General features: G+C 22.9%; 43 protein-coding genes and 3 pseudogenes (1 of these 46 running past the window's edge). 35 read left to right on the top strand and 11 right to left on the bottom strand.

Features of this window, described 5'->3' with window-relative positions; all coding sequences use genetic code 11:
- Together T523_RS09300 and T523_RS07485 are read left to right on the top strand one after the other, a co-directional pair.
- Positions 1-329, top strand: a pseudogene (locus T523_RS09300) (hypothetical protein); the annotation flags it as partial.
- 529 nt (positions 330-858) lie between these two features.
- Entirely contained in the window at positions 859-3,948 is a 3,090-nt protein-coding gene (locus tag T523_RS07485) for a beta strand repeat-containing protein (protein WP_042708344.1), read from the top strand.
- A 46-nt stretch (positions 3,949-3,994) separates the two neighbouring features.
- Here the strand turns inward: T523_RS07485 and T523_RS07490 are convergent, their stop codons facing one another.
- Positions 3,995-4,243 carry a hypothetical protein gene (locus tag T523_RS07490; protein ID WP_042708345.1) on the bottom strand — a complete coding sequence of 83 codons (249 nt, stop codon included), beginning with the start codon at positions 4,241-4,243 and terminating at the stop codon, positions 3,995-3,997.
- Positions 4,244-4,408: 165 nt separating this feature from the next.
- On the opposite strand from T523_RS07490, the gene T523_RS07495 reads away from it, so the two are divergent.
- Both T523_RS07495 and dptG (T523_RS09400) read left to right on the top strand, forming a co-directional pair.
- Complete coding sequence (locus T523_RS07495; protein ID WP_042708346.1) at positions 4,409-4,861, top strand: hypothetical protein; 453 nt, start codon at positions 4,409-4,411, stop codon at positions 4,859-4,861.
- Positions 4,862-4,875: 14 nt separating this feature from the next.
- Positions 4,876-4,941: pseudogene (gene dptG / locus T523_RS09400) on the top strand (DNA phosphorothioation-dependent restriction protein DptG); the annotation flags it as partial.
- Positions 4,942-4,988: 47 nt separating this feature from the next.
- Here dptG (T523_RS09400) and T523_RS07500 read toward each other — a convergent pair.
- From T523_RS07500 to T523_RS07515, 5 genes are all read right to left on the bottom strand, one after another.
- A complete protein-coding gene (locus T523_RS07500) occupies positions 4,989-9,359 on the bottom strand; it encodes a helicase HerA domain-containing protein (protein WP_052334690.1) in 4,371 nt (1,456 codons plus the stop codon).
- Positions 9,360-9,574: 215 nt separating this feature from the next.
- Complete coding sequence (locus T523_RS08785) at positions 9,575-10,921, bottom strand: hypothetical protein (RefSeq protein WP_052334691.1); 1,347 nt, start codon at positions 10,919-10,921, stop codon at positions 9,575-9,577.
- Complete coding sequence (gene dptG, locus T523_RS07505) at positions 10,902-12,305, bottom strand: DNA phosphorothioation-dependent restriction protein DptG (RefSeq protein WP_042708347.1); 1,404 nt, start codon at positions 12,303-12,305, stop codon at positions 10,902-10,904. Before dptG (T523_RS07505) ends, T523_RS08785 begins: the two co-directional genes overlap by 20 nt.
- A 1-nt stretch (position 12,306) precedes the next feature.
- Entirely contained in the window at positions 12,307-14,796 is a 2,490-nt protein-coding gene (dptF, locus tag T523_RS07510; RefSeq protein WP_042708348.1) for a DNA phosphorothioation-dependent restriction protein DptF, read from the bottom strand.
- Between the two features lie 681 nt (positions 14,797-15,477).
- Positions 15,478-15,930, bottom strand: a complete 453-nt coding sequence (locus T523_RS07515; RefSeq protein WP_042708349.1) for a hypothetical protein — start codon at positions 15,928-15,930, stop codon at positions 15,478-15,480.
- A 971-nt stretch (positions 15,931-16,901) separates the two neighbouring features.
- On the opposite strand from T523_RS07515, the gene T523_RS07520 reads away from it, so the two are divergent.
- The 4 genes from T523_RS07520 (at position 16,902) to cas1 (ending at position 20,458) form a co-directional block, all read left to right on the top strand.
- Positions 16,902-17,813: an ADP-ribosyltransferase family protein gene (locus tag T523_RS07520; RefSeq protein WP_156929614.1), complete on the top strand. Its 912-nt coding sequence runs from the start codon at positions 16,902-16,904 to the stop codon at positions 17,811-17,813.
- A gap of 23 nt (positions 17,814-17,836) precedes the next feature.
- A complete protein-coding gene (locus tag T523_RS07525; protein WP_042708351.1) occupies positions 17,837-18,517 on the top strand; it encodes a hypothetical protein in 681 nt (226 codons plus the stop codon).
- A 647-nt stretch (positions 18,518-19,164) separates the two neighbouring features.
- The gene (cas2, locus tag T523_RS07530) at positions 19,165-19,440 is read left to right on the top strand and encodes a CRISPR-associated endonuclease Cas2 (protein WP_042708352.1); all 276 of its coding nucleotides are present in this window, start codon (positions 19,165-19,167) and stop codon (positions 19,438-19,440) included.
- A gap of 13 nt (positions 19,441-19,453) precedes the next feature.
- Entirely contained in the window at positions 19,454-20,458 is a 1,005-nt protein-coding gene (gene cas1 / locus T523_RS07535; protein WP_016358667.1) for a CRISPR-associated endonuclease Cas1, read from the top strand.
- Positions 20,459-20,731: 273 nt separating this feature from the next.
- Here cas1 and T523_RS07540 read toward each other — a convergent pair whose 3' ends face one another.
- Entirely contained in the window at positions 20,732-21,559 is an 828-nt protein-coding gene (locus T523_RS07540) for a sulfite exporter TauE/SafE family protein (RefSeq protein WP_232229052.1), read from the bottom strand.
- A 585-nt stretch (positions 21,560-22,144) separates the two neighbouring features.
- Between T523_RS07540 and T523_RS07545 the strand changes: the two genes are divergently transcribed.
- Complete coding sequence (locus tag T523_RS07545) at positions 22,145-22,783, top strand: CatA-like O-acetyltransferase (RefSeq protein ID WP_042708353.1); 639 nt, start codon at positions 22,145-22,147, stop codon at positions 22,781-22,783.
- Positions 22,784-23,027: 244 nt separating this feature from the next.
- Here T523_RS07545 and T523_RS09180 read toward each other — a convergent pair whose 3' ends face one another.
- Entirely contained in the window at positions 23,028-23,189 is a 162-nt protein-coding gene (locus T523_RS09180; RefSeq protein ID WP_198016041.1) for a hypothetical protein, read from the bottom strand.
- Positions 23,190-23,615: 426 nt separating this feature from the next.
- Here T523_RS09180 and T523_RS07550 point away from each other — a divergent pair, with 426 nt between their 5' ends.
- Positions 23,616-26,801 carry a hypothetical protein gene (locus tag T523_RS07550; RefSeq protein WP_042708354.1) on the top strand — a complete coding sequence of 1,062 codons (3,186 nt, stop codon included), beginning with the start codon at positions 23,616-23,618 and terminating at the stop codon, positions 26,799-26,801.
- A gap of 500 nt (positions 26,802-27,301) precedes the next feature.
- Here the strand turns inward: T523_RS07550 and T523_RS07555 are convergent, their stop codons facing one another.
- The gene (locus T523_RS07555; protein WP_042708355.1) at positions 27,302-27,682 is read right to left on the bottom strand and encodes a hypothetical protein; all 381 of its coding nucleotides are present in this window, start codon (positions 27,680-27,682) and stop codon (positions 27,302-27,304) included.
- Positions 27,683-28,456: 774 nt separating this feature from the next.
- Between T523_RS07555 and T523_RS07560 the strand changes: the two genes are divergently transcribed.
- The 12 genes from T523_RS07560 to T523_RS07615 all read left to right on the top strand — a co-directional run bounded on the left by T523_RS07560 (position 28,457) and on the right by T523_RS07615 (position 39,459).
- Entirely contained in the window at positions 28,457-28,723 is a 267-nt protein-coding gene (locus T523_RS07560; RefSeq protein ID WP_042708356.1) for a 2TM domain-containing protein, read from the top strand.
- Positions 28,724-28,840: 117 nt separating this feature from the next.
- Positions 28,841-29,299, top strand: a complete 459-nt coding sequence (locus T523_RS07565; RefSeq protein WP_042708357.1) for a LytTR family DNA-binding domain-containing protein — start codon at positions 28,841-28,843, stop codon at positions 29,297-29,299.
- 29 nt (positions 29,300-29,328) lie between these two features.
- A complete protein-coding gene (locus T523_RS07570) occupies positions 29,329-29,760 on the top strand; it encodes a DUF3021 domain-containing protein (RefSeq protein WP_042708358.1) in 432 nt (143 codons plus the stop codon).
- A gap of 486 nt (positions 29,761-30,246) precedes the next feature.
- On the top strand, positions 30,247-31,074 hold the full coding sequence (locus T523_RS07575) for a methyltransferase domain-containing protein (protein ID WP_042708359.1): 828 nt from the start codon (positions 30,247-30,249) through the stop codon (positions 31,072-31,074).
- Between the two features lie 111 nt (positions 31,075-31,185).
- Entirely contained in the window at positions 31,186-31,668 is a 483-nt protein-coding gene (gene hycI / locus T523_RS07580; RefSeq protein WP_052334693.1) for a hydrogenase maturation peptidase HycI, read from the top strand.
- A 1,819-nt stretch (positions 31,669-33,487) separates the two neighbouring features.
- A complete protein-coding gene (locus T523_RS07585) occupies positions 33,488-33,952 on the top strand; it encodes a DUF2115 family protein (RefSeq protein ID WP_042708360.1) in 465 nt (154 codons plus the stop codon).
- 380 nt (positions 33,953-34,332) lie between these two features.
- Positions 34,333-35,421 carry a phage minor head protein gene (locus T523_RS08790; RefSeq protein WP_084486468.1) on the top strand — a complete coding sequence of 363 codons (1,089 nt, stop codon included), beginning with the start codon at positions 34,333-34,335 and terminating at the stop codon, positions 35,419-35,421.
- Positions 35,422-35,485: 64 nt separating this feature from the next.
- Positions 35,486-35,938 (top strand): hypothetical protein, encoded by a 453-nt coding sequence (locus tag T523_RS07595; protein WP_042708362.1) that lies wholly within the window; start codon positions 35,486-35,488, stop codon positions 35,936-35,938.
- 363 nt (positions 35,939-36,301) lie between these two features.
- The gene (locus T523_RS07600; protein WP_042708364.1) at positions 36,302-36,523 is read left to right on the top strand and encodes a hypothetical protein; all 222 of its coding nucleotides are present in this window, start codon (positions 36,302-36,304) and stop codon (positions 36,521-36,523) included.
- 410 nt (positions 36,524-36,933) lie between these two features.
- Complete coding sequence (locus T523_RS07605; RefSeq protein ID WP_042708365.1) at positions 36,934-37,287, top strand: hypothetical protein; 354 nt, start codon at positions 36,934-36,936, stop codon at positions 37,285-37,287.
- Between the two features lie 18 nt (positions 37,288-37,305).
- The gene (locus T523_RS07610; protein WP_042708366.1) at positions 37,306-38,103 is read left to right on the top strand and encodes a carbon-nitrogen hydrolase family protein; all 798 of its coding nucleotides are present in this window, start codon (positions 37,306-37,308) and stop codon (positions 38,101-38,103) included.
- Between the two features lie 219 nt (positions 38,104-38,322).
- A complete protein-coding gene (locus T523_RS07615) occupies positions 38,323-39,459 on the top strand; it encodes an ATP-binding protein (RefSeq protein WP_042708368.1) in 1,137 nt (378 codons plus the stop codon).
- A gap of 204 nt (positions 39,460-39,663) precedes the next feature.
- Here T523_RS07615 and T523_RS07620 read toward each other — a convergent pair whose 3' ends face one another.
- Positions 39,664-39,879 (bottom strand): hypothetical protein, encoded by a 216-nt coding sequence (locus T523_RS07620; protein WP_042708369.1) that lies wholly within the window; start codon positions 39,877-39,879, stop codon positions 39,664-39,666.
- Positions 39,880-40,246: 367 nt separating this feature from the next.
- Between T523_RS07620 and T523_RS07625 the strand changes: the two are divergent.
- From T523_RS07625 to T523_RS07685, 13 genes and pseudogenes are all read left to right on the top strand, one after another.
- Positions 40,247-41,339, top strand: a pseudogene (locus T523_RS07625) (glycosyltransferase family 4 protein).
- Between the two features lie 248 nt (positions 41,340-41,587).
- Positions 41,588-43,066 carry a Mur ligase family protein gene (locus tag T523_RS07630; RefSeq protein ID WP_042708371.1) on the top strand — a complete coding sequence of 493 codons (1,479 nt, stop codon included), beginning with the start codon at positions 41,588-41,590 and terminating at the stop codon, positions 43,064-43,066.
- 553 nt (positions 43,067-43,619) lie between these two features.
- Positions 43,620-44,078, top strand: coding sequence for a hypothetical protein (locus T523_RS07635; protein WP_042708372.1), 459 nt, complete (start codon positions 43,620-43,622; stop codon positions 44,076-44,078).
- A 10-nt stretch (positions 44,079-44,088) separates the two neighbouring features.
- Complete coding sequence (locus T523_RS07640; RefSeq protein ID WP_052334695.1) at positions 44,089-45,354, top strand: hypothetical protein; 1,266 nt, start codon at positions 44,089-44,091, stop codon at positions 45,352-45,354.
- 33 nt (positions 45,355-45,387) lie between these two features.
- Entirely contained in the window at positions 45,388-45,789 is a 402-nt protein-coding gene (locus tag T523_RS07645) for a DUF356 domain-containing protein (RefSeq protein ID WP_042708373.1), read from the top strand.
- A gap of 373 nt (positions 45,790-46,162) precedes the next feature.
- Positions 46,163-46,660: a multiprotein bridging factor aMBF1 gene (locus T523_RS07650; protein ID WP_042708460.1), complete on the top strand. Its 498-nt coding sequence runs from the start codon at positions 46,163-46,165 to the stop codon at positions 46,658-46,660.
- 698 nt (positions 46,661-47,358) lie between these two features.
- Positions 47,359-48,603, top strand: a complete 1,245-nt coding sequence (locus T523_RS07655; protein ID WP_042708374.1) for a proteasome-activating nucleotidase — start codon at positions 47,359-47,361, stop codon at positions 48,601-48,603.
- A 489-nt stretch (positions 48,604-49,092) separates the two neighbouring features.
- Positions 49,093-50,505 (top strand): PH domain-containing protein, encoded by a 1,413-nt coding sequence (locus T523_RS07660; RefSeq protein WP_042708375.1) that lies wholly within the window; start codon positions 49,093-49,095, stop codon positions 50,503-50,505.
- Positions 50,506-50,555: 50 nt separating this feature from the next.
- Entirely contained in the window at positions 50,556-51,743 is a 1,188-nt protein-coding gene (locus tag T523_RS07665; protein ID WP_042708376.1) for a geranylgeranyl reductase family protein, read from the top strand.
- A 160-nt stretch (positions 51,744-51,903) separates the two neighbouring features.
- Complete coding sequence (locus tag T523_RS07670) at positions 51,904-52,935, top strand: TIGR01177 family methyltransferase (RefSeq protein WP_042708377.1); 1,032 nt, start codon at positions 51,904-51,906, stop codon at positions 52,933-52,935.
- A gap of 521 nt (positions 52,936-53,456) precedes the next feature.
- Positions 53,457-54,968 (top strand): (R)-citramalate synthase, encoded by a 1,512-nt coding sequence (locus T523_RS07675; RefSeq protein ID WP_042708378.1) that lies wholly within the window; start codon positions 53,457-53,459, stop codon positions 54,966-54,968.
- A 282-nt stretch (positions 54,969-55,250) separates the two neighbouring features.
- Complete coding sequence (gene cgi121, locus T523_RS07680) at positions 55,251-55,760, top strand: KEOPS complex subunit Cgi121 (RefSeq protein ID WP_052334696.1); 510 nt, start codon at positions 55,251-55,253, stop codon at positions 55,758-55,760.
- A gap of 126 nt (positions 55,761-55,886) precedes the next feature.
- Positions 55,887-56,858, top strand: coding sequence for a DegT/DnrJ/EryC1/StrS family aminotransferase (locus T523_RS07685; protein ID WP_042708379.1), 972 nt, complete (start codon positions 55,887-55,889; stop codon positions 56,856-56,858).
- 327 nt (positions 56,859-57,185) lie between these two features.
- Here T523_RS07685 and T523_RS07690 read toward each other — a convergent pair whose 3' ends face one another.
- A protein-coding gene (locus T523_RS07690) for an Nre family DNA repair protein (protein WP_042708380.1) crosses the window boundary here: on the bottom strand, positions 57,186-57,671 show its end. Its footprint extends 717 nt past the window's final position; only the last 486 of its 1,203 coding nucleotides appear in the window; the start codon falls outside the window, past its right edge; it ends in the stop codon at positions 57,186-57,188.

The following is a 57,671-nucleotide window of genomic DNA, read 5'->3' on the forward strand; positions in this document are numbered from 1 at the left end:
TAAACATAAAACACCTTGATGATGTTTTAAGCTACTCCTTAAACATATTTAAAAATAAAAAGCAATTAAATAAAAATAAAAGACTATTTAAACGATTAAAAAAAGAATTAATCAGTAAACTCATGAATTGGAAACATTACAAACCAATAAGAGGTAAAATCGAAGACTATTTCAAAGTACTTAAAAATTCATTAGAAATGAGAAAAATACACAAATTTACACCAAAATCAGTAGAAAAAACCTTATATTTATATGTATTATTAGGAACACTACTTGTACAAAACTCAGATACATCAAAAACAGGCCTACAAAAGCTCTCACAAATGTGAAAAATTCAGGCCCCTAAAAAAATTATAATTTTAAATGTGTTATTAAAAAGGGATTGTTTTTTTAATCCATTTTATTTTTTTAATTGTATTATTATTTCAATTGTGCTTAATATTGTACTCACAATTGAAAATAATATTTCTAATTTTTCAATATTTTCTCATGTTTTTAATTTTTCTTTAAATATATGATTTATGAATTTCTATTTCTTTTGCAAGGAAAGTGACTCTTTTATAATTTTAGATTTTAAATATAATCTAAATTAAATTAAAAAGTATATTAAAATTACTTATTATTATAAATAGACAAATAAAGATATATTGAAAAAAGATAAATAAATATTGATTATTCCTCATTTTATTTTATTTATTTTAAAAAAATAGAACAATGTTCATAAATATCGTAAAATTGTATAAGCTTTTTAAATAAAATTAAAGAAAAAAACTTCAAATTAAAGAAAAAATCTTATAAATAAATCTTGTTTTCAAAAGATATATATTATCTAAATTAATATTAATACATATTGAATGAATGTATATATTCTTCAATAAAAATTTAAAAGGAGGTGAAAACATTAATAGAAAGTGTTTAATACTAGTTTCTTTATTAATATTCCTTCTTTCAATTTCTTCTGTTGTTGCTGAAGATTTTAATAATTTATCAGATACAAATAGTAGTTTTGATCTTGATATAAATTCTAGTAATACATCTACACTAAATGTTAATTATGAGAATTCTGATAATTTAACCTCTCAAAATAATAATGTTTCAATATTAACTGACGAAGAAAACCATTCATTTACAGATTTACAATCTTTATTAAATTCAAGTAAATCAAATACAATAAATTTAACAAATGATTATACATGTAATAGTACAATCGATTCAGAAATAATTAATGCTGGAGGAATCAATTTTTCCCCATCAGAAACAACATCATATACAATAAATGGTAATGGTCACATTCTTGATGGGAATCATTTAACAAGAATTTTCAATTGTAATAATTTCAATGGAAATCTAACATTAAACAATATTGTCTTTAAAGGTGGAAATTCCACACAATATGGTGGAGCTATATATTGGTACACAAATTATACACTTAATTTAATAAACTGTACCTTCATTAACAGTAAATCAAATGGTGGAGGAGCAGTATATGTAAAAAGTACAAATGGTACTATAATCAACTCAACATTTATCAACAACACTGCAGATGGTGGTGGTGCAATCCAATGGATAAGTGAAAATGCAACTTTAACTAATACAAAATTCATTAATAACGCAGCGACAAATTTTGGTGGGGCAATCTATTTAATAGGTTCAAATGCAACTTTAACTAATACAAAATTCACTAACAACACAGCAAGAAGTTATGGAGGAGCAATATATTGGGGAGGTGCAAATGGTACCACAATCAACACAATATTTGCTAACAACACAGCAACAAGTTATGGTGGAGCAATATATTGGTTTGGAGAAAATGGTACCACAATCAACACAACTTTTACCAATAACACAGCAAATTATTATGGTGGAGCAATAAGTTGGTCTGGTGCTAATGGAAAAACAATTAATTCCCAATTCACTAATAATAAAGTTGATTATTATGGAGGAGCAATTAGATGGTCTGGTGCAAACGGTAGTGTAATAAACTCAACATTTGCTAATAATTCTGGTGCATATGGTGGTTCAATCTTTTATATAGATACAAGTAGTACTACAACTAACTCAATATTCATCAATAACACAGCAGAATTTGGTGGTGCTATATTTCTTTATAATGCTGGCTTTAAAGTAAATTATAGTAATTTTACAAAAAATAGGGCAAATGTCGGATCTGCATTTTATGATTATTATACTGAAAATAAAAATTACACAAATTATATAAATAATACTGTAATTTTAGATAATCAAGCTTATTCAAATGATTTGAATTTTGAAAATTTCACAGGTTCAAATCTAACCTTAATATTCACTGGTTTAAATACTAATTTCAATGGTATTTATTTCCAAGATAATTTTGCTAATAACAATCTATCAGTAGTTAACCTTACATATTGGGGTAAAAATGGTATAATAAATACAGGTAATGTTGTGAAAGAATATTTACCTAATTATAATAGTACCCAGGAAGGTATAGATATACATGTAACTGTTAGTGATTTTAAAAACAATACAATTATAGATCAGATATATCGTACCGATGAAAATGGTAGAATTATAATTGATTTAAGTAATTACAATAGTAGATATTACAATATTGCAGCATCACTTAAAAATGATACATATTACACACCAATAACTAACAATACTGTTTATGATAATAAGGCTAATACAACTGCAGGATTAATACAAAATATTAGTTATGGAACAGAAAATATTACACTTATATTCAATGATAATTTAAGTGGAAATATATCTGTATTACTTAATGGAACTGTATATAATGGTACTGTAGAAAATGGTATATCCCACGTTAACATTGGAATAAATAATGTTGATAAATACACAGCACTTATATCATATTCAGGAGATAATAACTATAATGGATTTAAAGAGATACCTTTAAATTTTTCAATTTATAAAGCAAATCCTGAAATCATTACAAATATTAATAATTCTACATATGGTGATATTAACACTGTTGATATAACTATTATAGGAGTAAATGGAGAATTATTAAATGGTACAGTTAAAGTAGATATTAATGGTAGAGATTATAATTTTACCCTTAATAATGGTAAACTTATCTTTGAACTTAATAATTTATCAGCAGGAAATTATCCTGTTAAAATTTATTACAATGGCAATAATAACTATAATAACTATACTAATGAAACAAGTTTTACTGTAAATAAAATAAATACAAATTTAAATGTAACTTTGATTGATACATATTTCAATGGTAAAAATTATACAGTTAGATTTAATATTACTTTAAAAGACTTCAATCAGAATTTATTAAACAAAACTGTTGATGTTACTGTTGATAATAAAACATATACTGTTGATTTAGTAAAGGGTACTAATATATTAAAAATAGATGGTTTAAGTTCTGGTAATTTTACTGTTGAATCAAGATTTAATGGAACTAATAACTATGCTCCATCAAATAATACAAAAAACTTTACAATAGACTTATTAAAACCAGAATTAACAGTTAATGCAATAAGAAATGAAAATAATGTAACTGTATATATTAATCTTAGATATAATGGTACAGGTATAAATGGCACTGTTACTGTAACTATTGACAATAAAAACTATAATGTAAATATTATTGATGGAAAAGGTAATTTAACTATATCTAATCTTAAAAATAGTAAATACAATATAAATACAGTATTTAATGGAGATAAAATTTATTCAAATGTAAATAATAACACTTCATTCAATATAAATGTTACAAATAATAACAATACAAATAATAACAATACAAATAATAACACTAATAATAAAAATATTACTAACAATATAAATAATAGGATTAGTCCATTAAATAGTCAAAACTCAAAAATTAATATTAAAACTAGTACATTACCAAAAACTGGTAATCCAATATTTGTTTTACTCTTAGCTTTATTTATATTAATTATAGCTAAAAAACGTGAAAATTAAATATTTTTATTTTATTTTTTTTTTTAATTTTTCGTTAATATATGATTTATGAATTTTTAAACTTTTCTTTTACTTCCTCATATTCTTGTTGATGGAAATAAGGATTTTTTTCAATAAGTTCTGTGATTAAATTATCATTTTCATCAAATAATTGCGTTCTTCTAATTTTACCACAAACTTGACTCCAATCCCCAAAGTCATTAGTTTCTGCATAATCAATTATAACCACCATACCATTAGGAAATGTATGATTTTCCCCCATATTATCAAACATAATATTACTTATTTTCTTCATAATATTAACCTCTTAAATTTTATATATTATTATTTTATTATTAATATTTTTATTAAATCTAATTTTTACATTATACTTTTTATTCTTCTTTTAAAATAAAAATATTTTTTAATCATTCTTCCATTCATTTTTATTTCATATGTTTTTTAATTTTTCGTTAAATTTATGATTTACGAATTATACACTGTAAGAGTTGATGATTTAGGTGATAAATTAAGATTAACTGGTTTTAATTTTAATAAAACAATTCTTACACAAATTTATGTTGATGAAAACTATTATACTTTTATTGGAGAAGGGTTCATGTATCTTAATTTGGATTTTAGTATAACCAATGAGAATATTTTAAGGTATATTAATAATTATAATACTCGTGCAGATAATTTATTTGTAATTAAAGAGAAAGAGAATCAAGATAATAAGATATACAATGAGTATTATTTTAGTAATTTTATAGACCAAGTAACATACAATACTACACCTATTGCTCAAGATATGAAGGAATATATTGGTGAGAAAGTAGATAAATCATTAACTAAAGGAAAATGTAAAATAAAAATAGATACAGATAAACTGAAAAATGTGTTTGATGTATTGTGTTTTTTAATTTTTCGTTAAATTTATGATTTACGAATTTAAATCTAATTGATAAAAAAAGTGATAGCGGTGATGCACAATATGTTAAACCAATATTATAAAATTATCATATTATTTTTTTAACAAATAATAAAAAAATAGAAATGAATTAAAGAGGTATAGTTACCTCTAAATCATCACCAACAAATTTATAATTATTCAAATATTTTCTAGAATTATTATCAATTCTCATTCTAAATATTAAATTTAAATGTCCAACTACTTTTCTTCCATCAATTGTAAAATAGCATATATCTTCATAATTACTTTTAGGAACAAAATACTGAGAAATTTCCCTTGGAACTACAAAAGTTCCATTATTTTTTACTTGTTCTGTAAATGTAGTTTTAAAACTAATACGATTTTTAGGTTCTACTTTCTTTTCAATTTTATCATTTAAGAACAGCCTAATTTTAGTTTTATCCTCATTTCTCAGATGTTTCTCTTTCAAATAATTTTCAATTTCTTCGTCTTTATGATAAAATATACGTACTAAAGATGAGATTTTAACTTTGAACATCTTACCGTCAATATAAACAAATTTTTCTTCAAGATCACTTTTTGGAATTATTTTCTCTATATCTCCCCTTTTAATAGCCCATCCATGATTTTTATAGGATAAACCCGTTTTTACATTGAATTCAATATAATCTTCAAAATCGGCCTCATCAAATGTTTGTTCAGAATCATTTAAAATTGAATCATCAAATCTCTTTAAACTTTGAACCTCATTACCAGATGAAGATAAAGGCACAACCTTTCCTTTCTGATCATCAAAGTTTTGATTTGAAACTTTATTATTCTTTTCAATGTTTATTAAAACATCACCATCATAATCTGAAATATCTGTTCTAGTTTCTAAACGCCTGGGTTCATCACCAATAATTTCATCAACATTTACAATCACAGGTTCTGAAGATTTCAATTCATCATTTGAATTTAAGAATTCACCTTGAACAACACATTGACCTTTAGTAAGTTTAGTTAATTTCTTTTCCCAATCCTTCTTCCTATTATTATCTTTAGTTAAAATACCTGCAATTTTTGTAATAGAGTTATCCGTTGGATGAAAGTATATTTTCTCATCAACATTTTCTAATGCATCTAACTCCTCAGATTTAAAACTTTGAACTGATTGTGTTGCAAATATTCCGGACCATCCAAATTTCCTACCTTCCTTAAGTATTTTGGAAGAAGGTGAATCCTTTCCAAAGTCTAAATTTTGAGCTTCATCCAAAACAATTGCAAATGGATTTTTTTCATCACCATTAATTGTTTTATAATGCCATAAATCCCAAAGTATTAACTCGGTTATAACATTTTGAATATCAGAAGATAGACCTGTTAATTGAATAATTAAAATTTTTCCATCTTTTTTATCTAAAATGCTAGACCAATCAAAATCATCGGAGATAAATGGATTTATGTCTAATAATTCAGTTAACTTATTTAAAACGGAGCCTGCCACAGATGAGTCTTCATTCATCAATTCATCTTTAAGGTCTTCAAAGTCCATTTTATATCCATGCTTTTTAATACCCCTAATTACAGCATTATAAATTGTGTTTAATTGTTGATCTCCAAAGTTATATACAGAACCAACAAGGTTTTTAAATCTACTTGCCACCTTGATTTCATCTTCCAACATAAATTCTCCTTCATCGATCTCAATTTTATAGCTTTTAAATGGATTTAATGAGAATTTATCCCTAACCACTGTACGAACATCCAAATTATTACCTACTGATTTTTTGAATTCCTCCTCCAATTTAGATTTTTTAAATCCATCAGTATAATCAATGATTATTGAAGGTATGTTCTGCTTGGATAATTCTTTAAGGACCCTTTGAATGAAATAAGTTTTTCCTTGACCAGATTTACCTTGAATTAACATGTGCCTATTAGGTAATTTGGAATTTCCATATTCCCAATATACTTTGTGGTCATAACCATCCTGTGTTCCAATCAATACCCTTATATTTTCAAGAGAGTCTTTTTGCATTGGAGGTTCAGGGGGACCTGGGGGATTTATTGGACCTTTAGGACCTTTATGAGTTTTAGGATGTTTTTCACCACCCCCATTACCATCATCACCAATCGGACCATCTGGTTTTTTCGGAATATCAAATTTACCTAAATCATTATCATTAAATAGCAAATCAGATGCCTCGATATCAGTTGAATTAGATTGTATTTTTTTTCTCATATCTTCAATCGTATCAACCAAACCAAGATATGCGTTTTCCATAGGCAATTCAATTATTTGAAGCCCATCTTCTTTAGCTATTGAAGCATTAAAGCAGTCTCTTTTAAATGAAACTAATGTACCCTTTCCAATTTTATCTTCTAAAATATAAGAGATAATGTAATCATCATTTAACAATTTAGATTTAAATTCTTCTATTCTACTGAAATCCTTTTCATCCCAAATATGATTAATATTTAATTTTTCAGCGTTTGAAATAAATATTTGTATAAAGAAGTTCCTAAAGAATTTGTTTTTAAATTCACTACCTTCATTATCAAATTGTTTTAGTTGATTTTTAAGAAGGTTATAAGTCTCATTTAATTGATTTTTACCTTTATTAATGGTTTGAAAGTCATTTCTTCCAGCTTTAACTTCTATAGGATAATATAAAATTTCAATAGTTCCGTCATCATTTGTCTTTAAACCAATTAAAAGTAAATCATCACTATAACTTCCCTTTTCAATATCTGATGAGAAAATTCCCTCATTTTTGCTTAATTTTACATTTCCCGCGATTCTCAAGATTTCCTCCATTGAAATTGGAATCCAAATAATATCTTTATGGTCATAAATAGCTAAAGAATATTTAATAGCAGATACAAGACTTAATTTCTCCATATCATAGTTTCCACTTTTACTTGAGATTAATCTAAGTAACCATTCACCATTTATACAGTTAAACATTTTAATGATTGAGATAATCTCATCTTTACTAATTTCAATATCTTCCTTATTTCTTAAGAAATCATTAATAATGTCTTCATATTGAACTGATTTATTTGTAACTGTAATTGTATCATATCTACTTGAAGAACTATATTGGTCACTGTAATGAATAATTATTAGATCATTATCTGTTTTATTAAAGTATTCAATTCCAAATGCAGGTTCTATAAAAGTTACCCAATGAGATTTATCGTATAATTGTTCAATATTATCTTCTTCTAATTCAACAGTTGTAATAATAGTTTTATTCTTAGAATAAGTATTTTTACCATAGTTTCTGCTATTTTCAACTAATTCATTCATGTTAATAGAAGTTTTAACTAATTGATTTTCTTTATCTAAAATATTTTTAGTACCGAAACCATTTCTATAATCCTTATGTTTTGTAGTTGAGGTAACTGAAGACAGTAATCCGTTTAATGACAATCCAGTTTCAATATCATCCATATTATCATTAGCTATTATACTGGCAGATTTTCCTTTATAAAATGAAATATGAGCATATTCATAATTTTCAACATCAAGAGGATGTTTAAAGTATTTTATATTATTCTGAACTAAATGTAAAATGTCAATTTCATCTAATGTTTTTGAGGACAATTTTAAGCCAAATTCCTCATCGAATTCCTCTTTGGTTCTACATCTGGAAAAGGTGTCAAAACTACTCTTATGGGAATCACTATAAATATGAACTTCTACAGGAATTACATCTTTAGTTTTTAATTTATCAGGTAATCTGGATCTTACAAAACTAAATACACCTTTAACTACTTCTTTATCATCATTAATATTAATCACATTAATTTTTAAAGCAGCCTTTGGATTGAATTCGAATAAATAATTAAAGTGTTTAATAAATTGATCTAGTTTCTCAGATACAACATTTTTAATAAAAATATTAGTAGTACCAATAGATACTTCTTTACTCTTTTTATAAATTACCCATTCATGAGCTGATTCCTGATAAATTGGCTTATACAAAGTTTTTCCATCATCAGAACATACATATGGAATTAAATTATTTGGAACTAAACGTTTAACCATATTGTTTTCTAACTTCTCATCACCACTCTGTTTTTTAATTTCAAGCTGATATGCGATATTTATTGGAGAGAAACTAGAATACATTATTTTATCTTTAGTATCAATACGACCTAACTTAAGTAAGTCTTTTTTAGTGTCATCATCATTTAAAAAGGAATTACTTTCAATAGATTCAATTTCTTCATTAAAAACATTGATAAAATTTTCATAAAGTTTTTCCAAATCATTATTCAAATAAATCAAACTTGGAAGATTATCTTCAGGTGAATCATCATAAGTTTTAAAATAATTTAAAATATCTTGATATGCATTTGTTAATCTTTCACTATATTGAACATCAACCTTAGATAATTTATTGTCTACATTTAAAGTTCCATAAAATACATTGTTATCGATTATTTCCCTTTCTAAATCTAAATATTTTTTAAACTCATCTTTTAAATAGAAACTATTAACCCCCAATATTGCTTTAGTTCCATTATATACAAAATCACATTTATATTCTCTTTTAATTTCCCAAATACGAGATGAATCAACGTGATGAGTTTTTTCTTTCTTTTCAGTTATTTTAAAAGTAATATCATTATCATTATAATGTAAATCAAAGTTTAAATCACCTTCATTCCATGCAGGAGACTCCTCTGAAATGATTATACTCTCATTATCATAAAGATAAATTATTTCATTTTATCCTCAATAGATTTTTCAGTTCTATTATTTGAAGAACCGAAGATTATTTCATAATCATCATCACTATTTTCAACATTAATATAATTTTTATCTGCTTTAACAGTGTATTTTGATTTAATTGAATCAAAAACTTCAGGATAAGCATTTAAAACAACAATATTAAAAATGAAATTAGACCTATTTTCATTATTATGTTTATATGTAATTTTTTTATATGTTGGCTCATCTAAAGAAACATCAAATTTAACATTTAATTTCTTTCCAGATGTTTTACAATATTTTAATGATTTTTTTCCAATAAAACCTTTTTTAAGCATCTGATCAAATTGGAATGTTAAAGAAACTTCCTTCTCTTTTCTTGTATTGAATACAATTATATGTCTTTTTCTTCTACCTGCAGCATTATTATATTCTGGTTTTTCCCAATATTTTAAAGAATTATCGGTCAATTTTTTATTGCTTTCTTCATAGTTAAGGGGTTTATTTCCTGCTTTAAATTTCTCTCTGAAATTTTTAACATTTTTATAAGATTCATTTTCCCAATCATCTTTTTTTAATTTATTTACACCAGAATCAGTATATCTTTTTTCAAGTTCCTTATCTAAATCCTCATATAAATGAGCATTCTTTATAAATTCAAATTCAGCATGATTTTCTTTTAATCTCTGCTTCATTGTAGGTATTGTATGGTCTTTAAGATTTTCATCTTTAAATAATTCTAATTCTTTAAAATCCTCATCATCAATATGTCCTTTTTCTATAATACCCAATATATTTTCAAAATCCCATAAAGTAGGTTTTGCAGATGTTTCTTCATTAACATTATTTAATACAAATTTAGCTACCTCTTTTTCTGCTTTTGTAAGTTTTTTTGATTTATTAATTTCAGTTTCTAAATTTCTTGAAATAAAATTAATACTTAAAGGCATCCCTTCTTTCTTTAAGTTTCTCATACCATTATAAATACTATCCAAAGGCTCTGAACATATAATTAATAAAGCAGTATTTTCCCATTCTCTTTCCTGATTTGTTACTTGATTTCTTAAAGTAACTAAATAATCTGGCTTTACATTAGTGCTTTTGGCAAGAACTAAATTTACACCATCAATTAATAATGAAAATGACTTAAATTCATTCTTTGCATTTTTATGAATATAATTAAATGAATTGTAAATTCCCTCATCAATTCCTTTCTGTTTAAAACTATAATATAAATTATCCACTTGTTCAGCTTCATCTAATTCAATGAAAAACCTATCTCCTTTTTTTATGTTTTCTTTGTTAAAGTAATTTAATATTTTACTAGAAAGATAATTATAAAATTGGTTTGACATATTGAGCATCTCCACTATCACTTTTTTTATCTATTAAGTTTAATTGGGTAAGTAGTTTTATTATTTCTTCTTTAGATTGTATATCAAAATAAATTCCCCTTTTCTCGTATTCATCAAATAATTGGGTTAATCTAATCTTTTTATCTTTAACACATAATGCAGTCAGTACAATAAGAATTTCCCTATTCATATTTAATGTGTATCCATAGGAGCCTCTTCTTTTAATGAAATATTTTTTAGCAATATTTTTCAAATTAATTGCATATCTAGATTTAAGTTCCCGGTTGTTTCCATGTTCCTTATCATTAAGTGTAACGAATAATTCATTCATTAAATCCTTAAAATTATCAGATAAATCATAAAGATATTCTTCCTCTGAACTTTTTGTAAGATCAAAATCCTTGTAATATTTATATACACAAATCCATTTTTTTAAATATTTTAAGAATTCCCTTTGTTCCGTATAATTCAATTTTTCATAATAAATTAACATGTCCTTTTCAAGCAAGTCATGAGTACCTAATAATGTATTCATTTGATCAATTAAACTTACTTTAGTAAATAAGGAAGCAGTTTTATCAGTTAAAAAACGATATCCTTTCTTAACCGCTTTACGATTTTTACTTGCACTTTCCCAATCCAGTAAATAATAAAGTTCATCAATTTCTTTATTGTCATTGAAGCCTCTATTAATTTTTAACACCAGTTGACTTATATAAAAAAAGTAGTAGTATGCAAAAACCTTATCAATATTTTTTATAAAATATTGTTCATATTTACAAAGGTAATCAATATCATCATTAAAAAGTTCAGAAATACTATCAATCATACAATCATATTTAAAATCAGTTTTATTATCTGTTAACTCAGGAATATTCTTTAAAACCAATTTTATAAGTAAATTATTAGTTTCTTTATTATTAAAAAAATTGATTAAGTTTTTATTATCCCTAAAGAATACATCCCTTAAAAATAATGCAATTGATTTTTCACCTTTTGATTTTTTATTATTAGATAAAGGCAAATATAAAAATAAATAAGGATTTATAATTTTTAACTCATCCTTTTCATTAAATAAATATTCCTTAACCAATTTCTCCAGATAATCCTCACTTTCAGTCTCAATATCAAAATTTTCATTATTTTTTGATTCAGCAATGATATCCTTTATATTTAGTGAATCATCTAGTTTTTTATTAAGGAGTATACGAGAAAATTCCCCTAAAACAGAGTAAAATCCATTTTCAAATGTAGCAGTATCTTCAGTCCTAGATTTAAATGGAAATAAAGGAGTATTTTTATTAATATTATTTTTTAATGATTTTTTTTCTGGATTAACATTCATCTGTTTTAAAAGATTATTATAATTCTTTTCAAAGTTCATATTATACCTCACTTCTAAATTCAAAGGTGTCAAAATCATCATTATACTCAAATAAAAATTCCTCATTAGATTCCAAATATTTGATTATTAAAGTTTTACTATTTTGTCCTTCAATTATTGACTCAACAAACTGGTTATAAACAGTTAATTTTTCTTTTTCATTAACATTTAACTTAAATCCATGATTAATTTTTGTAATGTACTTATATAATTGGAAATCAACAGTAATTGGAATTTTATTTTCATTAAAATCATCACTAACTTTAAAATAAAGTTCGATTTCATTTTTAAACCTATTTCCTAAAACATTATCTAAATTATTTTCATTGTTAATTTTAGAATTATTTTGTTTTACTGAACTAGGTTTTAAATATATCTTCTTTAAAATTTTAAAACTATCTAACTCATCAACACATACATAGTTTTTCTTTTCGGATTCCTTCCATTTAAAAATGGAATCTTTAACCTCGTTAAATAATCGTTTATATCCATGAATATTCCCAATGTTATAATTATAAAGATATTTAAGATACTTCAAGTAAGTTTCATCTTTAAAGGCTTTTTTAATTGATGGTTTGCCATAAAATATTGCTAATCTAATTAAAGGACTTATTAACCCAGTTTTATAAGATTTTTTGTTAGTTTCAGTTTTAATAGTGTTATTAATATCAGCAAAATAAGGCTCTAAAAATGACATTTCTTCTTTGAAATAGTATTTATCTAAAACCTTGTTAATATCATCATTAATATACAAGTCAATGATAAATTTATCCAATTCTTCACTACGTTCGATAGTAGGATCTAAGTCATTAAACAATTCTAATAAACTTGAACGATTTGTATCATTGAACAATAAATTTGGAAGTAAATTATTTAAATTTAAATCCTCTTTATCTGTTTCTGGAGGTACAATAATTTCATAGACAAAGTTTAATAAATCCCTTGTAGAAATAATCTTTTTATATTTATTAAAAACCTTAATCAGATACTCAATTATTATTTCTTGATTATTCTCATTAGAGAAAAACTCATAATTATCAATAATAGAACTCTCAAGTCCATTCCTTTTATCTAAATTGTATGCTAAATAAAATGGATTATTATCGCTTTTATTTATAACATTATTAAATAGAGCACTTAAATAATTAGAAGAAACATAATTTGAATCTTCGTTATTATTTAATTCAAATAAATTATAATCACTGAAGGTTATAAAACTAACATGATCATAAAATCTATTTTCTGTAACAGTCTTGGAATCAAATAAATTAGCATCATCAATAATTTCCTTAAGTTTAGTATATTCATTTTTACAATAATCAGATTCTAAAAAATTATTTAAAACACCTAAATTAATTGCTAAAATAAATTTTTCGAAAGAATTTTCAATATTCTCATCATTAAATGATTTAAGAACATTAGCAAGAGTATCTATTGCTGTCTCTTCAGGATCTTGGCTTTCAGTTGCATCATTGTGTATGGTAAATTTATTAAATAATTCAGGTTCATATGTTTTTAAATATGCTAACATATGGGATTTACCATCACCTACACTACCACATAACATGACTAAATGACTTGAGGGTTTATCCTGAACTCTTTTAAGTTCTTTAATAAATTCATCTTGTATAGACCTATTTACATGAAGGTATTTTTTAAAATCATTTAAATTATCATCACTTTCAACTGCTTCCCTAGAGGAATCCTTGAGCTTTGTTAACTCATTTAATAAATAACTTCCATCATATTTCTGAAATGTATAATTTTTTAAATTAGAACCAACTTCCATATCAATAATATCCCCATCATACACTTCAGAATAAACTTCATTTATTGAATCATTAATCCTATTTTTTATCTCAGATAACTTTTGATCTTCTTGCTCAACATCCCTAGAAGTTTCAGTTGTTTGTTGTGCTACATCTTTGTTATTATCCGTTTCTGAAGAAGTTCCAACATCCTTATTCTCAGTATTTTCGATTGTTTCCGGAATTTCTTGCCCAGTAGGTAAAACACCAGAATTTGTTTCATTACCCAACTCCCCATTGGATGTATTTATACTTTTATTTCTAAAGATAAGTCCATTATAGTCGGGTGCTTCAAAATTTTCATCACCATATTTCTTATAAAACCAAACAGCTATTTCATATAATTTTTTGTGAACTTCACTAGCTCTTACACCTAAATCATTAATATTTCTATGAGCTGCATTATTACGTGCCCTACGAACAAATTCAAAATTTCCTTCTAATTTAACGGGAATTACCTTTATATCAACTAATCCCTTAATTTTTCTTTTTTGATTTTGACGGGATAAATAGTCCAGATTTTCAATTTCACATATAAGAGTTACAATTTTCTCGGCAGCGGTACCTGCTCTAAAAATAGAATCTTTATAATCTTTATTTACTAAATGTTTTTCACAATAAAAACATTCCTCTGAAATTTCACCAAACCCGTCATCTAAAAAATTAAAACAATTTTCTTCCATACATTAAACCTCATTTATTTAACTGTATTCTAATTTTAGATCTAAATCAAATTAATAATATATCTTTAAGTTTTTTAATTTTTCGTTAAATTTATGATTTACGAATTTAAATTAAATTATTATTTATTAATAAAATAAATAAAATATATATACTTCACATTATAAATAATAAAATGGTTACTATTTTTTGTACTTTGTTTTGTAATCGTACTATTTTTATGTAACCTCTTAAGTAGAATTTGTATTAGATAGTTCCAGTATCGTTTGAATTACATTTTCTACTTAAGATTTTAATTTGCTATTTTTATTTTTTTAATTTTTCGTTAAATTTATGATTTACGAATATAAAGGTGGAAAAATAGAAAAAAAATAAAAAATAGAAAAAATAAAACAATAAAAAATAGAAAAAAATTACATAAAAAAAGGTATCATCCAAACATTTTAACAGAGAAAAACATTTAGATAATACCACTTGAACCTAAGATATTTTGTAAATAAATCATGAATTACAATACATTACCAATTTAATAGGAGGTAATCTTATGATAGATAAAATCTTACCATGTATAGAATATTTCTTAATATTCCTCGGAACATTAATTAGTATTATTATGCAATAAAATTAGTATCTAATAAAAAATTCATAGGATAATTTTTCTTGAGATTGTACTAAATCTTTTTTTAATCCTTAGGAATATTATACTTCTCCCTCACCTTATCATCCTTAGTAACATCTTGATCCTCAATCAAATCCAAAAAATCATCCAAAGGCACTTTTATACCTTTTCCAAAATCTTCAGGTTTATTACTTAATTTATAAAAAACATATTTTATAAGACATTTATATTGAGGATATTGTATAATAAAATCAACCTCATCTTGTGTTATTGCATCTAATCCTATTTCCTCAAATAGTTTATCATATTTTGCACGACGCATATAAACTCTTGAAAGCAAAGTCCAACTACCATTTTCTCTATCTGATCTTAATTTTCCCCATTCAGGATTAAATTTACTTAAACTACCATAAAGTTCATCAGGTATTGCACTATTATAATTTAATAACTCATTAAATAAATCCTCAGGTAAATTCTTAATAAATTCATTATTTTCCATAAGAAACTTGAATACCATAATGATACACCCCCCATCCTATTTTAAGTTTTTTAATTTTTCGTTAAATTTATGATTTACGAATTTAAAATATTAAATAAACTATTAACAATATAGTATATTAAAATTAAATTAATATAAAACAATATGTACAAAAACAGCATTATATAACTTTAAAATTTATGATTTAAAGTAAAATTTAATAAAGTTGTTACAACTTGTACAAAGTTGTACAAAAAAATGTAACAAAAACAGCAAGTTCTAAAGGCTTAAAATTAAAAATTAAGTAATATTAAATATATTATTATATTATTGTTACACTTTATACACATAAACCCCCATATTTTTATATGTTATGCTTGGGGGGGCTTTAGGTATGTTCCTGTACAATTGTAACAACTTTATACAAAAATTGATTATAATACTTTAATTTCAAAATAAAGGTTTAAAACTCTGCAAGAGTTGTTACATTTTTTTGTACAACTTTGTACAACTTTATACAAAAATTGATTATAATACTTTAATTTCAAAATAAAGCTTTTAGAACTTGCTGTTTTTGTACAAATTTAAAAGTACAAATTTTGCTTAAAAAAATAGATTTTAAAATAAACGGTTTATATGTATTTATTTTAAATTTAAATGATTTTAAAACATTTTAAAAATAGTTAATTTTTATGTTGTTCATATACTCTTATTAAAAAAAAGAAAAAATTAGTAATATTTTACTTATTTAATATGTCTTTGGTTCTGGAATTTAAATAATAAATATTATTGTTCCTATATTTATAATCCCATTTCCCTATATACCCTTCTTGTGCTAATTTGCTAACAAAAATAGATAAATCCGTTTTTGTTGTTATTTCCTTTGCTCTTCCAAATGTATTATTCCTTTTTAAAGATCCTATAGTAAAGAAATATTTTTCTTCATTTCCTTCTTTATCAAATCTGTACTCATTCCATAATTTTGAGTTTTTTAATTTTTCGTTAAATTTATGATTTACGAATCTATTAAAGAATATAATGAAAAGCTATTTGAATTACCTAGCAAAGATACATTACGCGTCATGGGTAAAAACTTGAATAAAGCACAAAGACGTGAAACTTCTCAATTAATGAGTAAAATTAAAAATTATAAGAAAACTTGGAATGAGACATCAGATATCAAAACTAAAGATAAAATATATTCTGATATTACTAAGATTCAAAAACAATTATCTGAATTTGAAAAAATAGCTAAAAACACTAAAATTAAAGAGGCTTCTAATTATAATTTTGATACATTCATGAAAGAGACTTCACAAGGAGAATTAGAAAAATCACAAATACAAATTCAATCAAAAAAACAGTATGATAAAAAAGAAATTACAAGTGTAAATGCATATTTATCAAGTTATCACAAAAATATCAATGGTTACCTTTATAAAAATAGCAAAATTGGAAATAATTCATTACCTTATCCTCAAAATTATATTGAAAAATATAACTGGTATGTTGAAAATGCAAAGAAACAAGGTGCAAAAAATGAAAAAGAATTCTTTAATTTAATTAAAGATTCAATAAAATCAATTGATACTGCAATTAAAAATTCACCTGGACTTAGTCAAGATACTGTATTATATGCTGCAAAAGAATGGAATATTAATTTGAATCCTGGAGACGTTGGAGAATGTAATGTTTTCATGTCTACTTCATTCAGAAAATCTGGAGCAGAAGGATTTAAAGATTCTAATAGATATTTGATTGAAATATATGCAAAAGAAGGACAAAAAGGTCTTGCAGTAGGAAATGGTAGTGGATTCAGTGGGGTTATACAAGAACATGAATTTTTATTACCTCGTGAACAACAATTTAAGGTTATTTCTGTAGATCATAATACACAAACTGTTAAAATAATGTTATTATAAAGAATTTTGGAGGTTAAAAAGTTATGTTTAAATTTGATTCAGAAGCAATGTGTTTGAGATTTGAAGACAATAAAGGACGTTTTAATATTTATCCCTTCTTGCTTTCAAAGGAAGAAAAAAGAGAATTAGAAGATTTTCCTGGTGCATTACCTGTTTTGTTATGGGAAGTTGTTGATCTTCAAAATTATTATGCAAAACTTAAAGAGAAACACATATACCAAAAAGTCTTGAATATTGATTTAGCTATTTCAAGAGAGCATGATAAACATTCAAAGATTGGTGAGGAAGAAGTTATATGTGCTGAATGGTGTGTAAAACATTTAGAGGAATATCCTTTCCTTGAAAGAATCTTTAGGGATACTAGTTATAATTTTTTGAATGTTTTGTATATCAAAGCTATTGAAAAAGAGTTAATTGGATGTTATGATTTCATTCCTCCTTGTTTTATTCGTTATATTGATAATAAAGAAAGAGCTAACTGGTTAAAAGAAAATGATTATGGGCATAGTGTACGTGATGAAATGAAAGAATACAGACATCATATGCATTCATTAATAAGTTTTGATGAAAATTATGCTCAAGCACATTTTGAAGAATTAGAGTATATCCAATATTGGGCTTTAGAATTACATCCTGAGTATCAGAGAGTTATTTTTAATGAGGTACTTGAAGAGGAGATGGAAGAAATTAAATCAAGATTGTGAATATTCCTTTTTGGATAGCTATTTCTTTTATTATTATTTTTTTTGGGTGGTTCTATTTGTCCACCTTATATTATTGAAGAGAAGAATATATATGAAATCCTTCTTTTTTGTTTATGTTTTTTAATTTTTCGTTAAATTTATGATTTACGAATAGTAACTTATTTTCTTTGTTTAATGTATTTTAGTTCATATTATTACTTATTTTTTTGGAATTATGTGGAAACTATTTATAACGATGTTATAAATATTATGTTTCCACAATTTTAATTATAAATTTTAAATTAAAATATTTTTAGTTTTTTAATAAATTTATCTTCTATTTTTTATTATTTTAACTTTTTTTTAAATATTTGTATAAAAACTTTTATAGAAATCTGTATTAATTTTAATTTATATTCTACTTTATTTTATATTTATATTTTTATAATATCTATATTTTTATAATAATTTAGATAGTTTTACACATTTATATAAAAATATTATTATCTTAATATCTCTTAATTTTATTAAATATTCTATGTTCTATTTCTGTATACTTTTATTTCAAATATTTATTGGTTTAATTGATTTAGATAAATTTATTTATTTACTTTTTGTATATACTCTATTAATATATGTTTTTAAAAATTTAATTTAAGGAGGATATTATGAAATATTGTGTTTCTTTTGATATTAGATTTAAAACTAATAAAATAAATTTATTGAAAATAATTAAACATTATGGTTTTAAGAAGATTCATAGTTCATTATATTTTGGGGATTTAAATAAAGATGATCTTTTTGAGATGAAAACAAAAATTATGGAATATATAAAATTAGAAGATTGTATACTTGTTTTTCCTATATGTATGAATTGTTATAGTAAATTAGATTCATTTGGTAGGTTTATAAATTTTGAAGAAGAATTATATAAAATATATTAAAAGGAGATTTTATATGAAAATAATAATTGAAGGATATAATAAATCAATACATAAAAGAGATAATCAATTGTTGATTATGGAGAAAGAAATAGAAATTGATAAAGTTAATATTAATAAGATTGATGATATTACTATTGTAGGTAAAGGTTTAATTACATTTGATGCATTAAGATTAATTTCAAAAAATAATATTCCAGTAATTTCTATTGATTATTTTGGCAATATTGATTATTTGTTAGAATATCCTAATGAAACTAATATTTTTATTAAGAAAAGACAATATAAATTAAGTGATGATTATAATGGTTTGTATTTAGCACGTGAAATTATATCTGCTAAATTATTAAATCAAAAAGCATGTATCAGGACTTTAAATAAAAATAAAAATTTAGATCATGTTAAAGACAGTATTATTAAAATTGATGAATATTTAAATCAATTAAAAAATATGCGTTTTGGTCCAAATATTAATGTTGAAAATTCTAAGTTAAAAATCATGGGTATTGAAGGTAAAGCTTCAACAGAATATTGGTCTAGTATAAGCAAATTATTGCCTTCTAATTTAGGCTTTAAAAAAAGAATTAATAGACATCCTACAGATATTACAAATGCTATGTTAAATTATGCTTATGCAATACTTGCTAGTGAAGTTGCTAAAATTTTAGTTTTAAATGGTTTAGATTCTTTTTGTGGTTTTTTACATTTTGATAGGGATAAAAGAAATAGTTTAATATTTGATGTTATTGAAGAATTTAGACAACAAATCGTTGATAAAGTAGTTTTTTCTTTATTAAATACAAAACAAATTGGATCATCTGATCTTGATAATAGAAATAATACTATTAAATTAGATAAAAGAAAATTAATTGTTTCTAAAATCTTAGATAAATTAAATTCAAGAATAAAATATATGGATAAAAATTTAACATATTTAGAAATCATCGATTTACAAGTAAAACAGATAATTGAATATATATTAAATGGTACTAAGTACAATGGTTTTTATTTAAGATGGTAAGATTAAAATTTTAAAATATTATATAATCTTATTATAGATAATATTTTATTAAATAATAATCATTATTTTTATTAATGATTTTTCTAGTCTTAAATTCTTATAAAAATTAATCTTTCAATAGATTTCTTATTTAATGATTTAATTTTTATTTATTTTTAGAGCTTGTTGAAATCTTTTTAATTTTTTTAAAAAATTTTTAAATTTAATTTTCAAGTATTAAATAATGTTTAAATTATTATAAAAAATAAGATTTAGTAGACTTAAAAAATTAATTTAAATTGGAATTATTCCAAGTAATTTAAAACTAATTATTATTAGAACAGCAGCATATATAATTTTTAATTTTTTTTCATCAATTTTATATGCAATTTTTGCTCCAAACCTTGCCATTGGGATTGAAAACAATATTATAATAAAGAAGTTTATTAAATTTACATAACCAATAGAGTATGGTAAAACTTTCATATTTAATCCACTAATTATATATGATATTGTTCCACCAATTGATGTAAATGGTATAAATATTGTAGAAGTTGCAATTGCTTCAATTAATGAGAATCCAAATAAACTCATAAGTATTGGCATTAAAATAACTCCTCCTCCAATACCAAACAATCCTGCACAGAAACCAATAAATATTCCGAATATTGCACCATATGTAAAATTTAGTTTTAGTTTAGGTTCTTTTTTACTATTATCTCTTTCAATAAATACATTTATTGCAATTAAAATAAGTATAATACCAATTGCTAATTCAAGTACTCTTGAAGGTAAAAGTACTGCTACTTTTCCACCAATAAATCCACCTATTGCTCCAAATATACCAAATACTATTCCTGGTTTAAGAATATTAATATTTGATTTCTTATTATGAATATATGCTCCAGATAATGCAGTTGGTATAATACATGCAAGACTTGTTCCAAGTGCTACTTTAAATCCTATGTCTGGATTTACTCCAGCATAACTTAATGCAAAGTATTGTAGAGGAACCATTAAAAATCCTCCACCAATTCCAAGTAGTCCTGATGCTAATCCAACTATTATTCCAAGTATTCCTAGGAAAATATAATAAAAAATTGAGAAGATAATTTTAAACACCTTATAGAGTTATTTTATAAATATATTATTAATTAGATAAGATTTCTCTTGAATATTTAGTTTATAACTACATTTTATTATTGTAAAGTTTATAACTATATTTTATTCCAATTGTAAAAAATTTGAATTATTTTGAAATTTTAAACTTTTAAAATCTATTTATTCTTAAATTTCAATAAAGTATTTTTTCTAAATTATTAAAATTAAAGTAATTTGATTATTTTTTAAAATTTTAATTATATTGATAAGTATTTTTTATAAAAAAATTTCTAAAAGTTTAGTAATTTAAAATTCAATCTAAGAAAGTTTATTTTAAAGATTAAAATTTTATATAATTTTTAAAATCTAATTTATAATATTGTTTTTTAATTATGTAATAGCTAAGATATAAATAATATGTATCATTTAAATTTATGTTATTGCTGTTTTTTTATTTAATAAATAATTATATAATATTAATTAAACTAATAATAATTGAGTAATTTATTGGATATTAATTAAATTAATAAAATTTATAATTGAATAATCTGTATTTTTATAAAATATTGGTTTATGTAGTTGATTAATTAATTAAGAGAGATTTTTATGGAATACAATAAGAAAAAATTAGATATTAACATTGATGACTTGCCTTATAAAGATGTTTTAACTTCAAGATATTCAATGACAGTAAGAGTAGGTGTAGAAAAAACATATGATTATTCTAAGAAAAACAATTTATCTTTTTTTAATTTAAGTTTAGCATGTATTTTAGAAGGATTAAATGATATACCTGAATTTAAAAGAAGAATAATTGATAATGAGATTTATGAGTTTGAAAAAATTAATGGAATAACTCCTATTTTACAGAAGGATAATTCAATAAAAGAGCTAGAAATTGAACCTTTATCTAATTACGATTCAATTAAATCTTGGAATGATAATATTCAAAAGAAAAAAGTTAATATTGATAAATATCAATATGATTTAGATTTTTTATTAAGGGATGAAGAACCTATTGCTAATTTATCATGTATTCCATGGATTGATTTTGATTCTATGACTAATATGATTGTTTCTCCTAATCAAATAATGCCTATTATATCTTGGGGAAAATTAGTAAATGGTAAAATTCCTGTTTCATTAACAGCAAGTCATATATTTATATTTGGATATCATTTTAAATTATTCTATGAGAATATTGAAAAATATTTCCAAGATCCTGAATTAATTTTAAATAAATAAATGTTTTTTTTAAATTATTGTCTTTTTATTTTTTGGCTTTGTTGAAATCCTTAAAATTTTTAGAATAAATTTTCTTAAAATTGATTTTTAAGTATTAATTATTGTTTAAATTTTTATAAAAAATAGATTTTAACAGACCTATAATTTTCTTAAAATTGATTTTCAAGCATTAATTATTGTTTAAATTTTTATAAAAAATAGATTTTAATATTATTTTTTTTAAATGGTTAAGAAAAATTTTTTCTTACCTATTTATTTGTTGTATTGTTAATATTATGATTATTATTGAGATTATTATTTCTGTTAATCCTATTGTTAAATCTTCCTTATTTGTAATTACAAGGCATATATTTAATAAGATTTGTATAATACATAATATCATTAGTATATATTTATAATCAACCATTATACCTCACCTTTACCTATTTTTTATATTCTTTTTTATGATTTCTTTTTTGGAATATTTTATTTTATAGTAATTTTTATATAATAGTGAAAATATAGTAACAAGTATTAGTAAGAGGAAAATAATCCTCTTATTTAATACTTGTTATTATTTGGATTACAATTTGGATTATCATTAAAATTATTGTAATCCTTTTATAATTTTTTCACTAATTTTTCTATTATTTAAATTTTTATAAAAAATAAATTTTAAGAGACTCATTTTTTTAAGAATTTTACTTATTCAATATTTTAATTTTTTTTTAGGTTTATTCTTTTTTTAAATTTTAATTCAATAATTTTATATAATATATTTAATTTAATTATTATTGTATTAGTTTAATATTTTATATTATGCTAATATATTAAGAAGAAACAGGGGGATATGTTGAAACTTAATAAGTTTTTTATTATTGTATTATTAGTTTTAATCTTATTTTTATGTGTTAATTCTGTATTTGCAGCAGATAATATTAGTCAAGGAGATAATTTAAAATCTTCTAATAATATTAATAATGTATATACTAATTTTATTAATGATTCTAATTCTAATAATTTGAATAGTGATTCTTCTAATAATTCAAATAGAGTTAATGATTCAAAAATAATATATATTAGTCCTAATGGTACAGGAAATGGTTTAAGTAAAGATGATCCTTCTAATTGGTCTCAAGCAGAAAATCTTATTAATAATAAATTAAGGAATGAAGTTGTTTTTACTGATGGAACTTATTTTATTAAAAATATTAAATTTAAAAATGTAGGTAATATAACATTAAAAGCTTTAAATAATCAAAAAGTTACTATTGATTGTCAAAATAATAGTTTTATATCATTTGATGATAATAATTTAACTTTAATTGGTTTAAATTTATATAATTTAAAAGGTTTAGTAGGTATTGGTACTTTTATTGGAGATTATTTAAATTTTGTAAATACAAGTTATTTTAGAGGTGGAGCAATATCTACCTCAAAAGATGTAACTTTAAATAACTCTAATTTTACTAATTCACATTCTAATAGTTATGGTGGAGCAGTATATGCTAAAGGTTATTTTAATGGTAGTAATTTGAATTTTATTAATGTAAGTTCAAATCGTGATGGTGGTGCTATATATGGTAATTATATATTTTTAAATAATTCAAACTTTACTAATACTTATGGTAATGAAGGTGGTGCTATTTGTGCTGTTAAAAGTATTAATGGTAGTAATTTGAATTTTATAAATTCTGGTGCTAATACAAAAGGAGGATCTATTTGGTCTTGGGGTAATATATCTCTTATTAATGTTAATATTACTAATTCATTTTCTATATTAGATAAATATCTAGATGTTGGTAACATTGTTGCTAATAATTATTTTATAGGTAATAATCTAGTTATTTATAATACAAAGAATCATGATAGTGGTGGAGCAATTAATGCGGGTATTAAAATATATTTAAATAATACAATTATTACTAATTCTACCTCACAAAGATATGGTGGAGCAGTTTATACTAAAGATTTAATTGGAGATAATTTATTTATTTACAATACAAAATCTTATGATTGTGGTGGAGCAATTAATGCTGTAAATGCTACTTTAAATAACATTAACATTTCAAATGCCCATACTTATGGTACTGGTAATTTAGGTAGAGGTGGAGCTATTAATAGTAATAATTTTGTTATAGGAAATAATATAAATATTTTAAATTCAAGTTCTACAAATACTGGTGGAGCTATTAATGCTAGATATAATGTTTTTTTAACTAATTCAACTATTATTAACTCTTCTACAGTAAATGCTGGTGGAGCTATTAATACTATAAATTTTACAGGAAATAACTCTTTAATATCTAATTCTAGTACTAGAATTGGTGGTGGAGTATATGCTTTAAATTCTAATATAAATAATTTAAGTTTTATTAATGATACTGGAATTAATGGTGGTGCTGTATTTACATTTAATGGAAATATTAGAAATTCAACATTCATATCTAACAATGCTTATGATGGTGCTGTAGTTGATTGTAATAATCTCACTTTTAATTCAAATAACTTAATTAATAATACTGCTAAAACTTATGGTCTTGTATATTCAATTAATGCAACAATAAACAATAATACTTTTACTAATAATAATGCTTTAAACAATATTTTAGTTTATGTATTAAATAATTTGAATACTAATAATATTTCATATATATCAAAACCAAATTCAACTAGAGTTTTAGTTGATTCTAATAATATTAACTCTACTACAGGTTTAATTGATTTAGGTAATGGTTTATATGGATTATTTACACAAAAGACATTAGATCAACCTAGTGAAGTATATTTAGTTAATGATACAAATTGGATTCATAATCAATTAACAGGTGAAGATGTTAGTGCTTATATTAAATTATTAGTTTTAAAATATGCTAATTCTAATATTAACCTTCAAAATATAACTTATATATTTACAGATGAAGATTATAAAAATAGTGATAATCCTATTGTAAAAGATGTATTAAGTTTATATGATTCAAATAAAAAAATCGTATATTATGATAATGTTTATTATCCTTTAGAAAATGGTACATTTATGGTTATTAATCCTAGTTTCACTGGAGGTAATGCTAATTATAAAAATATTATGGCATTTAAATATAGATACATTAATATTTTCTATAATTTCACTGTAAATATGACTCCAATTAATAAAACAGTTTTAAAAGGTAATGACGCAGTATTTAACATCACTATTAATAATACTGGTAATGATTATCTATATAATTTAAGTATTGTTGAAGATGAGTTTAGTGGATTAATTTTTGATAAAAGTATTTTTAATTCATCTTGGACAAAATCAATTAATTCAGATGGTAAATTAGTCTGGACATATAATGAAAGATTAGATCCAAATGAAAAAGTAAATCTTTTAGTTTATTTTAATACAAATTTTACAGGTAATTTTATAAATTATATTATAGCAAATACTGATGAAATTAAAAATAAAACTGCAAATGCAAGTGTTGAAGTTTTAGAAGAAGATTATACTGTAAATATTACAAATTCTACTGTATTACTTTATAATAAAACTCCAATAACTATTAATATTTATAATAATGGTTCTGCAGTTTTACATAATATTAGTATTGTAAGTATAGATCCTATAGGATTAAAATATGATTCATTTATTGGGGATAATTGGACTTATTCAAAAGTTAATGGTAAAAATATATGGACATATCATGGTATTTTAAATCCTAAAGATAATCTAAAATTAATCATTGTCTATAAAGCAGTAAAAACTGGTAATTATCCTATTTTATACAATATAAGTACTGATGAGGGATTAAATACAACAATAAATACAAATGTTTATGTATATAATGATTTTAATAATAAATCTGATAATAAATCAAGTAAGAAATTAAATAATAATTTAACTAATAAATCAAATAATTTAGGTAGTTCTAATCATAATATTAATGAAGAAATTAATAATTATAATTTACCTAAAACAGGATTACCAATCTTATTGTTTGTTATAGTTATTATCATTTTATGTATTGTTGTTATTTATAGAAGGAATCAAAATTAATTTTTTTAAAAAAGAGGTTTAACCTCTTATTTATTTTTTTAATTTTTTAATATATTTATTTAAGATGACTCTTAAATTTATTAAGCTTTTAAAACTCACTAATTTTTAGAAATAGTTTTTAAATTATTTTAAGTATATTATTTAAATTTTTATAAAATGATTTATTTGACTTAATTTTAATATAAATCTTATTTTACAATTATTAAATGAGAGATTATATATTATTTTTAAATTAATACTTAATTTTTTTAGTTAATTTGTGTTTAATAATGGATTATGTATTTTTTTTAAAATAGTGCTTAATTTTAGTCTATTTTGTATTTAATAATGAATTTATTGTAATTATTGAATTTAAATTAAGTAAATATAAAATATTTTTTTATAGGAGTATTTTATTGAAAATTTATTAATAAGAAAAATTCTAAGATTAAATTTAATATCTTTATAATAATTATGAAAAATAGTATGAAAATTATTAAAAGAATAAAATAATATTAATTTTATGAGAAATAGTTAAATGATTCTACCTCTTTATCCGCTACTTCATTATCTATTATCTGTTTGAATAATACAAGTATTGTGTTATCAGTTTCAAGTATCTTTTTTGCAGTAGTGTATGCAAATGCTTCAGAATCATTATTCCATTCTGCCCCATCAGATACACTTTTTAATTTACTCCAAGATACAGGTATTGTTTCAATAATTTCTCCATCAGTATTATAATTATTTACTGTGAATGCAGTAGGTTCATGGTGATTTTTAATATCTTCAAGGTATCCTGGGATTAACTGTTTTAAGTATTCTTCATAAGTATATTCACCTTTAGCTATTTTTAACTCTTCTGCAAAAGTTTTACTTAATTGTATTGCAGTATTTTTCATAATATTACACATCCTTTTTCATTGTTTTAATATTATTATTATTAATATTATTAAAGACAACATTATTTGTGTTATTTGATATGATGTTGTTTGAGCTTATTACTGAGATTATTAATTGTATAATAAGTAATATTAATAAATTTTTTTGTATTGTATCATAATTTACCTCCAATTAATAAATTTATTTTTTTAGGAAGCTTTTTATATGATATGAATATAAAAATATAAGTAAGAATTGGGAAATTTAATTCCCAATTATACTTTTTATGATATTAATTATGATGTTTATTATGGTGAGTAACATCATAATTTTTTTATATTCATCATTTTAATTAAATTTTAATATTTTATATTTATTTAGTTTTAAATTCTTTTTATTATTTAGAAATCTTTTTTCTACTTTTTACTAATCTAAAATATTTTTATATTTTTAATAATATTCTTTTTAATTATGTTTTTTGTTTTTATTAATTTAAATTTAGTAATATTCATTTTCGTCATGTTTTTTGTTTTTATTAATTTAAATTTAATAATATTCATTTTGTTATGTTCTTTTATTTTTACTAATTTAAAATATTTAATATTATATTGTATTTTAGTTTATTTTTATCATTACTATTTGCATTTTAGTATAAGTTTTTTGCATCTTGTTAATTAGTATAATTATTCATTAATATAATAATTAACTAAGTATTATTATCTAAAAATAAATGGAATTCCATTATGATTTTAGAAAGAATTTAAAAAAATTTCAATTAAAACTCAGGTGTTTTTATGTTTGATGAGAATTTATATAGTAGGGCAGAAAAAAGAGTAGATGAAAAAATAGGATTTTATAATCACCTATACAGTTTTATTGTAGTAAATGCAATTCTTTTTGTTATTAATATTCTTTTTTCAAAAAGTGAATGGTGGTTTTACTGGATAACTTTATTCTGGGGAGTTGGATTAGTATCTCATTTCATTAAAACATTCATTTTTACTGATGGAAAATACAGAGAAAATATGATAAAAAAGGAAATAGAAAATTTAAAAAAATAATTTCATTTATAATCATTAATTTCAATATTTTATGTATAAAAGTATGAGATTTTAATATTTTAAGTATAAATGAAATAATATATATTATTAAAAGTGAAAATTTATTGGATAGATTTTATGAAAGTTGATTTATTTATTTCAAGAGATATCAAAGAGCCTTATACTGAAATCCATTCAGATTCTTTAACTCCTAAGATTCAAAAGGCTATGTATATTTTGGAAAATGAAGGTATATGTGAAGATGATGAAAATAATTCAATTTTAGCAGTTAAAAAAGGGAAAGATATTGTTCTCTTGGATTTTGAAGATATTTTCATGATTAAAGTTGAAAATAAACAAACAAAGGTTTATTCAGATACTGAAGAATACTTTATTAAGAAACCTTTATATCAGATTGAAGAAGTTTTAAACTCTGATTTTATTCGTATATCAAAATCTACAATTGTTAATTTAAGAAAAGTTAAAAGAGTAGCTCCATCATTAAGAGGAATGATGTTTATTGAATTAAAAAATGATTTAAAAGATAATATTTCAAGGAAATATTTAGCAGATTTTAAAAGAGCTTTAGATTTATAATTTTATTATTTTTTAATTTAGGTGGTAATATGAAAAGTGATTTAATTAAAAGATTAGGAATTGGGGCATTTATAGGTTGTTTTATGGTAATGTTTGTTATGGTTTTAATATCATTTTCTGTAGGTCCTGAAAAGATAATGTTTACTGGTTCAGAAATAATAAATGCTTTCTTTGGATCTATTGTTGTTGGATGGGCATTTTCTTTAACTGGATTAATCTATGAAAAAGATGAAATTGCATTTCCATTTCAAATTATCTTTCAAATGGTAATTGGTATGGGGGTATTATTTGTAATTGCAATTTATTTAAAATGGATGCCAATTAACTTAGGAATTGGTCCAATAATTACTTGGGTTTTAATAGCTAGTATGTTTGCTGCACTATTCTGGTTTGGTTTTTACTTTTATTATTCTCTTCAAGCAAGAGATATAAATAAAAAATTAGAATTATCTAAGGATTAAATATTTTAATTTATTTTTTTTATTTTTATTTTTTTATTATTTGTTGATTATATTTTTTTTATTTTTATTTTTTTATTATTTGTTGATTATATTTTTTTTATTTTTATTTTTTTTATTATTTGTTGATTAAGTTTTTTTTTGATTTATTTTTTTTATTTTTATTTTAAGTCTGTTGAAATCCTATTTTTTATAATATTTTAAACAGTACTAATACTTAAAAGTTAAATTTAAGAATTTTTTAAAAAATTAGAAAGATTTCAACAAAGCATTTATTTTTTTATTATTTGATTAGGTTTTTTTAAGTTATTCTGGCTTTGTTGAAGTTTTTTTTAATTACAACTTATACAGTTAAAAATCATTGTAATTTAATAATATCTGTTTTTACTGGTTTTATTGTTTATTTTTACATTTTTTAAAAAAATTTATTAATCTTTTATTTAAAATGATAGTAAATATTTTAAATTATATTAACTAAAAATATTTATTATGGAATTTAGAACTACTACTTATCATAGTCATTTAATTAAAGATACAGAACGTTTATCTGCTTTTTATGAGGCTATCTCTGATTATGCTATAAAAAATGGTATATGTGAGTATAAGATTAAAAAAGATGAGGATAATTTAATAAATAAAGTTGTTTATGATTTAGGTTGTGGAAGTGGTATTTTATCATATTTTGCCTCATTATATTTTAGTTCTGTAGTGGGTTTTGAGAAAAATTATAAAATAGCTAAATATGCAGGTGAAAATCTTAAAGAATTTGATAATGCTTTAATTCTTGAAGCGGATATACTTGATTTAGAAGGACTTGAAAAAGCTAATTTAGTTATATGTGAAATGTTAGATACAGCATTAATTGATGAAGAAGAAGTACCAGTATTAAATCATTTTAGAAAATTTATGGAAGATGATTGTACTGTAATACCAAAAGAAGTTGTTAATTTTGCAGAACCTATATCAACAGATGTAAATAATATTTCATGGGAAGATCCTGATTCTCATTTTAATTATGAAATAATTGGAGAGGAAATTAGATATAGTAGTGTTAATCTTGAAGATTATATTGATGAAAATTTTAATCAGATTTTAGAGTTTAAAATTAATAAAGATTCAGTTTTTAATGGAATTAAAATTACAACTGTTACATTAATTACTGATAATATTATATGTGGTCCAACACCAATGTTTAATCCACCACTTTTTATACCATGTGAAAGAACTAATGTAGAATCTGGTGATACTGTTAAACTTAGATTAAAATATACTATGGGTGGAGGTATTGAAAGTATAGAAACTGAATTAATAAATTAATTTTATTAAAATAATGTTTTTTATTTTAAAATTTGTTTTGATTTATATTATGAAGTATTAAGCTATTATATTAATAATTAATGATTATGATTTTAATAGTGGTGAGTAGTTATGATTGAAGAAGGTTTAAAAGAATTTTTAAAAGATTGTAAAAAACTTGTAATATTAGGTATTGGTAATGATATTCGTGGAGATGATGGATTAGGTCAATATATTGTTAATAAATTAGATAAGAAAATAAATAATGATAATATTGAAATTATAAATGCAAAAACAGTACCTGAAAACTTTACAGGTAAAATAAGATCTATTGATCCAAGTCATGTATTAATTGTTGATGCAGTAATTATGGATGAAAAACCAGGAACAATAAGACTTGTTAAAAAAGAGGAAGTATCTAGTGTAAGTATATCTACTCATTCAATGTCATTATCTTATCTTGTTAAATATTTAGAACTTAAAAAACCATATAATATTTTGTTTATTGGAATTCAACCTGAGAATATGGATCTTGGTGAAATTTCACTTACCAAATCATGTAAAGATTCTTCAGATGAGGTTATAAGTATTTTAGAAAAAATATTAAACAATTAATGATCTGTTGATGATTATTTTTTATAAAAATCTAGAACAGTGTTTATATTGGGAATCAAATTTTAAGAAAGTTTTTTAAAAAATTACTATATTTCAATAAGACTTAATTAATTTTTAATTTATATTTTAGTTTGTTTTAAAGCTATTTATTTAGAAATTTATTTTTCTAAATTATATTATTTTTAAATTTAGTATTAGTTAATAGTTTATTCTTCTTAAATCAATTATTTTTAAATTTAATACTTTTTAAGAGTTCATTCTTCTAAAATATCTTATTTTTTAAATTTAATAGATATTTAGGATTTATTTTTTTAAATCATTTATTTTTAAAATTTAAAATAATTTTATTTTGAATTTAACATTTTTAACAATTCATATTTTATATTATTATATAATTTCTTTTTTACTATTATTTAGATGAGTTTTTTTATAAATTCTAGACTTTATATTAAATATAGAAAATAATTTTGACTTTTTTATTAAAGATATTTTTAATTGGAATTAATAGTTATAATTCTAATATCAATTATATTTTTTACTAGAAACTAGTTTAAAATAAATATTTTTATTAATAACGATTTACAAAATAAATAGTAATTATATATTAATATATAAGGGGGTTTTATTAATGTATGATAATATTATATTAAATCTAATTTAATAGCTAATTCTAATTATATATCTAGTTTTATTAATTAATTTAGAATTTTTATGATTATTGAATTTAAAAGAAGCATATATATTAAATAATGAAAATTTTAGAAGATTCATGTTTAATTAAGTATTATTCTAAAATTTGATATTTAATAGATTTTTTATAATTACTGTCTTTTTTATATCAAATAATAAAAACTTATTGATTTAATTAATAATTTATTAAATATGGTATATCTTTAAATAGATTTTATATTAAAATTTCTTAATTTTAATTAAACATGGTTTTTATTTTTATATTAACTTTTTAATAAGTAATTAATTTTTAAAACTTAAAATTAAATTTTTAATTGTAATTTTATAATTATATGATGTTTAATAGTTAAAAAATTCTATAATAAAAGGGGGAAAATAAAATGGGAGTATCTATTAATATAATAGTGATAATATTACTTATAATTCAAATAATATTGGGTATTTACGATTTGACTAATATGTAATACAATTCAGTTAATAATCTAAATAATAATATGTAATTGATTTTTTTATAAAAAACTTAATTATTTAGTATTTATAACTTATATTTGTGAATTAAGGATATATAAAACTTATTTAGTTGTTTACAATTATATGATTCTATAAATTAATAATATATGAAGTTAATGAGTATATTTACTGAATTAGAATAATATATTTATTATTTAAATTAAATAATAAATTTAAAAGCTTATTTTTTATTTATTATTATTTAAAAGTTTTATAGAAAAAAGAATTTTTTAAAGAGGTGATTGTGATGTTTTCATTAATATTAATAATAATTTTATGTATAATAAATTTAATATTAAGCACTTATTTATGTATAAATAAAAAACAAAATAAAAACACAAGTATTATATCAATAATAATTGATTTAATAATTATAATACTTACAATATTCCAAATAATGGGATAAAACGATTAAAGAAAAATAATATTTAATTTAGTATTAAATATTATATTACAAAATATTTAGATTCAATGTTGGTTATTTTAATAATATAATCAACATTTGATAATTTATTATTTTTGAGAATTATTGATTTTGTTTTTTTAATTTATATTTATTATTTAAAATTTTTCTAATTATACTAAACTTTTTTATATTATAATTATTACATTTAATATTATGAAAGCTTCTTCTTTATTAAATGAAATAAGAGAAAATTTAGCTAATTATCCAATTGATTATCTTAAAAATAAGGCAAAAGATGATCGATATCCGGATAGTATTACTAAAAGATTGGCTATTTATAATTCAAAAATATATGATGAAATATTTAATTTAGAATTAGAAACTGATTTTAATATTAAAGATAGTATTGTATCTAATTTAAAAAATGATATTGATTATTATTTTAGTGTTTATGATCCTTATAATGAGGATATTGAATTTACAAAAAATTTATGTTTATATCTTGTATTTATTGGTAAAAAACCACTTCATCCATATAGTGATGATTCTAAAAATTATGATGTATTTATAAAGAATAATAAGTTTTATTGTAAAAATAGAATAAAATATATTAAAGATAAAAATTCTTTATGTAGGTACTGTGTTTGTAGAAATTTAAGCTTTTTATCTTTTATGTAGAAATTTAATCTTTTTTTATTCTTAAATTATTTATTTAATGAAAAGTTATGATTATTGTGCTTTTATTTAGTATTTTATTTTTAATGAAAATTTATGATTATTGTGCTTTTATTTAGTATTTTATTTAATGAAAATTAGGATTATTATTTTCAATTGTAAGTATAATATTGTCTAAATTGAAATAATATTGTATAAAAATAAAATAGATTAATTTCAATTCCTTTTTTAAATTACAGTTAAAAATTATTATATCATATTTCTTCTTATTTTTATCTCTTTTTATATCTAAAATTTTTTTTGATAAAACATTAAATTTTTCACCTGCAGATGAGAGGGCATTATCATATATTCAACAGTATAATTTTGGTTTAATTAAAAATATGAATGATGAATTCATGGAAGGAATAAGAAACACTATATTTGAAGGTGTAAGTGCAGGTAAAGGTGCAGATGAAGTAAAAGAATTAATAAAAGAATTACCATTAAAACCTTTACAGATAGATTACCTGGATAAGAATGGTGATGTGCAGTATTCACGTACTTTAAGTACAGATACACGTGCAGAATTAATAGCAAGAACAGAACATGCACGTGCAGTAAATGCAGGAACATTACAAGCATATGCAAATTACGGTGTAGATAAAGTAGATGTTATAACAACTGGTGGAGTAGATGTTTGTGAAGAATGTCAAAGCTTAGAGGATAATAATCCATATGACTTGGCAGAAGCATCTGGATTATTACCTGCTCATCCTAATTGTGAATGTTGTTTCGGAGCACATATTGACCTTGATTCCAATCCAGACCTACCAGCAGATGACCCGGAGAATATGAATATGGTTCCAGTTGAATTTGAAAACTGGAAATTCAACTATGGAAACCAAACATATATACTGCAAGGAAACACACGGGAAAGTAGAATAGAATTCTTAAAAAAATATTTACCTAATTTTAAAGGAAAACCAAAATACCATAGTCTACTCCAAATATACACTAATACTGGAGACTTGTATCTTAATAGTTATGGTAGAGGATTTATGAGTTACAAAGAAGCCAAAAAAGGATGGAACAAACTAAACAAGGAATATTTAAAAAAGGGGAAGATTGGTGTGGCTTGTTCTTTTGATGAGGCTTTGAAGCTTAAGGGTACTCTTGTTGAAGAATGTGGTGTTCCATTAAAAGAGAATATTATTCTATGTAGACGTGAAAATCATAGACATATGGGACTTAACGGAGAAAAAACATATACTGATGGAGGTTTTACATCTACATCCATCTTTGAGTATGCTAAAGAGTATAAATATGGTTATGATGTAAATTATATTCTTATACCTGCAGGAACAAAAATATTATACCTTGAAGGTATAACATTAACTAATGATGATTTTGAAGTGTTGTTTCCTCCTAATACTCAATTTAAACATGTAATGGACCTAGGATTACACAGAAAAATATGGAAATATCCATAAAAAAAGATATATACTATAAGTAACATAATATAACATAATTAAATAGGATGGGGAGTGTATCATTATGGTATTTAAATTTCTTATGGAAGATAATGAATTTATTAAGGATTTACCTGAGGATTTATTTAATGAGTTATTAAATTATAATGGTGCAATACCTGATGAACTTCATAGTAGTTTAAATATTTTTAATCCTGAATGGGGAAAATTAAGATCCGATAGGGAAAATGGTAGTTGGACTTTGCTTTCAAGAGTTTATATGCGTCGTGCAAAATATGAAAAACTATTTGAGAAAATAGGTATGGATGCACAATTACAAGATGAGCTTGATTTTATTATACAATATCCTCAATATAAATGTCTTATAAAATATGTAGATTATGAATTAAATGATGATCCTGATGATCTTGGAAATTATATTGCTGTTCCTTTGGATGATTTTTTGGATTTGATTGAGGATCAAGATGTTACTAAAGATAATAAAGTAAGAGAGAAGTATAATATCCCTAAAGATTAAAAAAAAGATTGGGGAATATAAGGTGATATATTTTTTTGGGTGATTGTTTTTGTTTTTCATGTTCTTTTTCACTTCCCCTATTATTTTTATATGTTTTATTTTTTCTTTTTTTTATTTTTTTTCTATTTTTCCACCTTTATATTTTGAAGAATAGAAAAAGAGGTATTAGGATAATTTTATCATCTAATTTTTTTCCACACTCTGGTTTGTATTTTTTTATGGTATTGTTTTTTTCCTCCCTTTTTTTATTCTTTTTCCTCTTATATTATCCAATTCTTTTTTACATAAATTTTTTTTTAATCTTTTTATTTTTTTCTATTTTATTTTACAAAGTTTTTCTCCATTTTTTTTAATGGAGTGGGGATGATTTTTTTTATGACATCTAATAATGAGTTTCTTGTGTATAGTCCACTTACAAGAAAATCAGTTAAAGATTTTACACAGACTAGTACTGATGATGGAAGAATTTTACTTGAAGGTATAGCTTCTACTACTAATAAGGATCTTACTGGTGAGGTTGTATCACCTGAGGCTTTAAAGAGTATGGCTCAGCAAACTAAAGGTTTAAATTCTCAAAATTTTTAGAATAAACTTTCTTAAAATTGATTTTCAAGCATTAAATAGCTTAAATTTTAATAAAAAATAGTATTTAAACAAAATTTGAAAAATTAAAGAAAAAGATGAAAAAATCTTAACTATCATTATCCTACTATTACAAATAGTTAAGATATTACTAATAAAATATTAAGGGAGAAATCCCTTAATAACTTTTATAGTAATATATTCTTTTTCTTAATATATATAAAATTTATAAAAAATATAATAATTAAAAGAAGCATTGTATTATAGGTATGATATAAATAATCTTTTTAATATATTAAGAAAATAAGAAACTAAATTAGTTATGTAGTTCTTCTTGTAATATTATATATGGTTTGATAATTGAATATTTAATATTATAATAGAATTTATTTATTTTTTAAGGAGGAAATAATATGGGTAAGTATACATCAATTAAAATTAATTCTGAACTTGCAGATAAATTAAAACTTTTAAAAGAAGAAAATGGTCTTGCATCATTAAACGAGGTAATTGAAAAACTTATACCTAATGTAGTAAATGAGGAATTTCAATTTAATCGTGAACCACCAGCATTTATATTAGAAGGATCTAATCAGAACCTTCCAGTAAGTTATAATGTACTTAAAAAATCTGATACTGGTAAATCATGGAGTACTGATTTAATGGAAGCAACAATATTATTTAATGATGATTATGGTTGCCTTATTCGTTTTATAATATTAGATACTGATGATGTTAGTATAATGTATTATCATTATATGAAATAAGTAATAAATATAGATATTATGAAAATTGCATTAGCACAAATGAGTATGGATGATGATTTGGATAAAAACTATAGAAAATCTGTTGAATTTATTAAAAAAGCATCTTTTAAGAATGGAGATTTAATTTGTTTTCCAGAAATACAGTTAAATAGATTTTTTCCACAATATGAAAAAACAGATATTGATTCATATATTTTAGACTTAAACTCTAAGTATATTAATGGAATAAGAAAAGCATGTAAGGATTATAATATATATTCATCACCTAATTTTTATATTAAAGAGAATAATAAATTATATGATATGAGTTTACTGATTGATGATTCTGGTAGAATAATTGGTAAACAGAAAATGGTTCATATTGCTCAATGTGATAAATTTTATGAACAATCATATTATACACCATCAGAAGAAGGATTTAATGTATTTAATACTAAATTTGGAAAAATAGGAATTGTAGTGTGTTTTGATAGACATTATCCTGAAAGTATTAGAACAAGTGTATTAAAAGGTGCAGAACTTATTATCATTCTAACAGCTAATACTAAATCTGAACCAGAAGAACTTTTTAAATGGGAAATTAATGTTCAAGCATTTCAAAATAGTGTTAATATTGCAATGTGTAATCGTGTTGGTATTGAAGACAAAATGGAATTTTCAGGTAAATCTATGGTAAGTGATTATAATGGTAATACTCTGTATATAGCAGATGATAATGAAGGATTATTTTTTGTTAATGTAAACCTAAAAGATGCTAGTAAAATAAGAAAATCTAAACCTTATTTAAATTTAAGAAATAAAAATTTTTATTTATAATATATTAATAAATTATTTTTCTAATTTTTATAATGCTTTTTTTATATGAACCTTCTATTTTTATAAACTTTATTAGTTTGTAAAACTAAATATTAATTAATTATATTTTTTATATAAAAGATTTTAGTTAGAACTAGAAATTTATTATGTTTAGTTTAATTCATCATGTTTTTAGTTAGAACTAGAATCTATTAAGTAATTTAATAATATTGTGATTGTATGAAAATTTTATTTATAGGATCAAGACTCTTTGATGATGTAGCACCTTATATTAAAGATAAAGATATATTTTCAATTGTTACCGAATCAAATAAAAATGCAGATAACTTAGACCTTGCAGATGAAATGTTTATAGGGCCAAGAGGAATGGTTTTCCCATATAATGTTGCAATTGAACAGAATGTTAATGGAATTGTACCTTTAATTGGTATTGATCCACCTTTAGTTGATGTTGCATCTATGAAAGAAAAAATAGAGAAAGAATATGATATTCCTGTTGCATCATCATGTGTAAAACCTGTAAGAATAGCAGCAAATAAATCAGAAACTAAAAAACTTTTTAATTCAATTGATTTAAACACTCCTGAATCAATATATATTAAAAAAGATGAATTAAATAAATTTGAGGGTATGATGCATAATAAAGGATTTGATTATCCTGTTGTTTTAAAACAAAATGCAGGTCAAGGTGGAAAAGATATTTCAATTGTTGAAAACTTTGAAGGTGTTAAAAAATACTTTGAAGAGTTTGATGAAGCTTTATGTGAAAACTTTATTGAAGGTGCTGAAATATCTATTGAAACTGTAGGATGGAAGGGAAAATATTATACATTTGTACCAGTATATAAAGGAGATACTTCTATAAATGGTAGTCATCCTATTACTCGTGTAAGATATGGTCCTGCTAATATTGATGGATTAAATAATGAAGAAGTCCGTCAAACAGCATTAAAAATAGCTAAAACTCTTAAAATTGAAGGAAATATGGATTTAGATTTTATATTTGATAGAAAGTCTAAAAAGTTATATTCTATTGAAGCAAATACTCGCCCAAGTGGTACTAGATATTTAACATTTGCAATTACTGGTGTAAATCCATTACATAAATTAGTTGATATGGTTACTGGAGATTTTGATGTAAATAAAATAGCAGATGAAGTTGAAAATCATTACTGTGCAGAAGTACCTGTTGGTACATTTAAAGGTAAAATTCCTGAAAAAACATATAAAGAAGAAGATTATATTGTTCATGGACCAGTTGGTTATCAAAGAGTTACTGTTAGAGCAGACTCTGTAGATGAATTAGTTAAAAAAGTTAAAAATATTACTGGAAGAGATATTGAAATTCATAATTAATATTTTAACTTTTTTTTAATTATTTTATTTAAAATTTAAGTTTTCTATTTTTAGATTTTTTTAATTTAGGATTTAATTATTTATTAAATTTTTAAATTTTTTTAGTTTAGGATTTAATATAAACAGATATTTGAATTAATTAATAGAATTTAATGTTTAATAATATATTTTTAAACTTTTATTATTGATTTTAATATATTTGTTTTAGTTTTTTGGATTAAATCCAAAAACTCTTTTAGCTAATTTTACACTTAAATCAGATACAAAACTTATAATTAATAAATATGCTATAAACCAACGTATAGGCCATTGTATTAAACAAACTTCAAATGGCATTCCACTAGGTATTGCAAATATTAATGGCATAAATAAGCTCATCATTAAACTTATAAAAAAAGCAACAGGATTCCATAACTTCATATTTATTCTCCTTTTTTTGATTTGAATATTATATTTCTTTTAAATTTAATTTTTATTATTAATAATTCTATTTAATTATTTTATTTAGTTTTTTTAAAATGTTTTTAATTGGATATGTTGAATTAATTAATTTTTACTATTTAAAGTTTTTTTGTTGTAATTCTATTTTTATAAAATTTTAAATAGTAGTTAATACTTTAAAATCAACTTTAAGAAGTTTATTTTAAAAATTTTGATTTCAATTAAACTGTTTTTTATTTTATTATTTTGTTTAATTTTAAGCATTTGCTTCTTTTTATTTAAATATTCTTATTTTATTATTAAATTTTAAATATTATTAAAAATAAATATTATATAATATATAGGAATTTTTTGTGGTAAATATGAATACAATTGATATGATAATTTTATTTTGTATAACTCTTTTTTCAACAATATTCTTTACATGGTATATTAAAAGATTATTGTTAAAAGCAAATATTACTGATAATCCAATTGTCAGTGAGCATAGGTATAAAGCTGGAACACCTACAATGGGTGGAATTGCATTTTTATTTGCAGTTTTATTAATTACATCTATTTATTACAAAAATCATATAATTCTTGTTACTTGTTTTACTATGATTGCAGCAGGTATTATGGGACTTGTTGATGATTTACTTGGACTTAGAGTTGCAGAAGTTCAAAAATTAGTAAAAAATACAACTAATGAGGTAGTGTCTCTTGGATTACTTGATCTTGAACCTGGTGAAGAAGCTAGAGTTGCTTCTGATAAAGCTAAAGCTCAAGTTGATGAATTAGTTGCAGAAAATAAACTTACTGTTATTGATAATGTTCCAATTAAATATGAGACTGGTGAAGGTGAACAAATTCTTGCTCAACTTTTAATTGGTGTATTTTTAGCATTAACTGGTTCAATTACTCATCTTGGAGGATTTAATTTAGGTATCTTTGCAATACCTATTGTTCTTATTGCAATTTTAGGTGCAGTAAATACTGTTAATCTTATTGATGGTATGGATGGATTAGCTGCAGGTATTTTAGCTATTGCTTCATTTTCATGTATACTATTTGGTTTGATGAATGGAAACACTAATGTTGTTGCTCCATTTACAATCTTAACAGCTATTTGTTTAGGATTTTTAGTATTTAATAAATATCCTGCAAGTATATTTATGGGTGATACAGGATCTATTTTACTTGGTGCAGGTTATGCTACAGCAGTACTTCTTTGTGATGTTCCATACTTTGGACTTTTAGCTTTAGGTGTACCAATATTTTCTGTAATTGTAAGTCTTGCACACAGAGCACACCTTATTGAAATGCCTGTAGAACCATTACATCATACTTTGAATTTTAAAGGTATGTCTGAAAAAACAATTATATTATTATACTGGGGAGTTACAGTTTTATTATGTGCTATAGGTTTAATTGTTAATTACTTTTTAGTAGTTGCATAAACCTTTATTTTTTTATTTTTAGGTTTTTTGTCTATTTTTTTTATTTTGTGCTATTTTTTTATGTTTTTTGTTTTTTGTTTTTAACTATTTTTTTTATGAGTTTTTTTTATTTTTTATTTTTTTATTTTTTTTAAAAAATTTATAAATTTTATTTAAAACTTATTATTATAGAAACTTTTTTAATTAATCTAAAACAAAATATTAATAATTAATTTATTTATAACAATTTTTATAGGAGTACAATTTTTATGGTTAAAGAATTATCTATTAGTGAATTATCAAATATCATTAATGGAAAAATCGTAGGGGCTAATGATTATTTTAAAGGAGTAAATTTTTCAGGTAAATTTGACTTTTTAGCTCATGCTAAAAAAGGAGATATTGTTATTCGTCATAAAGTCAATGGAAAAGGAATTGAAATAGCTGCAAACAATGAAGCTGCATCTTTTATTACTCAAAATCCAACTGATGATGCATTAGAAACAGCAAAGAAACTTAATTTTCCTTTAATTGTTGTAGATAAAATTGAACTTGCAAATGCATTTGCTATTAAATGGGTCTTTGATAATTTTGATAAAAACTCTAGGAGAGTAGCAATTACTGGTACTAATGGTAAATCAACTACTTCTGACATGGTTTATCATATTCTTAAATCTTCTGGAGCTCATGTATTAACTAATACTGATGCAAGATCAGAATTTAATACTTTAATTGATCCAATGGTTTCTAAGATGATTTATGAAGAAGTTGAAAAAAATGGTCCTTTAGATTATGCTGTTATTGAAGTTTCAGAAGTTCAAGGTTGGTTAAATGATATTATGGAAAATCATGCATATTTAATGACAAGTGCAATTAATCCAGATGTAGGAATTATTACAAATGTTACTATGGATCATATTGGTCTTGTAAATTCTATTGAAGATGTTTTAAGAGAAACTTCTGGTTTAGCTCATGCATTAAAAAAAGGTACTCTTATTCTAAATAAAGATGATGCATTAGTTAGTAAAATAGAAGCTAATGAAGGTGTAAATAAAGTTTTCTTTTCAATGAATAAGGATAATGCTAAACATAATGTTGTATTTGATACAGAACGTGAACTTGTTCTTGTTGATAATACTGAAATATTAACTATTGATGAATTACCATTTAATACAAATCATTTTATTCAAGATACTCTTGCTGCAATTGCTGCAACTTTATCTTTAAATATACCTCTTAGTGATGTAATTAATGGTGTAAAAACATATAAATCATTAAAAAGAAGATTTGTTAAATTATATGAAAATCCTTTAATTTATGATGATTTTGCTCATAACCCTGATGGAATAAAATCTACTGTTTATTCTGGTTATAAATTACTTCCTGATAATGGTCATCTATGGATTGTAAATGCAATTAGAGGTTCTCGTGGTGAAACTTTAAATAGATTAAATGCTGATGCATTAGCAAAAGTTATTTCTAAAATTCATTCTGAAGATTCAAGAAAAATTAATCTTGTATTATCCTCAAGTATTGATGTTGTAGATCATTTAAACACTGTAACTGAATCTGAAAGAAAAGTCTTCTTTGATATGCTTGATAAGGATAATATTGAATATACTCATTATGATAATCTTTATGATGCTTTAGATTATGTTATTAAATCTACTAGTAAAGATGATTTAATATTACTTTTAGGTGCTCAGGGAATGGATCCTGCTGAAGATTTACTTAAAAGTATTTTATAGGTTTATTTATTTCATTAAGAAAGTTCTTTAATAAATTAAAATAATTTAAGATTGATTTTTTTAGTTTTTCTTTTTTTATTTTAATTTTTAGTTGATTTTTTTTATACGTTATATTTTTTTAGTTTTTCTTTTTTTATTTTAATTTTTAGTTGATTTTTTTTTATACTTTATATTTTTTTAGTTTTTCTTTTTTTATTTTAAAATTTTATTATATTTTTAGTAAATTTTTATACAATCTTTAATCTATTTTTATTTTCTTGTAGTTTTATGTAAAATATCCATTTTTAAAATATAGTTAATATTATAAATAATAATTAACTAATTTATATTTATATTGTAAATAATAGATGTTTACATTATACTAATTTAAGATAATTTTTAATTGTCTATTTTGGTTTTTATTTATTTATGATATTTTTAAACAAAATTAAATAGGATTTAATTCTTATTTATAATATAAATTATCCTAAAATATTATTTTTAGTTAATTTATTAATAATTGATGTAATAATTATCTTGTGTAATTGTTACATTTAATAGTGAAGTGAAATTCATGCTTATAAAAGTGAGAAGAGATACTTTAATGATATTATTATTAGCATTTCTACTTATTCTCTCTGGAAGGGTATTAACTTATGTAGCATATGCTTCAACTATACAACAAGAACAAGGTATTCCTATTACTGGAGTCCAAATTAAAGGGAATGATGTAATTCCTTTAGAAACAATTAAAGATAATGTTGGAAGTTCTGGTTTAAGGGAAGGAAGTTATATTGATGGAAATATGTTACATACTAGTAAAAGAACATTACCTCTTTCAGAGGCCGTGGCCGATGCTAAGACGTATGCTAAAAGTTCTACTATTCCCGGTACAACAGCACAACCTATTACTGCAGTTGATATCAAAATAGATAATCAAACTGGTATTGTTACTGTTACTGTAGTAGAAGACTTCTCTAGAGTAAACTTAGGCTCTTCTAATACAACAAGCTCTAATAGTTCAAGTAAATAGGTGGGATAAAGTGAAAAGGTCAAGAGTTATATTTATATTGTTATGTCTTGCTATTGCTTTAGTTTCTGCTAGTGCCGTATCTGCTACTTGTAACTGTATTATTATTAGTGATCCTTCTGGTAATGATCCTAATGGTGCAGCTGCAGGAAGTTTATCTTTTGAAGAAAACATGTTTCAGTCTACCTTTGTAATGTCAACTAAAAACCAATATGCTGTACTTTCTGGTGGTGAAAGTGAAGATGATAGTTTAAGGTTGAAAATGGTATGTGAATCATTAGCAAACATTGAAAGTGGAGGTAGTGCATCTTCAGCTGCATCTGTTGCTAGTTCTTATTCTGGAATGAGGGCAATTGTTGGTGGTCCAAAAGTTGGTATGGCTGTAGGTGGTTCTTTTGATGCTTATGTTATCGTAGAACAAGATAATGGATTTTATACTGTAACTCCATATTCTAGTGGTTTAGCTTATATTCCTCCAGGTAAAAAAGGAGCTATTATCCACTTAAGGGATAGTCCAGGTGCTGCAGGAGGAGCAGCTGCAAATAGGAAAGCAATTGCAACAGAGATTGCTAAAGAATTAAGAGATGGATATTCTGCAACTCATATTATGGGTTCTGTTTTCAAAATGGTATCTACTGAAACTGGTGAAGTTTATGGAGGAGGTGCAGATAATCTATTCTGTGGTATTACTACAGGAGATATGTTTACACCGGCTGAATTAAATGAAAAAGGTTATGATATGAGTCAACCTTATTCTAAAGTTTGTGATAAATGTGGATGGTCTGTTGCTTATCCTAAAGCTGAAAGTTATCAAGTATGTCCATATGATGGTGGTAAACTTAGAACAGAATATGCATATGATGCTTTAGAGCAAGCGATTACTGTTAGTGATTCTAATGCTAATGTTTATACTTATGGTTCTGATGAACAAGGTTTATCTGAAACCACTAAGGAAGTTGTTCAATATGCTGTTCAAAAGAATGGATATAGTTCTACTAAGATTGCAGAAGCAATTAATAAAAACATTAACAATGGAATTATTGTTGGTGTTGACCATGTTGAAGCTAAAGATATTAATGTTAATAAAAATGCTAAGTCTGTTGGTGTTTATTACACAGCATTACCTGATGGTAGAACATCACCAGCATGGGATTTACCTGTAAATACATTTTTACTTAATGTTCTTGGTGCTATTCAAACAGTAATTGGTATTGTTATAATAATATTAGTAGTATTCAGAGGAAGACTTCTTAAATCTTTCCAATCTAGGAAAAAATAATTTTCTTTAATTTATTTTTTAAGAAGGGATTATATGGCTTTAATATTAATAAGGGGCGAAAATAATTCAAAGATTCTAAATGCTATATCTGATGTTGAAAAACATGCTGAATTACATTTAACATCAAAACCAAAAGCTTTAGATTCAAAAAAAGCAGATGATATAGTTTCTAGTATTTTAAATGCTAAAATTAATAATACATCAAATGTAGCTACTATATTTTCTATTAAAGAAAATCCTACTGTAGCTATATCTAAAATTAGAGGTATTCATCCTCCAGCACATATTGTTGTTGTAAGTGATGAATATGATGTTTATGATGATCTTGTAAAGACTATGTATGAAGCAAAATATTTTGAAGGATATTATTCTGCTAAACCAAAAAACACTAAAACAATAGATTATAAGAAAGTAAAATCTAAACCATATGAATAGATTTACTTTTTTATTCATTTTTTATATTTTATTTTTCTAGTTTTTTATGAGATTTTAGTTTTTTGTGTTATTTTTTTGGTTTTTTTTATGTTGCTTTTAGTTTTTTTTAATTATTAATTGTTTTATTTTCTATATTTTTACTTATTTTTATCTTAGATAAGTTTTTATTTAGTTAAGAATTGTTTTTATATTTGGATTTTTTTTAGTAGTTTTATTTTTTTTAATTGAAATTATTTTTATTTTAAATCTAGATTTGATAAGAGATTATTATTTTTTTAATACTCTTTTTTATAGGGTTTTAATTTATTTTTTAATATTTAATTTTATATATTCTTTAGAAAAGTTTAAAAAAACTAAAATACAATTATTAAATATGGATTGTGAAATGTGTGGGAAACCTATTAAAGGAAACCCAATTAGAATAAAAATTGATGGTGCAGTAATGGACGTATGTAAAGACTGTTCTAAATTTGGAAAAGTTCAAAAGGTTCCTAGACGTTCTAAATTTGCACAAAACAAAAAAGGAAAAAATTCTAGAAATAATACTCCAAAAAGAAATTATTCTAGAAATGATGAACCTACTGATGAATTAGTTGAAGATTACGGTTCCATTATTAAGCATGCTCGTGAATCTCAAAAACTTTCAAGAAAAGAATTAGGTCAAAAAATTAATGAAAAAGTTTCAGTTATTACAAATGTAGAATCTGAAAAAATGGAGCCTGATTTAAAACTTGCTAAGAAATTTGAGAAAGAATTAAATATTAAACTTATTGAAAAAGCTGAAACTTTAGATTTAGAGTCATTTAAAAACTTAGCTGAAGGTAGAAATAGTCTTGCTAATGTTGTTAAATTTAAAAAGCCTAAAAAATAATTAATTTTTAAATTGATTATGTTTAAAGTTTCTTTTTTTATTTTTTATTATTATTGAATTTATTTTTTATTTTTTTATTGTGTTTGTTTTTTTTATTTTTTATTTTGAGTTTATTTTTATTTTGTGTTTGTTTTTTTATTTTTTATTTTTGGTTTTTATTTTGAGTTTGTTTTTTAGTTTTTTTTATTTGGATTGTTTTTTGGTTTTTATTTTGGTTTTTATTTTTAATTTTACAATTTGTTTGTTTATATTAGAACAATCTTAATATTATTGTTTAAATTTTTGTTTTATATAATTTAATGATTTAATTTTAATATTTTTTAGAAATAAGGTTTTTTAATTATTTTTATTGTCTAATATGTTTATATTTTCTTTAATTCTATTTTATAAAATTAAATAATAAGAATAATTCATAAAATTTATATATTACATAAACAAATACTAATATGATATATAAGGACATAAATTTTAAGTGAATAATGGTATAATTATTGTAGTATAATATTATAAATTCTTAAAATTTATTAATAAAAATGTTTTAACTTATTAATAAATATTGAAGTTTTAATATCTATTAATTAACATTTTTATGATAATTTAAATATTAAAATAATTGTTTATTTTTTATTTAAAACACTTAAGTTTATTTTATTATATTCTTTAATGGAAATTATATACTTACATGGAGCGTTTTATTAATGGCTGATTATAATGAAGATTCTTCAAAAGAATTACTTGGTAAAATTGAAGAATTGAAAGATGAAGTTAATTTGCTTAAAGAAGAAAACACTAAAACTAAACGCAATTTAATGTGGAAAGTTAGAAAATTAGAAAAAGATAAAGTTCTAACAGAAAATGAAAAAATTAGATTAGAAAGAGAAGTAAAATCATTAAGGGGTGAAGTTGAAAGATTTAGATCACCTCCACTTGTCCTTGCAACTATTAATGAAGTTATTGATGATTCAAGAATTACTGTTAAAAGTAGTACAGGTCCAAGTTTCTTAATTAATTATTCTAAATTTATAGATCCAAAATTATTACAACCAGGTGCAAGAGTTGCTTTAAATCAACAAACATTTGGTGTAGTTGAAGTATTACCTTCTGAAAAAGATCCAAGTGTAGCAGGTATGGAAGTTGAAGTAAAACCTGATGTTACCTATGATCAAATTGGTGGTTTAGAAGATCAAATTATTGAAGTTAAAGAAACTGTTGAATTACCTTTAACCAAACCAGAATTATTTGAAAAAATTGGTATTGACCCACCTAAAGGTATTCTTTTATATGGACCACCAGGAACTGGTAAAACATTACTTGCAAAAGCAGTAGCTAATGAAACAAATGCAACATTTATTAAAATTGTTGCAAGTGAATTCGTTAAAAAATATATTGGTGAAGGAGCAAGATTAGTAAGAGAAGTATTTGAACTTGCTAAAGAAAAAGCACCTTCTATTATATTTATCGATGAAATAGATGCTGTAGCAGCTAAAAGACTTAAAAGTTCTACTAGTGGTGATAGAGAAGTTCAAAGGACTTTAATGCAATTACTTGCAGAACTTGATGGATTTGAAGCTCGTGGTGATATTGGTATTATTGGTGCAACTAATAGACCAGATATTCTAGATCCTGCTTTATTAAGACCTGGAAGATTTGATAGGTTTATAGAAGTACCTGAACCTAATGAAGAAGGAAGAAAACAAATCCTTAAAATACACACTTCTAAAATGGCTTTAGCTGAAGAAGCAGATTTAGATTTACTTGCTACTTTAACTGATGGTTGTTCTGGTGCAGATTTAAAAGCAATATGTACAGAAGCAGGTATGTTTGCTATTAGAGCAGACCATGATAAAGTCTATGTATCTGACTTTATGGATGCTGTAGATAAAATCATGGGTGTAAATCATGAGGATGACATATCTAAAGAAGTTGGAGTAATGTTTGGTTAGATATAATACTCTAATCTTATATTAATCGATATTGATTATTAATTTAATTCAATATCTTTTAATTTTATATTTAAAATATTAATTTTTAAGTTTTTATTAGTTAAAGCTTTAAGCTAATTAAAAATAAATTATTTTATTAGTAATTTTATTTATTTTTTTAATTTATAGGCCAATGATGAACCCTATGAGCTCTGATATGGTGATGAATGATGGGCGAACTGAGGCCTTTTTTTTAATCTACTTTTTTTAATTTAATATTTTTAGTATTTATTGTAAATTTTTATTTTTTAATTTTATCTATAATTTATTTAATTTTAAGATTGAATTTAAAAATTTTTTTTAAGTGACTTTATATTTTATTTAATTTTAAGATTAATTTTTAAAAAATTCTTTTCAAATGACTTAAATTTATTAAATCTTTTAATCTTTAATAATTAATTTACATATTAAGAAAAAATTATTTAAACTAAATAAACAAATAACTATACAATGATATTTGATGATGATGAAAATTTAGCTAATGAAGAAGTTTTGTATGAAGGTAAACCTAGTTTTATATTTAGTTGTAAAAGTATAGTTTTAGGTATTCTTGCAATATCTTTTATTTTAGGTAGTTCACTTACTATCTTAAGTTCTGTATCTGAAATACAATCATATTCTATTGGCTTTATTCAACAACCAATTGATCAATTTATAGCATTAGCTATTTATGGTATTGTATTTATAATTCTTATTTGGATTATAATTAAATTATTAAAATGGTATTCTATTAATTATATTATTACAAATAAAAGAATTATCTCTAAAACAGGTATCATAAGACAAAATAAATCATATATGTCATTTCACAATATTCAAGATATCCATGTATCTCAATCTATAATTCAAAAATTGTTTGGTGTAGGTACAATAGAGATAATGAGTGCATATGATAATGGTGATGTAAATCTTAAATATATTCATTATCCTAAAGATGTTGAAGAAATCATTTTTAATGGAATGAATAATGCACCTTCTTTTAGTCCTGAAACTCAAAGATTTGGACCTGAAGAAAGATATTATAATGATTCTAGATATAATCAAAAATATGGACCTACTGTATATGATTATGATGATTCTAGATATGGTGAATCTTATAATCCGAATTATAATAGGGGTACTGTTTATAATGAATCTAGACCTAATATTAAAGACTCATATATTAAGGAGAATTATCCAGAATATGAAGATGATTCATTTTATGGTTTAAGTAATGAACCATTAAATACTCCTCGAGATAATGAAATTTACTATAATGATTATCAAGATCCTGATGAGTTTGATGAAACTATTAATCAAGCTGTTAGAAACATTGATGGAAATATTAAATTTAAAGATGATAATATAGTAAATAATCATAGAAAAAATTCTGGAATTAATTATCAAGGACGTAGAATAAATAAACATGGATATGATAATGATTATTCTAGAGATAATTATAATTCTCAAAGATATTCTCAAGAATACCAAGAAAATCAATATCCTTCTTCTCAAATGAATTCAAGATATTCTAGAGAAGAAAATATTAATCCAAGATATTATGAAAATCCTAATCCAAAGTATTCTAGAAATGAAAATAATAATTATGATGATTCTAGAGGTACAAACTTTAATCCAGGGTATTCTAGAGATGAAGATTCTAATGTAAGATATCATGGATATAATCAATCTAATCCTAGATATCATGGATATGATAATAATGATTTTTATCAAGAAAAACATATAAGTGAAGAATATAATCATAATTCAAATAAAAATAGAAACTATGATGAAGATATTAATAAGAATCATCATGAAGAAGATAAACCTAATAAAACTAGGGATAGTGTCTTAGCAAAACACGATCGTAAATTTAAATTTTAATTTTTTCTATTTTTTAATATTTTTTTATAAAATATAAAAAGGGTAAAATAATGACTTTTGATTTTGATGTAGCAATTATTGGTGGAGGTCCTGTTGGTTCAACTTTAGCTTATAATTTAGTAAAAGAAAATGTATCTGTATGTATTGTTGAAAAAAAGAGAATTATAGGTTATCCTTTACAATGTGCAGGTATTTTAAGTAGGGATATTTTAGATATTAATGATTTACCTTCAGATTTAATATTAAATAAAGTTAAAGGTTCTTATCTCCATTCTCCAAATAAGCTATTAAAAGTTGAAAAAGAAGATTCTGTTGCATTTATTATTGATAGAGTTGGATATGACCAATTTTTAGCTAAACGTGCTAAAGATAATGGAGTTAAATTCTTTATTCAACATAAAGTTAAGGATATTGATATTGATAAAGGATTAATAAAAACTAATAATGGAACCATCACTTCTAAAATTATTGTAGGTGCAGATGGTTGTAATTCTTTAGTTTCTAAAAAATTAAAAAATGAATCTAAATGTTATAATGCAGATCAATATTTAGTTAGAATAAATCAAAAGTTTAATCCTGATTATGTTGATGTTTTTATAAATGAAGATGTTTTACCTGGATTTTTATGGTTTATTCCTGTTTCTGATAATCTTTATAGAATTGGTTTGTTTTCTAATGATGATTATAAAGTTCAAAATAGTATTATAGAAGATTTTCTAGAATCTAAGGGAGCTTTTAAAAATTCTAATTTAAATATTTCCCAATATGAGATTTTAGAAAAATATCATGGTTATATTCCAATTTATGATAAGAATAAAACTATTGTAAATAAAAGAGTAATATTAATTGGTGATGCAGCAAGCCAAGTTAAACCTACTACTGGTGGAGGCTTAATATTATCTTTTAATACAGTTAATATTTTATCTAAAATTATTGTTGAATCATTAATTAAAGATGATTTAGCTATTTTAAATAGATATATTGATAGTTTTAATGATTCTTTTGGTGATGAATTAAAAAATGAAATGAAAGTACATAAAACTTTAAATTCATTATCTAATAATGATTTAGATTATTTATTTGATAAAGTTAAATTAAATAATGGTGAGGAATTTATTTCAAAATATGGTGATATGGATAAACAGATTATACTTATTAAAGAATTTTTAAAAACAGGATTATTATTTAAAATACTTCCAACTTTACTTAAAACTAAGATTTCAAATATTTGGAATTAATATTTTTATAATAAGCATTTATAAATTTTAAAGTTGTTTTTAAATTCTTTTTTAGTTTATGAGTTTATGATTTTTTTAGACTTTTTCTATTTTATGAGTCGTTGTTAAATTTTTTTGCTTATAAATTTTATATGTATCATATTTTTTTAGAGTGATAATTATGGAACTTCTTTTAATTCAATCTCAAGAACATGAAACTTTACCTATGGCAGAACTTAAAGCAGTTATTGAAGCTGAAGAGTTTGATTGTTCTATTGAGAAATTAAGACCAGGACTTGTTATATTAAGTTCTATTAGAAATGATGATTTTGATTATATGTATAAACGTCTTGTTGAACGTTTAGCTTTAACTCATCAAATTAATAATGTTTTATTAAAATCTGATTTAAATAGTTTAGATGAAGATATTGCATCTATAAATTGGGATGATATTATAAATGAAACATTTGCAGTTCGTACTAAAACTTTTAATAGTGATGTAAATGTTGAAGCATGTGAAAGACATATTGGAAGTATTATTTTAAATAATTCAAATAATATTAAAGTTAATCTCTCAAATCCAGGTACTAAAGTACGTCTAATTATTTATAAAAATGATGTTTATATTTGTAAAGAAGATTATGTTTTAAATAAAAAATATTTCCAAAATTTTAAACCTCATAAAAGACCATTTTTCCATCCTGGATGTATGTCTCCAAAACTTGCAAGATGTATGGTAAATCTTTCAAGAATTAAAAAAGGAGAATTATTACTTGATCCATTTTGTGGAACTGGTGGAAGTTTGATGGAAGGTGGATTAATTGGTGCACGTGTTGTAGGTACTGATGTTGATTGGAATATGAAAAATGGTGCAGCTATTAACTGTGAATATTTAGGAATTAAAGATTATAAAACATTTAAAGTAGATATTAATGAGTTAAATATGTATGAATTATGTGATGCAGTTGTAACTGACCCTCCTTATGGTATTTCTACAACTACTGGTGGTCGTGATGATTTAATTTTTAGAGATTTTTTAGTTGCAATTAAGAGAAATATGAAAAAAGATGCACTTTTAGTTATGGCTAGTCCACATTTCGTTGATATTGATAAGTATTTAAATGAGGTAGGGTTTAAATTATTAGAAAGATATGAAATTAAAGTACATAGAAGTTTAACTCGTATCATTTCTGTAATAGCTCAAGATAATTAAATCATTTATTTTTTATTTTAATTTTTAGAATTTTAAATTCTATAATTTTTGAGTAAATTTTCTTTAATTTTAAAGTGTTTTTGAGATTATAATTTTTTTAAATTTAATTTTAAAGTTTTTTGGTTTGAAGTGGTATTAATTTTCTTTAATTTTAAAGTGTTTTTGAGATTATAATTTTTTTAAATTTAATTTTAAAGTATAAATTTTTATAAAAAATATAATAAGCAAACTTTAATTTTATTATAATAAATATTAAAAGTTTATATTAACTTAGTTTTAAGATTTTAAATTAAGAATGTTTATTTTTTGGTTTTTAGAATCTTGAATATTAAATTTATATATTTATTTTTAGTTTTTAAGGTTCTAGAGAATAGTTTATATATTTATTTTTAGTTTTTAAGGTTCTAGAGAATAGTTTATATATTTATTTTTTAGTTTTAAAATTTTAAATAGAAAAGGTTTATATTATATTTTACAAATATTAACTTAATTTAATTATTTAAGATTTAATAGTGATTAATATGAAAATTCAAATTTTAGATACAACCTTGAGAGATGGAGAACAAACTCCAGGTGTTTCACTTACTTCAAGTGAGAAATTAAGAATAGCAAGAAAATTAGATGAAATTGGAGTAAACATGATTGAAGCAGGTTCTGCTATTACTTCAGAAGGAGAAAAAGAGGCTATTAAAGAAATCACTAAACAAGGTTTTGATGCAGAGATTTCAAGTTTTGCAAGATCTGTTAAAAAAGATATTGATGCATGTTTAGAATGTGATGTTGATGCAGTAAATCTTGTTGTACCTACAAGTGATATTCATATTAATTATAAATTAAAAACTACAAGAGATAAGGTACTTGATAGTATAGTGTCAAATGTTGAATATGCTAAAGATCATGGTTTAATTGTTGAACTTTCTGCAGAAGATGCAACAAGAACAGATATTAATTTTTTAATAAAAGCCTTTCAAACAGGTATTGATTGTGGAGCAGATAGATTATGTCCATGTGATACTGTAGGTGTTCTTACTCCTGAGAAATCATATGAATTTTATAAAAAATTATCTGTTTTAGATTCAAGTTTAAGTGCTCATTGTCATAATGATTATGGTCTTGCTGTTGCTAATACTTTACAAGCTATTCGTGGTGGAGCAAGTGAAATCCATTCTACAATAAATGGTATTGGTGAACGTGCAGGAAATGCAGCTCTTGAAGAAATTATAGTAGCATTTAACAATCTTTATGAAGGAAAATATACTACTGATATTAAGATTAATCAATTATACAATACTTCAAAATTAGTTTCAAGATTAACTGGTGTTTATTTACAACCTAATAAAGCAATTGTTGGAGAAAATGTATTTGCTCATGAATCTGGTATACATGCAGATGGAGTTATTAAAAATGCTTCAACTTATGAATCTATTACTCCTGAATTATTAGGCCGTCATAGAAAATTTGTAGTTGGTAAACATACAGGAACTAAAGGATTAAACAATCGTCTTAAAGAATTAGGTATTGAAGTTAATAAAGAACAATTATATAAAATATTTGAACAAGTTAAATCCTTTGGTGATAAAGGTAAATGTGTTACTGATGTAGATTTACAAGCTATTGCAGATAATGTCTTAGAAAAAGAATTAAAACAAAAAGTTAATCTTGAAGAATTCACTGTAGTTTCAGGTAATAAAGTTACACCTACTGCATCAATTAAATTAAAAATTGATAATAAAGAAGTTCTTGAAGCAGGTATGGGTTTAGGTCCTGTTGATGCTGCAATTAATGCTGTAAATCGTAGTATTAATGAATTTACAAATATTAAACTTGAAGAATACCATGTAGATGCTATTACTGGTGGTGCAGATGCACTTATTGATGTAATTGTAAAACTTAGAAAAGGAGACACAATTCTTTCTGCAAGAGCAACTGAACCTGATATTATTAATGCAAGTATTGAAGCATATTTAAGTGGAGTAAATAGAATTTTAGAAGTTGATGAAAATAAAAAAGAAAATAAAATTATTCTTAAATAATTTTAATTTATTTTAATTTTTATTAACTTGGATATTTTTTATCTATAAATTAATTTTAATTAATTTTAGTTTATTTATTAATGAGATTTTATTTATAAATTAATTTTAATTAGTTTTAGTTTATTTTTAATTTAAATATTTATAAATTAATTATAGTTTATTTATAACTATATTATTGATTAATTTTTATTTTCTTTTATATAATTAAATGAAATTTAGATTTTTCTAATTTTCATGTTTCTTATTTGTTAATTTAAATAAAAATCTTTAGAGGGTATTATATTGGAGAATATTACAAGTAATATTAAGATTTTAGGATATACTGGAGAAATAGATGATGTATCTAAGACATTAAAAGATATTGATAAAATTAAAGATCAATGTTGTGATGTTGGAGTTATTCAATTATTAAATGCTCATGCTATTGGTGGTAGGCGACATGTTCTTCAGGGTACTATTGAAGCAATTAAAGCATTTCAGAGAGATGAAAACTTAGCTAATGATTTAGGTATTGAATTATGTCTTAGAATTTCAGCTCAAAGACAAATCTCAAAAGCTTTAGATATTTTAGGTTTACATACTGGTAAAATGGATATATGTATTGTCTTAATTGATTGTCCAGATTACTTTGAAGATGAATTAAATAATATGTTTACTCCAAATGATGAAGTATTTAAACCAGATATTGAATATTTATCAAAGATATATAATATTTCAGATAAACAGAATGACTCAATCTATATCGAAGATTCATTAATTGATAAAACTACAAGTTTAATTGTTGATGTATAATTTTTTTATTTTTAAATTTTTCATATAATTTAGATATAATTTTAATTTTTTTTATATAATGTAAATATAGTTTTAAATTTTTTATATAAAATAGATATATTTTTAAATTTTTTAGTGGGTAGTATAATGGATTTAAAATTTAAACAACCATCAAATGATACAAGAAAAATTAAATCTGAAATTGCATTAGGTAGGAATCCTCTTAATATTGATTCATATATTAATCTTGCAGAGGATAAAATAAAAAACATCACGAATCATGATTATGCACATATTGTATCAAGTGGTAATGCAGCAATTTTTATAGGACTTTCATATTTAACTGGTAATGTGTTTATTCCAGATCAAGGTGGATGGAATGGATTTAAACAAATTTCAAGATTTTTAAATAAACCATTTGAAACAATTAAAACTAATCAAGGTTTAATTGATATTGATGAACTTAATAATACTTTAAGTCAAGTAGATAAATCTAAAATTAATGGTTTAATTTTAACTAGTTTTGCAGCATATACTGCAGAACAAGATATTTCAGAAATTTCAAAAGTTTGTCATGATAATAATGTAATTTTAATTGAAGATGTATCTGGTTCAATAGGAGATTCTAAACTTGCAAATGGTAAATATTCAGATATCATTGTAGGATCTACTGGTTCACCTAAGATTTTAAATGTTGAAGATGGTGGATTTATTTCAACTAATAATAATGATGTATTTGAAAATAATAAAATACTTTTAAAGTCATTTAAATCTAGTGAGATTACTGCAGGTGGAATTATAAGTGAACTTAAAAATGCTAATTATAATTTAAATAAATATATTGATGCTTGTAATTATCTCAAGAAAAACATTGATAATGTAGTTCATTCAAATAAAAGAGGAATTAATGTATTTATTCATAATGATGATCCAAAACATTTTTCATGGAACTTAAAACAAAAATTAGTTTTAGATAATCATGGTATGGTTACTAAATGTCCTAATTATAATAGACTTAAAGAAAAAGGAATAGCCCTTGAAATTAAAAATCTTGATATTTCTTCATTAAAAAAAGAGAATTTAAATGAAATTATTGAAACAGTTAAAGAATATCAGTAATTTTATTATTATTTAGAAAACATTTTTTAAATAAATATTTCAATTATTTTTTAGATATTTTTATATAATAATGAAAAGAAAATTAATAATAAAGAGGAGATTTTTTAATCTTTCTTATTTTTTTCTTGGATTACAATTTGGACTATCATTAAAATTATTGTAATCCATTGGTATATATTTTTTTTAATTTTAAAGTTAATTTTGTATTTGGATTTTTTTTGTGGACTTTTTTTGGTTTTAGGGTTTAGTTTTTTGTATTGGATTTTTTTTGGTTTTAGGGTTTAGTTTTTGGACTTAATTTTTTGTAGGTTTTTTTTTATTTTAATGTTAGTTTTGGAATTTTGGACTTTTTTTAAAGTATGAGTCAAGTGTAGTTTGTTTTGTATGTAACATTTCATTAAGTAAAGTTCCTATTTTAATGTATCTACTTAATGGAATTTTAAAGTTTTTACCTACATATACAAGTGCAGATTTTAAATCTTCAAATTCTTTATATGGTTTTCCCATAGCTTCTCTCATGTTTTCACGAACATTAAAAACACCCATTGGAACATAACCTGTATATGCTTCTCTTAATACAATTAATCCAGATTGTAATTTCATTTTATTTAATGCATCAAGAACTACCATTTTACTTGTATAATAACATCCACCTACTGTTGAGTATTCTTTTTTATCTTCATTAGTTTCATAATCTGAAAAAACTAATTCTTCATTATTTTCAACTTTATAAAATCCTTCAGTCCACTCATATTGCCATTCTGTTGGAGTTAAGATTATTGCATAATAATTATTTAATGCTTCATTTTCATA

Origin of the sequence: Methanobrevibacter wolinii SH (assembly GCF_000621965.1) — an archaeon.
Taxonomy (GTDB): Archaea; Methanobacteriota; Methanobacteria; order Methanobacteriales; family Methanobacteriaceae; genus Methanarmilla; species Methanarmilla wolinii.

What these genes read in the sequence shown, in the direction of transcription:
- T523_RS07485 (WP_042708344.1), top strand. Translation starts at nt 859, where the DNA reads ATGTATATATTCTTCAATAAAAATTTAAAAGGAGGTGAAAACATTAAT.
- T523_RS07490 (WP_042708345.1), bottom strand. Translation starts at nt 4,243, where the DNA reads ATGAAGAAAATAAGTAATATTATGTTTGATAATATGGGGGAAAATCAT.
- T523_RS07495 (WP_042708346.1), top strand. Translation starts at nt 4,409, where the DNA reads ATGATTTACGAATTATACACTGTAAGAGTTGATGATTTAGGTGATAAA.
- T523_RS08785 (WP_052334691.1), bottom strand. Translation starts at nt 10,921, where the DNA reads ATGTCAAACCAATTTTATAATTATCTTTCTAGTAAAATATTAAATTAC.
- dptG (WP_042708347.1), bottom strand. Translation starts at nt 12,305, where the DNA reads ATGAACTTTGAAAAGAATTATAATAATCTTTTAAAACAGATGAATGTT.
- dptF (WP_042708348.1), bottom strand. Translation starts at nt 14,796, where the DNA reads ATGGAAGAAAATTGTTTTAATTTTTTAGATGACGGGTTTGGTGAAATT.
- T523_RS07515 (WP_042708349.1), bottom strand. Translation starts at nt 15,930, where the DNA reads ATGGTATTCAAGTTTCTTATGGAAAATAATGAATTTATTAAGAATTTA.
- T523_RS07520 (WP_156929614.1), top strand. Translation starts at nt 16,902, where the DNA reads ATGATTTACGAATCTATTAAAGAATATAATGAAAAGCTATTTGAATTA.
- T523_RS07525 (WP_042708351.1), top strand. Translation starts at nt 17,837, where the DNA reads ATGTTTAAATTTGATTCAGAAGCAATGTGTTTGAGATTTGAAGACAAT.
- cas2 (WP_042708352.1), top strand. Translation starts at nt 19,165, where the DNA reads ATGAAATATTGTGTTTCTTTTGATATTAGATTTAAAACTAATAAAATA.
- cas1 (WP_016358667.1), top strand. Translation starts at nt 19,454, where the DNA reads ATGAAAATAATAATTGAAGGATATAATAAATCAATACATAAAAGAGAT.
- T523_RS07545 (WP_042708353.1), top strand. Translation starts at nt 22,145, where the DNA reads ATGGAATACAATAAGAAAAAATTAGATATTAACATTGATGACTTGCCT.
- T523_RS09180 (WP_198016041.1), bottom strand. Translation starts at nt 23,189, where the DNA reads ATGGTTGATTATAAATATATACTAATGATATTATGTATTATACAAATC.
- T523_RS07555 (WP_042708355.1), bottom strand. Translation starts at nt 27,682, where the DNA reads ATGAAAAATACTGCAATACAATTAAGTAAAACTTTTGCAGAAGAGTTA.
- T523_RS07560 (WP_042708356.1), top strand. Translation starts at nt 28,457, where the DNA reads ATGTTTGATGAGAATTTATATAGTAGGGCAGAAAAAAGAGTAGATGAA.
- T523_RS07565 (WP_042708357.1), top strand. Translation starts at nt 28,841, where the DNA reads ATGAAAGTTGATTTATTTATTTCAAGAGATATCAAAGAGCCTTATACT.
- T523_RS07570 (WP_042708358.1), top strand. Translation starts at nt 29,329, where the DNA reads ATGAAAAGTGATTTAATTAAAAGATTAGGAATTGGGGCATTTATAGGT.
- T523_RS07575 (WP_042708359.1), top strand. Translation starts at nt 30,247, where the DNA reads ATGGAATTTAGAACTACTACTTATCATAGTCATTTAATTAAAGATACA.
- hycI (WP_052334693.1), top strand. Translation starts at nt 31,186, where the DNA reads ATGATTGAAGAAGGTTTAAAAGAATTTTTAAAAGATTGTAAAAAACTT.
- T523_RS07585 (WP_042708360.1), top strand. Translation starts at nt 33,488, where the DNA reads ATGAAAGCTTCTTCTTTATTAAATGAAATAAGAGAAAATTTAGCTAAT.
- T523_RS08790 (WP_084486468.1), top strand. Translation starts at nt 34,333, where the DNA reads ATGAATGATGAATTCATGGAAGGAATAAGAAACACTATATTTGAAGGT.
- T523_RS07595 (WP_042708362.1), top strand. Translation starts at nt 35,486, where the DNA reads ATGGTATTTAAATTTCTTATGGAAGATAATGAATTTATTAAGGATTTA.
- T523_RS07600 (WP_042708364.1), top strand. Translation starts at nt 36,302, where the DNA reads ATGATTTTTTTTATGACATCTAATAATGAGTTTCTTGTGTATAGTCCA.
- T523_RS07605 (WP_042708365.1), top strand. Translation starts at nt 36,934, where the DNA reads ATGGGTAAGTATACATCAATTAAAATTAATTCTGAACTTGCAGATAAA.
- T523_RS07610 (WP_042708366.1), top strand. Translation starts at nt 37,306, where the DNA reads ATGAAAATTGCATTAGCACAAATGAGTATGGATGATGATTTGGATAAA.
- T523_RS07615 (WP_042708368.1), top strand. Translation starts at nt 38,323, where the DNA reads ATGAAAATTTTATTTATAGGATCAAGACTCTTTGATGATGTAGCACCT.
- T523_RS07620 (WP_042708369.1), bottom strand. Translation starts at nt 39,879, where the DNA reads ATGAAGTTATGGAATCCTGTTGCTTTTTTTATAAGTTTAATGATGAGC.
- T523_RS07630 (WP_042708371.1), top strand. Translation starts at nt 41,588, where the DNA reads ATGGTTAAAGAATTATCTATTAGTGAATTATCAAATATCATTAATGGA.
- T523_RS07635 (WP_042708372.1), top strand. Translation starts at nt 43,620, where the DNA reads ATGCTTATAAAAGTGAGAAGAGATACTTTAATGATATTATTATTAGCA.
- T523_RS07645 (WP_042708373.1), top strand. Translation starts at nt 45,388, where the DNA reads ATGGCTTTAATATTAATAAGGGGCGAAAATAATTCAAAGATTCTAAAT.
- T523_RS07650 (WP_042708460.1), top strand. Translation starts at nt 46,163, where the DNA reads ATGGATTGTGAAATGTGTGGGAAACCTATTAAAGGAAACCCAATTAGA.
- T523_RS07655 (WP_042708374.1), top strand. Translation starts at nt 47,359, where the DNA reads ATGGCTGATTATAATGAAGATTCTTCAAAAGAATTACTTGGTAAAATT.
- T523_RS07660 (WP_042708375.1), top strand. Translation starts at nt 49,093, where the DNA reads ATGATATTTGATGATGATGAAAATTTAGCTAATGAAGAAGTTTTGTAT.
- T523_RS07665 (WP_042708376.1), top strand. Translation starts at nt 50,556, where the DNA reads ATGACTTTTGATTTTGATGTAGCAATTATTGGTGGAGGTCCTGTTGGT.
- T523_RS07670 (WP_042708377.1), top strand. Translation starts at nt 51,904, where the DNA reads ATGGAACTTCTTTTAATTCAATCTCAAGAACATGAAACTTTACCTATG.
- T523_RS07675 (WP_042708378.1), top strand. Translation starts at nt 53,457, where the DNA reads ATGAAAATTCAAATTTTAGATACAACCTTGAGAGATGGAGAACAAACT.
- T523_RS07685 (WP_042708379.1), top strand. Translation starts at nt 55,887, where the DNA reads ATGGATTTAAAATTTAAACAACCATCAAATGATACAAGAAAAATTAAA.